Source organism: Enterobacter cloacae complex sp. (assembly GCF_900322725.1).
In the GTDB taxonomy this organism is placed as follows: domain Bacteria; phylum Pseudomonadota; class Gammaproteobacteria; order Enterobacterales; family Enterobacteriaceae; genus Enterobacter; species Enterobacter quasihormaechei.
On the sequence record NZ_LT991957.1, the window covers coordinates 4339040 to 4396710 of the forward strand.

Here is a 57671-nt window from a genome sequence, read left to right on the forward strand (position 1 = left end):
CATCGGCGCCAGCAGCGGACGCACCGTCTGCGCGTGGCCGCCCAGCGACATCAGCCCGAGCGCAGCCGTCCCTTCGCGGGCGACAAAGTAGAGCATCAGGATACGCGCCGAGGTGGCGCTGGCGATCTTCGCCACCCATGCCTGGGCGCGCTCTTTCAGCCCGTAATACTCCAGCAGGCCAATCACCGGCAGGATCAGGATGAAGGTGGCAAGCGATCGGCTATTCACAAACTTTTCGCCAAAGGTTTCCAGCAGCATGCCGAAATCCATGCCAACCAGCAGGCCCGTCGCCAGCCCCGCCACCACGACAACCAGCAGCGGGTTGAAACGCAGTGCAAAACCAATAACCACCACCGGAATCCCGATAAGCGGCAACAGTGTAGAACTGTCCATAAACGTTACCCTATCCAAAGTGAGCGTTGCGCGCCGACGGCTATTTTTTATACTTCGCAGCAGAGCGAAGCCGGTGCATTACGGCGCGCGATGTTGTGTTTTGCGTCAGGCTCCGCAGAACCTGCACTAAAAAGCTATATCTGAACGTCAAAAACATGTAAACAATTTATCAATAAAATGTTCTTATTTTATCGACGGGTTTACATTCTGAAGAAAGGATCGGTATGACGACTAAGAAAACGAAGGCAGCGTTAAACCACGACGATATTGCGGACGGGCGTATCGTCTCCTCCCGTCATCTGGTCTCAGAGCGGTGTGCCGAATTATCGGAGCTGGAATACGCCCTGATCATGACCAGCAACGCGTTCAACAAGTGGATGGTGCGCTGCATGACCGCAGCAGGTGAACCGGATATGGGAGCCTTTGACGTTTCGCTTCTGCACCACGTGAATCACCGCAACCGCAAGAAGAAGCTGGCCGACATCTGCTTTGTGCTGAACGTGGAAGATACCCACGTGGTGACGTATGCGCTGAAAAAGCTGGTGAAGGCGGGCTACGTCACCAGCGAGAAAGCGGGGAAAGAGCTTTTTTTCTCTACGACCGAGGACGGGAAAGCGTTGTGCATGAAGTACCGTGAGGTGAGGGAAGCCTGCCTGATCAACATTCATGCGGAAAGTGGCATTCCGGGAACGTCAATTGGCGAGACCGCGCAGCTGCTGCGCGCGATCTCGTCCCTGTACGATACCGCCGCACGCGCGGCGGCCTCGCTTTAAGGGCGGCGGAACAGGGTGATGCTCCGCCCGGCCAGCTCGTAATCGACAGATTCAGTGATGATTTCCCCCGTGGGGGCATCCTCCGCCGTCGAAAGTTCGAGCACCCAGCCCCCTTCACCAAACTGCGGGATCTGGAAAGGCACGGTGCCTTCAAACGGATTGAACAGCATCAGCACGTCGTGCCAGACGCCCTCTTCCTGCTGAAGGTCCGGACGGCTGATGGAGAGACCAAGGGTGGAGCCCTCGTCCCACTGTTCCGACTGCTGCGGGCCCCCGCCGGCGTTAAACCAGCGAATCTCCAGCCCGTCGCGCCAGTTCTCCCGGCGCAGCAGCGGTTGCTCCGCGCGCAGGGCGATCAGCCGACGGGTAAACTCGCGCAGCGCCTCGTCGTTTTCTGACAGCCCTTCCCAGTTTATCCAGGAGATCTCGCTGTCCTGACAGTATCCGTTGTTGTTGCCCTTTTGCGTCCGGCCAAACTCATCTCCCGCCAGCAGCATCGGCGTGCCGTGGGAGAAGAAAAGCGTGGTGAGGAAGTTACGCTTTTGCCGCTCGCGGGTGGCGATGATATCCGGGTTTTCCGTCGGTCCTTCCTCGCCGTAATTATACGAACGGTTATCGTTATGTCCGTCGTTATTATCTTCCCCGTTATCGGCGTTATGCTTCTCGTTGTACGACACCAGGTCGTTGAGCGTAAAGCCGTCATGCGCGGTGATAAAATTGACGCTGGCCCACGGACGACGACCGCGCAGGTCATACAGATCGCCGGACCCCAGCAGGCGGGCGGCAAAATCGTTAGAGACGTTATCCCCCTTCCAGTATTCACGCACCGTATCGCGGTATTTATCGTTCCACTCTCCCCAGCCTGGCGGGAAGCCCCCAACCTGATATCCACCCGGGCCGATATCCCACGGCTCACCAATGAGCTTCAGCTTCGACAGCACCGGGTCCTGGGTCACGGCATCGAAGAAGCCGCCGCGCGGATCGAATCCCTCCGGCTCGCGTCCGAGTATGGTTCCGAGATCAAAGCGGAAGCCGTCAATCTGCATCGATTCCGCCCAGTAACGCAGGGAGTCCATGACCATCTGCAACACGCGCGGGTGCGACGTGTTAACGGTGTTCCCGGTGCCGGTGTCGTTGATGTAATACCGGTGCTGATCCGGCATGGTGCGGTAATAGCAGAAGTTATCAATCCCTTTGAACGACAGGGTTGGCCCCAGCTCGTTGCCCTCCGCCGTGTGGTTATAGACCACGTCGAGGATCACCTCGATGCCCGCATCATGATACGCGCGCACCATGTCGCGGAAACCCTGGATACCCGCCGGACCGTAATAGCGGGACGCTGGCGCAAAGAAAGCCAGCGAGTTATAGCCCCAGAAGTTTTTAAGACCGCGATCCAGCAGGTGCTGATCGTCCGGGAACCAGTGAACCGGCAGCAGTTCCACCGAGGTGATCCCCAGGCTTTTGATGTAATCTACGGAGGCTTTATGCCCCATCCCTTCAAACGTACCGCGCAGTTCGGGCGGAATGGCCGGATTAAGCTGGGTAAAGCCTTTCACATGGCTTTCATAGACCACGGTGTGCGGCCACGGCACGTCAGGCCGACGCGAGTCCTGCCAGTCGACGGCGTTCGGGTCGATGACCTTACATTTCGGCGTAAACGGCGCGCTGTCCCGCGTATCAAAGCTGAGATCGAGCTCGTCATGCCCCAGCTCATAGCCGAAGTGGGCATCGTTCCACGCAATGTCGCCCACCAGTTCGCGGGCATACGGATCGATGAGCAGCTTGTTGGGGTTAAAACGATGGCCGTTCTCCGGATCGTAGGGTCCGTAAACGCGATAGCCGTAGAGCGCGCCCGGCTTCAGGTCGGGCACATAGCCGTGCCACACCTCATGGGTATATTCCGGCAGCTCCAGTCGGGCGATTTCGGTTTTCCCGGAAGGGTCAAACAGACAGAGCTCTACCCGCTCCGCGTGGGCGGAAAACAGGGCGAAGTTTACCCCCTTTCCGTCATAATTTGCGCCCAGCTGCTGACCATGGCCGGCCCGAATTTCAAACGTTGTATCCTTTGGCATTTTTGTTCTCCTCGATTATTCGCAGGTAAGCAGAACCAACAAACATCCCTTTTCAGACGTTAAATCCAGCGTCTCTGGCAGAAGGCGACGCTCTCCGGTAAACAGATCCCGATAGTGCTTTCCGGCCAGCTCCTGGGGTATGGCCACGGTGGTATTGGCCCACAGGGCCGCATTGTCGGTGACGTCAAACACCAGGCGCGGTACGGCAACGATAAGCGCCTCTTCCTCGTGAAGGCGCGCATAGACAATCAGGTTCTCCTCACGCTCGCCGGTCATCTTCAGCGGCAGCCAGTCGCCGTAGCGGAAAAGCGCTGGGTAATGCGGCCGGATCCGTAACAGCGTGGCGGTGACATACTGCTTCACGCTGCCGTCGCGCCAGCGTCGCGCATCGTTAAAGATGTTGCCATCCGCCGCGCTCAGGTTCTCCGCCAGCGCGGTGAAATCCGGTTCGCGTCGGTTATCCGGGTCGACCAGGCTAAAGTTAAGCCCTTCGCTACCCTGATAGATGTCTGGTACGCCGGGGGCAGTCAGCTTGATTACCGTCTGGCTCAGGCTGTGCATTAATCCCGCCCGAATAAACGGCTGTAGTGCGGCACTGAAATCACGCAGGAACAGGGTGTTATCCGGGGAGAGCAGATGCCGCACGTAGTCCAGCACCACGCTCTCGTAATCTTCGTTGCTGTCGATCCAGTCGGTCCGCTGCTTGGCCTCGCGCAGGGCTTTTTCGATAAAGCCGAGGACACGCTCTTCCAGTGACTTAAGCCCGTCGCGATCGTCAGGCGAGAGCGTGGCAGGCCAGACGCCCGCCAGCGCCTGGTAGATCATCCAGGTATCGGCGGCGTTCGGCGCGGTGCCATCGTTCAGGAACCGGACCTGCGTCTGGTTCATCTGCCGCCAGCGCGCCAGATTTTCTCCCCACAGATCCGGCGCTTCCGTCAGCGTGTACAGACGCGCTCGCGCATCCTCGCCGCGTTTGGTGTCGTGGGTAGAGGTCCCCAGCAGCGCGTCGGGCTGGCGGGCAAGACGAATGCGCATCTCCTGGTGAAAACGGGAAAGTGAAAACGCGCGTGGCGTCGGGTCGGCGCCTACTTCGTTCAGCGCCAGCTCCAGGTTGTGGCGGAAGAACAGCGTATCCTCTACCGATTTCGCCATCAGCGGCCCGGTCAATTGCTGAAAACGGGTGCGGAAAAGGGAAGCCTGCGCGTGGTCATGCTCCGGCAGATCGCCGGTAAGAATACGGACGATCAGGCTCAGGGCGGGTTCGGACGTGTTCACGCTGGCGACCACCCGGCTGAGCAGCGCCACGTCCGAGGGCGTCAGCCCCTCTGCGGTGCCGTAGGTGCGATACACCGGAAAGGCGATAAGCAGCTCGCGCAGGGCGTGGCGAATATCTTCGTGCTGCACCGCCACGTCGTTGTGCCGGGCCAGCTCGCTGGCGATGGTCAGCAGCGTAGTAAATTCGCCTTCAAAGTTACGATCGGTCATCAGGCCTTTGGCCTTGCGCAGCTCCGTATGCCTGTCCACCGTCGTGCCCAGCGTCTCATCGTGGAGCGTCTCCAGCCGCGAGAGGTTGTTATCGTCCACCAGCACTTCCGCCAGCGAGGCGATAAACTCATAGCCTGTGGTACCCGAGACGGGCCACTCCGCAGGAAGCTGTTCCCCTTTCGCGAGGATCTTCTCCACCGTGATGTAGCAATCCGGCCCGGTCGCCGCCCGCAGGCGCTGCAAATAGCCCAGCGGATCGGCAAGCCCGTCCACATGGTCAATGCGCAGGCCGTCGACGACGCCAGCGTGAACAAGCTCAAGGATCAGGCGGTGCGTGTCTGCAAATACCGCCTCATCCTCCACCCGCACGCCCACCAGTCCGGTAATTTCAAAAAAGCGTCGCCATGAAAGCTGTTTCGGCGCTTCCCGCCAGGACATGAGGCGCCAGCTTTGCGCCTCGTGGATCTCAGCGATGCTTTTTTCCTCGGCAAACGTGCCGGGATTGAGCGGATAGGCGGTGTCGTAGTAAACCAGCTCCGCCTTATTAGTGACACTGTCACGCTTAATGGTGATAGCCCCGCGCTCCAGCTCGGCTTCGAAGGTGTCGCCAAGAAACGGCAGCGTTAGCGGTCTGGACCAGTCGATATCAAAATAGGTCGCGTAGCGGCTCTGCCTGCCGTGCTCGATCACATCGCGCCACCATCGGTTCTCCAGGGAGGTGGACATGTGGTTCGGCACAATATCCAGAATCAGCCCCATCTCCGCCTGTTTAAGCGCCGCCGCCATTCGGTCAAACCCTTCCCGCCCGCCAATCGCCGGGTCGATTTCGTTAGGGTCTGTCACGTCATAGCCGTGAGTGGAATCCGTGGTTGCCGTGAAAACAGGCGACGCGTAGAGATGGCTGATACCGAGGTCTTTCATATACGGTATCAAGGCCACCACGCGGTCAAAGGTCACGCCGTTGCGAAACTGAATGCGATAGGTTGAGGACGGGATCATAGCGTTGCTTCTCCTTCAGCAAAGCGAACAACAATGCTGTTCGGCGGCAGGTTTTCGATTGCCTCCGGCCAGCTAAAGATCGGTTTTCCGGGCTGGTCCGGCAAGGTGAGCGGCTTTTTACCGATATTCAGCGCCAGCGACAGCGTACCGGACGGAAAACGCCAGCTCACGGCAACCATGCCGAGCGTTGTTTGCAGGACGTTACCTTCAACCGCGCCCTGCTGCTTCAGCAACGGGACGACATAGCGCTGACGCAGCGCAATCAGTTCGCGCGTCAGGTGCAGCCACGCCCTGCCTTCCTCCGTCTCCACCCTGTTCCAGTCCAGCTTCGAACGCATAAAGGTATTCAGGTCGTTGGGATCCGGTACGGTTTCATCGTGCCCGGCATGGCCGGTAAACTCTTTCGCGCGCCCTTCCCGCACCGCTTTCGCCAGGTCGCCGTGGAAGTCGGTGAAAAAGAGGAACGGTTGCGTTTCGCCATACTCCTCGCCCATAAACAGCAGCGGTATATGAGGCGACAGGAGCAGCGCCGCGAACAGCACCCGCGTTTTATCCGCGCCAGCCAGAGAGATGAGCCTCTCACCCTGAGCACGGTTGCCGACCTGATCGTGGTTCTGAATAAAATCGACAAAAAATTGCGGAGGCTGCTCGCGACACTCTACTCCGCGCGATTTTCCGGTCTGAAGCGAGATTTCGCCCTGGTACACAAAGCCTTCGGCCAGCGCTCGCGCCAGCTTTTTCTCCGGCTCGTAGGCGAAATCCTGGTAATAGGCGTGAGATTCCCCGGTCGCGAAGACATGTGCGGCGTTGTGAAAATCATCATTCCATTCGGCGGTGAAAAGCGGCGTCTGTCCATGCTCATCGCGCGGATGCAGGAAAATGACGTTGCGACTGTCTTCGGTGGTGAGATGGATATGACGATCCGGAAATGCGTCGCGGATCCGTTGCGCAATGTGGGGAAGAATATGGGTCTCTGCGTCGTCATGGATCTGGTCGATGGCGTCGAAGCGCAGACCGTCAAGATGATACTCCGACAGCCAGAATAACGGCGCCTCGGCAATGTATTGCCGGACCGCGTCAACCTCATAGGCAATCCCGTTGCCCCACGGGGTCATCCGATCCTGATGGAAAAACGCCGGCGAGAGTAACGGCAGGTAGTTCCCTTCCGGGCCAAAGTGGTTGAGTACGATATCGAGCACCACGGCAAGCCCGAGCGCGTGGGCGGCGTCGATAAAGGCATGAAAATCTTCTGGCGTGCCATAAGCCGAGTGCGGGGCATACAGCAATACGCCGTCATACCCCCAGCCGCGTTGCCCCCCAAACTGGGAAACGGGCATCACTTCCAGCTGCGTAATACCCAGTTCGGCCAGATAAGGCAGTTTTTCGATGGCCGCCCTGAAGGTTCCTTCCTCGGTGAAGGTCCCGATATGCAGTTCGTAAATTACCGTCTCTTCCCACGGCCGCCCTTTCCATTCTGGTTGCGCGGGCGGATTGCGACGCGGGTCGATCACCACCGACGGGCCGTTGACGTCATTCTGTTGGGCCCGCGAGGCCGGATCCGGCACTGCCAACCCATCCTGTAAAACAAACTGATACGTTGTACCGTGCCTGACGCCGGGAACGTCAATCTGAAACCAGCCGTCACCCACCGCCGCCATCGGAATGTCGGTGTCGGTTAAACGCAACGTGAGATCTTTCTGCCCTTCAGCCCAGACGCGAAAACGTACAACGTCATCGGAAATAAACTCGGCACCCCAGTGCCTGCGACATGTTCTGAATTCCATTCACTGTCCTCGAATGACCACATTCTACGCGGAACGAAATACAAGCTTAGACCAGGATCAACAGAGTGTTATGCCAGCAGGGTATGCCGCTTCGTCTATTATCTATTTATAACTCCCACTTAAGGAATACCATGCATATTCGAAAAGGATTAAGTACCGATCTCGCCCGTCTTGAATGCTGTGATTTTTCTTTCACGGTTTATGAGATTGCCAGAGAGCCCTTTCTCAATGGCGATTTGCATATTGAAGCGTTAACAGAGCCTTATCTTAAAACGTATGAACTGGATCTCCAGACGCTGGAAAACCATTGCGTTAATCCGGATTCAATATTTCTGATTGCCGAAACGGATGACGGAGAAATCGCCGGTTTTATTACTGCATCCTGTAACTGGAATAAATTTATCTCGGTGGATTACATTGCCGTGGAGCGTTCAAAGCGCCGGACGGGCGCGGCGCATAAGCTGATGTCTGCTACCCACGTCTGGGCGCGAAGCCTCAATGCGCCCGGCTTACGGCTGGAGACGCAGAACGTCAACGTTTCAGCCTGTCTGTTCTATCGTCACTATGGATTTATTCTGGGCGGTTACGATCGCTATCTTTACAACGCCCTGCCGGAAAAAGATGAGGTCGCCCTTTTCTGGTATTACATGCTGGCTTAAGAAAATATTTTACATCCGGCAATGGAATATAGATTTGTCTGAATTTGTCAATTTTGCCCGCTTGCGTCTAATTAACGACTAATCTTGGAATTCACTATTTAAGGAGGCCGGTATGTCTACAGGAAATAATCACACGCTGCATTACCCTCGTCCACCGTTTGCTGAACAACCGCAAATGGCCCCCGGGCTGGCATCGGAAATGAAGCCAATACCGGATCATGGTGAAACAAGTTATATCGGGTCGGGAAAACTGGCAGGAAAAAAAGCGCTGATCACCGGCGGTGATTCCGGCATTGGTCGCGCGGTCGCCATCGCCTATGCCCGTGAAGGGGCAGATGTTGCCATCGGCTATCTGCCTGAAGAGGAATCCGATGCCGCATCGGTCATTGCGCTGATTAAGGCCGAAGGCCGTAAAGCGGTCGCTATTCCCGGCGACATTCGCGTAGAGTCGTTCTGCGATACGCTGGTGGAAAAAGCCGTCGCCGAACTGGGCGGCCTGGATATTCTTGTGAATAACGCCGGGCGCCAGCAGTTCTGCGAATCGATCGACGATCTCACTACCGCTGATTTTGACGCGACGTTCAAAACCAACGTCTATGCGCCCTTCTGGATCACTAAGGCCGCGCTGCGCCATTTGCAGGAAGGCGCCGTGATCATCAACACCACTTCCGTTCAGGCATTTAAGCCGAGCGCGATCCTGGTGGACTATGCGCAGACCAAAGCCTGTAACGTGGCCTTTACCAAGTCTCTGGCGCAGCAGCTGGGACCGCGCGGCATTCGTGTGAACGCTGTCGCGCCGGGTCCGTACTGGACGCCTCTTCAGTCCAGTGGCGGCCAGCCTCAATCCAAGGTCCAGAAGTTCGGGGAAGATACTCCGCTGGGCAGACCGGGCCAGCCGGTTGAAATCGCACCGCTGTACGTGCTGTTTGCCTCCGATACCTGCTCATACGCCTCCGGACAGGTCTGGTGTTCTGACGGCGGTACCGGCGTTCTGTAAAAACTTCTCTCAGACCTATCCCTTTCATGGATAGGTCACATTCACCCCCCTGCCGTTCTCAAAAATCTCAGTTGAACTATGATGAACTTACTATTGAGGAGCCCATCATGTTTACTGTGAAAAAACTTGCTTTATCAACCCTGTTTACCGGTTCTGTCCTTTTCTTACCCGCGATCCACGCGGTGGCCAGCGTTCCCCAGCACGTGGTGAAACAGCAGGCTGGCGGCTATAGCGTTCAGGTTGGCGATACGATTGTCACCGCCTTTACGGACGGCAGCGTGCCGCAGGATCTGCACGCCCTGTTGCGCCGGACAACGGCGGAAAATACCGATGCGTTACTGGCAAAAAATTTCCAGGCCAACCCGGTCGAAGCGTCGATTAATGCGTTCTTTATCGCGCTGCCCGGCCACAAAATCCTGGTGGACACCGGATCAGGCCAACTCTTTGGGCCCGGCAAAGGCGGCCGACTGATTGAAAGCCTGGCGACGCAGGGCATCAAACCCGAAGATATTACCGATATTTTCATAACCCATGCTCACTCCGATCACGCCGGTGGCCTGGTGAAAGACGGCCAGCGCGTGTTTACTCATGCGCAGGTCTATGTCGGCAAACCGGATATCGAATTTTTCTTTAACGACGAGAACCAGAAAAAATCTGGTTATGACCAGAACTACTTCGACGTTGCGCGCAAAACCTTAAAACCTTATCTGGACGCCGGAAAAGTGAAGACCTTCTCCGGGACGGAACAGCTTCTGCCGGGCATCCGCGGAACGGTACATCCGGGCCATACCCCAGGTTCGGCGTTCTATACGCTGGAGAGCAAAGGTGAAAAAATCACCTTTGTCGGCGACATTATTCACGTCGCTGCGGTTCAGTTCCCCCAGCCGAATGTGACGATTGCTTACGATGAGGATCAGGACGGCGCCGCCAAGGTGCGTAACGCGGCGTTCGCGGCGTTTGTGAAAAACAAAAATCTCATTGCGGCTCCGCACCTGCCTTTCCCCGGTATCGGTTATGTCACGCAGGGCGAGCGGCAAGGCTACGCGTGGGTCCCGGTGACCTATACCAACCGTGACGCAAAATAAGATGCCACCTTCCGATATAGATATAGATCTGCTCCTGACGCTGGATGCCCTGCTCAGGGAGCAGAATATCACCCATGCGGCCGCGCGGCTGGGCATCAGCCAGCCGGCAATGTCTGCCCGCCTTGCGCGCCTGCGTCTCCTGTTCGGCGAGCCGCTGTTTGTCCCTTCCCCACACGGACGTGGGGTGTTACCTACGCCGCGCGCCGAGGCGTTAAGGCCGCAGATCACGACGGTTTTACAGGGCATTTCGTCGATGCTTGAACCCACCACCTTCAACGCGCAAAACAGCAACCGCACCTTTGTGATTGCCCTGCATGAGAACCCGGCGCTGATGCTCGGGGCGGAGTTGCAGAATCAGATTAGCGCTGCGGCACCAGGCATCCGCCTGCGTTTTGCGCTCCCCGAAACCCAGCTGCTGGCGGCGCAGATGGAAAATGGCGAGGTGGATATTTATGTCGGCATTAACGCGGGCGCGCACGATGCATGGGTCAGACGGAAACTGTTTGACGATGAATATGCCACCGCCCAGCGTAAAGGCCATCCGCGCGGTACGGGGCCGATGGATCTGAAAAGCTATTGCGCCCTTTCCCACCTGGTGGTTTCGTCCGAGGGGGACCCTTTCTCAGGCTTTGTCGATCGGCACCTGGCGGGGCTTGGCCACCAGCGTAACGTGGTGATGTCGACGCAAAGCTACGCGATGGCGCCTGCGATTGTTGGCGGTACCGATTTGCTCTGCACCCTACCCAGACGCATGCTGCAACGCTTCGCGCAAACGCTCGATATTTTTCCGCCGCCGCTGGATCTCCCGCCGATCGTTATTGGTATGTACTGGCACCCGAAAAACGGTCAGGATCCGGCTAACCGCTGGCTGCGGGACCAGCTTCTACAGGCCGCCGGGCGTCAGGTATGATCGAGAATGTGCATCAATTTTTTCAGAACCTCAGAGCGAATCACCCGATGGCAAACCAGCGTCAACTCACTCTCCCGGAGTCGATCAAGAATATCCACAAAGACCACGTTTTGTACGCGTATCGCCTTCGCTGAGGCTGGCAGCATGGCGATGCCAAACCCCGCGGCGACAAGGCTTATCACCGTGGGGACATCGGTGGCATTTTGCACGACGTTAGGCTGTATACCCGCGCTGTGGCAGGCGTCATAAAAGTATTGCTCCAGTCCCATACCCTGCGGATCGCGCAGGGTAATCCACTTTTCCTCCTTCACAGACGAAAGCGTCAGCGCGGAAGATCCCGCCAGACTATGGTGATGCGGTAAGGCCAGCACGACTTTTTCCGTGGTGAAAGGACGGCTTTGCAGATCGTCAGGCAGCAGCGGTAGCGGCGCGCGGATGATGGCCACATCCAGCTGGTTGCTTTGCACGCCGGTGTAAAGGGTTTGCACGTTCCCCGTCATCATAGAAAGGGTGATGGCCGGCCATTTCTCATGAAGAAGCCGCAGCGCGGCGGGCAGTTTGCTGTCGAATATCGCGCTTGAAACACATCCGAGATTCAGCACGCCCTGCTCACCCCTGGCCGTTTGCCTGGCGTCCAGAATCGCCTGATCGGTCATAAATATCGCGATTCTGGCTTTATGGAGAAACGCCTCTCCGGCTGGCGTCAGCGTTAAGCGACGATTCGCCCGGCTGAACAGCGTGACACCCAGTCGCTCTTCGAGGGTTTTGATCTGCTGGCTCAGCGCGGGTTGCGCCATGTTCAGGCGCTCTGCCGCCCGGTGCATGTGGAGCTCTTCGGCCACCACGATAAAATTGCGCATCAGTCGAAACTGCAAATCGTGCCTCCGTCATTGATATTAATTTTGTTATCAAAATAGCATAAATGATGCAATTGATAGCATTGTTCGTCCGGTTAAGAATGGAAGCATTCAACCAAGGAGGTAAAAATGGAAAACCACATTAACGATCTCAGAAGTGCCATCGAACTGCTCCAGCGCCACGAAGGCCAGTACATTGAAACTGACCATCCGGTCGATCCGAATGCTGAGCTGGCGGGCGTTTACCGGCACATCGGCGCTGGCGGCACGGTCAAACGTCCGACGCGCATTGGCCCGGCTATGCTGTTCAATAACGTGAAGGGTTACCCGGATTCCCGCATCCTGGTGGGCATGCACGCCAGCCGCGAACGGGCGGCGCTGCTGTTGGGGTGCGAGCCCTCTGAACTGGCAAAACACGTCGGTCAGGCGGTGAAAAATCCGGTTGCGCCCGTTGTCGTTCCGGCGGCGCAGGCGCCGTGCCAGGAGCAGGTGTTTTACGCCGACGATCCGAACTTCGATCTGCGTAAGCTGCTTCCGGCCCCGACCAATACGCCGATAGATGCCGGTCCGTTCTTCTGCCTGGGACTGGTGCTGGCGAGCGATCCGGAAGACGCGTCGCTGACCGACGTCACCATTCACCGTCTCTGCGTTCAGGAGCGCGACGAGCTCTCCATGTTCCTTGCCGCGGGCCGTCACATCGAAGTGTTCCGTAAGAAAGCCGAAGAGGCGGGAAAACCGCTGCCGGTCACCATCAACATGGGTCTTGATCCGGCTATCTACATTGGCGCTTGCTTCGAAGCGCCGACCACGCCCTTCGGCTATAACGAGCTGGGCGTCGCCGGTGCCCTGCGTCAACGCCCGGTTGAACTGGTGCAGGGCGTGGCCGTAAATGAAAAAGCGATTGCGCGTGCGGAAATTATCATTGAAGGCGAACTGCTGCCGGGCGTGCGCGTCGAAGAAGATCAACATACCCATACCGGGCATGCGATGCCGGAATTCCCCGGCTACTGCGGGGAGGCGAACCCTTCGCTGCCGGTGATCAAGGTGAAGGCCGTCACGATGCGCCATCAGGCGATCCTGCAAACGCTGGTCGGTCCAGGCGAAGAGCACACCACGCTTGCCGGTTTACCCACCGAGGCCAGCATCCGCAATGCGGTGGAAGAAGCCATCCCCGGTTTCCTGCAAAACGTTTACGCGCATACCGCTGGTGGCGGCAAATTCCTCGGCATCTTGCAGGTGAAAAAACGCCAGCCCTCTGACGAAGGGCGTCAGGGTCAGGCGGCTCTTATCGCGCTAGCCACCTATTCCGAGCTGAAAAACATTATTCTCGTCGATGAAGACGTGGATATCTTCGACAGCGACGACATTTTGTGGGCGATGACCACCCGCATGCAGGGCGACGTCAGCATCACCCATTTGCCGGGGCTCCGCGGTCATCAGCTCGATCCTTCCCAGTCGCCGGACTACAGCCCCTCCATTCGTGGAAACGGGATAACCTGCAAGACGATTTTTGACTGTACGGTACCCTGGGCGCTGAAGTCTCGCTTTGAGCGCGCGCCGTTTATGGAGGTAGACCCAACGCCGTGGGCGCCTGAACTGTTTAAAAAATAGTAATCCCCTCTTCTTCACCCTCTCAAGGGTGAAGAACCTCACGCTGAAATTGCCGCGTCCCCTGCTTTCTTGTAACCTTTGAGCGTTTATCACATCCCCATAAAAATTGAGACTCCCGGACGCCTATGACTGCACATACTTCCAACGATCCTTTGCATGGCGTAACGCTCGAAATGCAGGTTAACGCGCTGGTTGCGCGATATGGCTGGAATGAACTGGGCAACCGAATCAAAATCAACTGTTTTCGCAAGGACCCGAGCGTTAAATCGAGTCTGAAATTTCTGCGCCGTACCCCATGGGCGCGGGCGGAAGTCGAAGCCCTTTACCTCGAATCCCTTCACGATGACGGTCCCGGGGAACAGGACGAACCGGCCTTTAATCCCTGGACGGAAAGCCGGACACCCAGGAGCTAAAACGCAAATGATGCGACACGTAAAACGGACCGGCGCGCTGCTTGGCTGCGCGCTTTTACTGGTAAGTTGCACCTCCAAACCACCCAAATCACTCGTTACCCCGCTGCCGCAGGCGAAACCAGTACAGCAGACCAACGAACCCATGCGCGGGATCTGGCTGGCGACCGTCTCCCGTCTCGACTGGCCACCCGTTTCCTCGGTGAATGGCCGCAGCGCGGACCAGCGTATCGCCCAGCAGCAGCGGGCGCTGACGGACAAGCTCGATAAGCTGAAAACCCTGGGGATCAATACCGTCTTCTTTCAGGTAAAACCGGACAGCACGGCGCTGTGGTCCTCTAAAATCCTGCCGTGGTCGGATACCCTGACGGGGACTATCGGGGAAGATCCCGGTTACGATCCGCTCCAGTTTATGCTGGATGAAGCGCACAGGCGCGGCATGAAGGTTCACGCCTGGTTTAACCCGTACCGCGTTTCCACCAATACGAAGCCGTCGACCATTGCCGCGTTAAACCGGACCTCGTCGCTTCATCCCTCCAGCGTGTACGTTCAACATCCGGAGTGGATCCGCACCTCGGGGGATCGTTTTGTTCTCGACCCGGGCATTCCCGAGGTGCGGGACTGGATAACCCAGGTGGTGATGGAAGTGGTGAATCGCTACCCTGTCGACGGCGTTCAGTTCGATGACTATTTTTATACCGAAACGCCGGGTTCAGCCCTGAATGATGCCTGGACCTTCAGGCGCTACGGCGAGGGATTTACGTCAAAAGCCGACTGGCGGCGGCACAATACCCAGGAGCTGATTGTGCAGGTCTCCCGGGCGATTAAGCAGGCCAAGCCTGAGGTTGAATTTGGCGTAAGCCCGGCGGGCGTCTGGCGCAACCGCTCCTTCGACCCGGCAGGTTCGGACACGCGCGGTGCCGCAGCCTACGATGAATCCTACGCTGACACACGCAAGTGGGTACAGCAGGGGTTACTGGATTACATAGCGCCGCAGATTTACTGGCCCTTCGCCCGCGACGCAGCACGTTACGATGTGCTGACAAAATGGTGGGCTGACGTGGTGAAACCGACCCATACCCGCCTGTATATCGGGATCGCGTTCTACAAGGTGGGCGCGCCTTCCAGAAATGAACCGGACTGGACGGTAAACGGCGGCGTGCCGGAGCTGAAAAAACAGCTCGATCTCAACGATTCCCTGCCTGACGTAAAGGGCACTATCCTGTTCCGCGAAGATTATCTTAACCAGCCGCAGACGCAGGACGCGGTGAATTACCTGCGGGGACGCTGGGGTAGCTGATGAAGAAAAGGCAGAAACGCCCTGTTTCTGCCTTTCTTTTAGGGCTTCGGCCCGAACATCGCCTCAAGCTGTTTCGCGTCGGGCATGCCCACGACCTGTTGCAGTTCGTTTTGTTCATTCAGGTAATAAATCGCCGGCGTGGCATTCGCGCCGAGACCGTCCATTAACGTCTGATGATTTTGCAGGATCTCAACGGTTTCCCGGGAGGCCGCGCCTTCCGGTTTCGGCAGCTTTTTGCCGCCGGAGAGCTCGTACTCTTTCCAGGCCGATACCGGATCTTTCGCGTTCAGGATCGCCGAGGCATTGCGCCCGCTGTTCGGGTTGAGGAACGCGACCAGCAGCGTGTTGAGCTGGACTTTTCCGGCCTTCACCCACGGCTGCGCTTCTGCCCAGAACTGTTTGCAGTACGGGCAGAACGGGTCGGCAAAGACAAAAACTTTCTTCGGCGCAGTCTCCGCGCCCTCCTTCAGCGGATGCGCCGCATTGAGCTTCTTCCACATCTCGCGGCCCATCGGGGCGTATATTTCCTTCTGGAAATAGGCCTCGCTGAGGTTTGTTCCCTTATCATCATACAGATAGCCAGACACCACGTGCTTTCCGTCAGGGGTCAGAAAGAGCGTCACGCCCATGTCCTGATACTGCCCCAGCCACGCAGGCGCGCCGCCGGGAGCATCAATTTTCTTTATGATTTTGATGTCCTGCTGTTCGCTGAAGTGCTTCACCACATCCGGAAGCGTCTCCTCTGCCCTGACCAGCCCTGAAGCCAGCAGAGCAGAAAGTAGCAGCACCTTTTTCTTTGCAAACCGTTGAAGCATAACGACCTCTCTAAGATAGAGTTTTAGAGTGGTCGAAGATGCGTGCCCTGTCAACGCTTGCCCGTTACGCCGTCCTGGGCAGACTGAAACGTGAAATACTCTGCGACAGCTGCTGCGCCTGCTCCTCCAGCGAGGCTGCCGCAGCGGCGGACTGCTGCACCAGCGCCGCGTTCTGCTGGGTTACGCCGTCCATCTCGGTTACGGCCTGCCCAACCTGACCAATTCCGCGGCTCTGCTCTTCCGAGGCAACCGATATCTGCTCCATCAGCGCATTCACTTTATTCACAGAGCTGATAATAGAATGAATCACCTCTCCCGAGCGGTTCACCAGCTCCGCCCCGTTTTTCACGCTGGAAACAGACTGGGCGATAAGGCTTTCGATATCCTTCGCCGCCACCGCGCTTTTCTGCGCCAGCGTGCGGACTTCACTCGCCACGACGGCAAATCCCCGTCCCTGCGTACCGGCACGCGCCGCTTCAACGGCCGCGTTCAGCGCCAGAATGTTGGTCTGGAAAGCAATGCTGTTGATGACGCTGGTGATGTCTTCAATGCGCTTCGAATTGGACGCGATGGTATTCATCGTCTCGATGACTTCACGGGTTACCGCTTCGCCGGTACGGGCATTTTTCACGGCATCCTGCACCAGCTTACCGGCCTGGAAAACGTTATCGGTGTTATTCGCCACCGTCGCGCTCAGCTCTTCCATGCTGGCCGCCGTCTGGGTCAGGGCGGAGGCCTGCTGCTCGGTACGCGAGGCCAGGTCGATATTACCGGAGGCAATTTCCTGCGCCGCGTGGGTTACGGTATGGCTGGCATCGCGCACCTGAGAAAGCGTGGAGAGTAGCGCCTGACGCATCTGCTCCATCGAGCCCATCAGGCGATCGATTTCATTCCCGGAATCACCCTTGACGGGTACCGGTACATCCAGCTTCCCTGCCGCAATCTGGCTACAGTGCTCACGCGCCAGGTCAACCGGCGCAAAGACAAGGCGTTTCATCAGCAGGCTGACGGCAAGGATCACCACCACGAACAGCGCGGCAATGCAGGCGATAATGACCAGTCCCGACACGAAATTACGGCTGGCATCCTCGTTCAGCGTTTTCGCGTACTTCTGGTGAACGGAAAGCACCTGATCGAGCACAATTTCATATTGGCGATCGAGCTGGGACACCACGGGGATGAGGGTATTGAAGCGTGACACATCGTGAGCGGCAGCCGCGGCGATCAGCGGCGCCAGCCCCTGGTTACGGTAGTTTTGCCACGCCACCTGGTAGTCATTGACGAGTGGGGCTTCATCCTGCAAACGCGGCGAGGCCATAAACGCCGAAAAGGCACGGTCGGCTTTGGTCAGCGCCTCTTTTACCGAGGCCAGTTTTGCGGACGAAACGGCTGCGTCCCCCGCTTCCACCATTTTCACATACTCCATGACCCTGACGCGCAGGGTTCGGCTGTGGTTAATGGGGTCAATAATCGACAGAACCACCTGAATTTCTTTGTTCACGTTATCCAGCGAATTATTACTTTTGATGATGAGCCCAACGCTGGTGATGGTGCTCGCCACAAAGAAGAAAAGCAGGGAAAACAGGATTATCAGTGATGATTTTTTCAACGACATAACAGCAAACCTCAGGAATATAGTTTCCCTTTGGTTATCGGCGAAAACAGATCTTTAATTAATTAAAGTTATGGGCGTATTCGCGAGTTGCTCATCTTTTATTCGGCTGACCGGTAACGACGTTGCAGGGTTGCATCCAGCTTGCGCTGAATCGGCTCCGGCGTCTCCCCGTCAATCAGTTTGCCAATCAGATCAAAGCAGTGCCAGGCGAGCTGTCGGTTATCCTGACGAACGGTATCGACAGGAATAGACAGAGAGTCATAGAGATAGTGATCGTCGAAGCTGGCCAGACGGATTTCGCTTTGCAGCAGGTTATGTTGCCCCATGTAGCGCAACACCCCTTCCAGCAGGCCACAGGCGGCGGTAAAAAGGGCTTTTGGCGGGCGGCCCAGGCGCGCGCAAAGCTCGGCAAACATTTCGTAGCCGGAGCTCGGATGGTAATTACCATGAATGATCCACTCCGGACGTAACTCGACGCTGGCGTCGCGCAGCCCCTGCTTAAAACCTTCAAGACGGTCACGGGTTGGGGAAAGCCTCGGCTGCCCGCCGAGAAAGTAGAACTCGTCCGGATGCTGGCGCGCAATGTCGGCCACCAGTCTGGCGGTTGGGGTAATCGAATCGGTGATGACCAGCGGCAGAGAGCTGTCGTTCATATGACGGTCAAAGAGCACAACGGGCAGCTGTTCGCTCAGCTTTTGATAGTCCGCGTCGTTGAGCATGCTGGAGGCGACAATCAGCCCGTCCACCTGGCGGGCCACCATGTTGTTGACCACCACCGTCTCCTGGCCCGGATTTTCATCGCTACAGGAGATCAGCAGCTGAACGCCCGCCTCGCGGCAGAGGGTCTCAAGCTCGTGCGAAAAAACGGCAAACCCGTAGTTGGTGATTTCCGGCACCACCAGTCCAATGGTGTGGCTGCGGTTATCCCGCAGCGAACGGGCGTGAATACTGGGCTGATAATGCTGTTCTTTGGCAATCGCCAGCACGCGCTCCCGCGTCTCTTCCGCCACGCGAAGCTCTTTGCTGCGGCCGTTCAGAACCAGGCTGGCGGTGGCTTTTGATACCCCCGCCAGCTCCGCGATATCTTTGATGGTGACGCGTTTTGTTTTTCTCACAACGACTTAGATCCGGCTGCCAAAACGCCTATTCTATCATGCAGGTGCGCAGCGACCAGTAGCGTAATGTGATGTCGGACGCACCTTCGACGCGCACCCGTGCCGGATGGTCAGGAAAATAGCGGCTGCTCATGACGCCTTCACCGTGATTGATGAAAATTTCGACGCTGGAACGGTCGCACAGCACGCGCAAATGATTAACGTCACCCCTCCAGTAGCGGGTCATCGTTTCTCCGGTCTCCAGACTGGCGCGCGCCAGACGTAAACCCTCATCATCCATAACCAGCCGCAACGCACCGGCAAAATTCACCTTCACGTGCGAAGCGCTTAGCTCGAACTCAAGGCGCGTCCCGTCCAGTTCCGGCGCATCGTCGGCACGCCCCTGCCAGTGGTGTTCATCCTCGCGCAGCGCTTCCAGCTCACGCACCGGCGTTTGCCAGAGCTTACCGTCGCGGTAGCGCAACTCTCGTGGACAGGTCATCTGGTGGATCCAGCCGTGCGCGCGGGTGGGCTGAAGCATCTCCTCGCCGTCCGGCACGCCCATCCAGCCGATGAGAATGCGGCGGCCATCCTCTGCTACTGCGGTTTGTGGCGCATAAAACTCAAAGCCAGCGTCAAGCTCGTGCAGTTCGCCATGCGCAAAGGCAGACGTTTGATAATCAAATGCCCCGCTCATCCAGACGGCCGGATAGGTATTGAGATAGCGATGCGGCTCGCGCGCCAGTCCCTGCGGGCAGCAGATCAGCACGTGCGTGCCGTCGAGCGCAAAGAGATCCGGGCACTCCCACATATAGCCTGCGTCCGTCAGCCCGTTGACGCCGTGACCGGCGATTTCGCCGCAGGAGACCCAGGCGTGCAAATCGGCTGATTTAAACAGCGGCACCTTGCCGCGCTGATGCCGATCCTGCGCCCCGAGCACCATGTACCACTGCCCGTCATGACGCCATACTTTCGGATCCCGAACGTGCCCGGTATACCCTTCCGGCAGGGGCAACACCGGCCCCAGCTTGGCAAAAGTGCCATCGTCGTTTTGCACCGCCAGACACTGCCAGGCGGTGCGGCCACCATCGTCAAACTTCACGTTGCCGGTATAGCACAGGGTCAGCATGCCGTTGTTATCCACGGCGCTGCCGGAATAACAGCCGTTGCGGTCGTACGCTTCGTCGGGCATCAGCGCCATGGGCTCGTGCCGCCAGTGCACCAGATCCGCTGAACTCCAGTGTCCCCAGCACTTATAGCGATGATCGCTGTCCAGCGGGTTCCACTGATAGAACAGGTGGTAACGTCCGGCAAACCAGATAAAGCCGTTCGGATCGTTCATCAGCCCCGTCACGGGCGCGGGATGCCACTGCGGATAATGGCTGTCTGCCAGCGCGCGCGGCTGGCCTTGCATCACGGACTGCAACACGGCAGGCCAGCGGGAAGGTAACGTCATTATTCAGAGTCCGTTTTATATTTCAGCAGCAGAGAGACGGTGAATGCCACGCCAAAGGCAATCACCATACCGATGATATAGTTGAGCAGCGAGCTGGCCTGGACGATCGCCATCCCGGGCAGCGCCGTCAGCCCAACGGCGGTCATGTAGACATGCACCGATACCACCCAGGCACCGCCCGCCGCGCCACCGATCAGCGCCGCGATAAACGGCTTCACGAAGCGCAGGTTAATACCAAAAATCGCCGCTTCGGTGATGCCCAGCATCGCAGAAAACGCCGACGGTAAGGTAATGGCCTTGATTTTGGCATCGCGGGTTTTGAACCATACCGCCAGACACGCCCCGCCCTGTGCCACGTTCGCCATCGCCCAGATCGGCAGCAGGAAGTTAACGCCGATTGACGGATTCCCCAGCAGCCCGGCCTCAATGGCGTGGAAGCTATGGTGGATACCGGTAATGACAATCACCGAATAAAGCCCACCGAACAGCAACCCGGCCAGCCAGCCTGCGTGGGCAATGAGGGTGCTGAGAATGAAGGAGATCCCGTCGCCCAGCGCGCGCCCCGCCGGGCCAATAATCAACAGCGCAATAAAACCGGAGATAATGACGGTCAGGAACGGCGTCAGGATCAGATCTAACGCATCCGGAATCGCCCGGCGCAGCTGTTTTTCTACAATGCTCATAAACCATACCGCTAGCAGCACCGGGAAGACGGTTCCCTGATAGCCAATCATGGCGATTTCGAGGCCGAAGAAGTTCATGGTGTGGAAGCCGGACGCCACGCCCCAGGCGTTGGTCAGCGCCGGGTGCGTCAGAATGCCGCCCAGCGTCGCGCCCAGATACGGGTTGCCGCCAAACTCGCGCGCGGCGGTGAAGCCAATCAGGATCGGCAAAATGATAAACGCCGCCGAGCTGCACATATCCAGCATGATGTAGAGCGCGTTATCCGGGTTGACCCAGCCGTAGGTTTTAACCATCCCGAGCAGGCCCATCAGCAGACCCGAGGCCACAATCGCCGGGATAATCGGCACGAAAATATTGGAGAGCAAGCGCGCGATACGCTGGAACGGGTTCAGCTTGCGGGCCGCAATATCCGCCGCTTCCGATTTACTGGACTCGCTAATTCCTGCTGCCTGAATAAATGCCGCGTAAACCTTATTCACCACGCCCGTGCCGAAGATCACCTGCATCTGCCCGGCATTGCGAAAACAGCCTTTTACGCCTTCAACCTTGCCGATAGCCTGCTGGTCGGCAAGCGCATCGTCGACCAGCACCAGACGAAGGCGCGTGGCGCAGTGCGCCGCGCTGGCAATGTTCTCTTTGCCACCGAGCAGCGGAATAAGCTCGCGAGCAATATGATTAAAATCCATAGATACCTCTTCCTGACCTCTTTTTATGATGTTCGAAACGCCCCCGCGATGCGGGAGCGTGAAGGGTTAAAACCAGGTTTCCATCTGCACCCCAAAATTCCATTCCCCGCCCGCGTTGAAGCCGCTGCTGCCAAAGGCGTCATCGCTGGCGTAGTTATCCAGCCTGCTGCTCCAGTCCATCCAGGTGGCGAACAGGCGCAGCTCCGGACGGCTGAAGAAATCGCCAATCTTGCCCGCCTTTAGCGTTGGGGCGAAGGTCAGCTTGTAGAAGCTGCCGTTAACCGCATTGCGATCCTTGTAGCCTTCCGGATTCAAATCCATGTACTGATAGCTGCCCTCGAACGCGAGGGCGAAATTCTGGGTCACCTCTTTGATCAGACGCGTGTTGAGCGTGACCCACTCATAGCGGTCGCCCTTCACGTAGCGGTCCTTACTGCTTTGCGCCAGCACGGCGGGCGCTATATGCCAGCCACCGCCCAGCGGCGTGACACCGTAACTTGCAAAGCGCCAGGTATCGGCCTCAGACAGCAGCGCGCCGTCAGAACCGATGCTTTTCACCTCGGCACCCAGACCGTGGCCGTAAAGCAGCGCCGTTTTGGCGGAACCTTCCCGCAGGCCGTAGAAACTCTCGTTATGCAAACCAACCAGCGCATGCACCCCGTTGTTCGCCGCGTCGGTTTTAATCGGATCGCCGTTGCTGTCCTTACGGTCGTCATTATCTTTTGCCCGCAGGCCGCTGACCATCAGCTGCACCGGCCCGGCGAAGTGATTCATGCTGAGGATGTAGTTCTGAACGTTATTGTCGATCTCCTCTTCGCTGCCGAAATTACGGCCATAAAGGGAAAAGTTGCTGCGCAGCGTATCGTTCCATTTCACGTCATAGACGCCGCCGCCGGTCCCGGCGAGGAATACCACGTCGGAATCCAGCCAGTGAATGTCGAAGTTGTCGCGATCGAAACGCTTGCCCGCCCAGAAGGTGCTGCCCTTCAGCGCGCCGGTGAAGTCCGGGAGATTGCCCAGTTCGGCAAAGGCCTGACGGACGTTCAGGTCGCTGCTGTCTGCTGACCAGTCGTTATAGGTTTTCTGTCCGTCGGCCAGCATCGCCTTGAAGCGCGTCGTCGCGCCGTTATCCAGCGTCTGCTTGTGCTCAACGTTCAGCTCCACGTAGGTATCCGCTTCGTTCCCCAGACGCCCTATGGCCCCGCCCGTTTCCCCTGCGGGAGTCAGATAGGGACCGCTTTTGCTGCTGGAGGCCGCGTCGTTCATCAGCAGGCCGGAACGGGCATAACCGTGAAATTCAAACCCGCCGGTCCGATCGGCTTTCTCCTCCAGGGCCGTGGTACGCTGCGCCACCGCCTGGGTGGTGGTTTGCGCTTTTTGCTGCGCGGTGACCAGCTGCTGCGTTTTCTCTTCCGCTATCGTGGCGCGCTTTTCAGCGGCCTGCGCGCGGGTTTCCGCCTCCTGCAAGCGCTGCTCCAGCGCCGCCAGACGTGCTTCGATACGCGTCATATCCGTCTGGGCAAAAACAGAGGTACTGCCGGCCAGCATGCCTATCATCACGGCAAGTCTGCGTTTTTTATACATTTTGTCGCATCCCGAAAATATTGGTGAAAGTGCTAAGTTGCTAAACCGGTTTAGGTCAATGATACTAAACCGCCAAATTTTGGATCGGCAACTGTTTTTGCTAAACCGTTTTAGTAAGTGTGATCGAGGCGACAATTCAGGCCGCCGACCGGCGGCCCATGCGAGGAGAATTACAGTTCGTGATGGTAAGGCAGCGCGGTCATTGCCCCTTTTGCGGTTGTCGCCAGCGCCCCGCAGCGCTGGGCGAGCGTGATAACGTCTGAGAGGCTGGCTTCGCCATCACGTGTCAGGCCGAACAGCAGCCCGGCGACGAAAGCATCTCCCGCCCCGGTGGTATCAATGCATTCCACGGGTGATGCAGGATAGTGCGTCAATGTGCCTTCCTGCCAGGCGGTCACCCCTGCTTTTCCCTGCGTCACCAGCACCCGCCTGGCCGGACAGGTACGCATCAGTGCCGCCAGCCCCTCATGCACCTGCGCATTTCCGGTTAAAAACGCCAGTTCTTCTACCGAGAGTTTCACCACGTCTGCACAGGCCAATGCCCGCTCAAGACAGTGGCGCAGCTCGGCTTCATCGTGCCAGAGATCGGCGCGAATATTGGGGTCAAAGCTGACGAAACCGCCCGCCTGTCTGACAGCGGCCATCGCCTGAAACGTCGCGGAACGGCTGGGTTCGGCGCTGAGCGCGATGGAACAAACGTGCAGCCACTCCCCGGCGCGAAATGGCGGGAGGTCGCCAGCATCGAGGAATAAATCCGCGCTCGGGCGAACCATAAAGGTAAAGGAACGTTCACCGTCGTTATCGAGATCCACCACCACCGTGGAGGTCCGGTGCTGCGGGTCCAGACGCAGCCATTCTGTATTAACCTGTTCATCCGCAAGCGTTTTTTGCATAAAACGCCCAAACGGATCGTCGCCCACCCGGCCGATAAACGCGCTCCTGCCACCCAGACGCGCAATCCCCACCGCAACGTTGGCCGGCGCGCCGCCCGGACATTGCAGCAGTTTGCCTTCGTCATCGGGCAAAAGATCCACCACCGCATCGCCAAGTACCCAGATCGTCTCCATATCACTCTCTTAGCTAAATAATGTTAAACCGGTTTAGCTATTTAAGCACAGGCGTGGTATTGGGGAAATAAGGCGAGGGAAAATTTGCTTAACGCACCCGATGGGGCCAGTGGATATCACCCACGCCGTTGAGCTGTGGACGGGCGAACAAAAAGCCCTGAAAGCGGCGAATACCGGCAGACTCAAGCCAGCACCACTCCTCTATCTTCTCAATACCTTCCGCGACCAGGGTAATCTCCAGATCGGTGCAGCAGCTGATTATCGACTTCACAATCGCCTGCTTGGGGCCGCTCAGGTGGATATCGCTGACGATCTCCCTGTCGATTTTAAGCTTGTCCGGCTGGAATCTCGTGAGCAGCGACAGGCCGGCATAGCCGGAACCAAAATCATCTATCGCCAGCCCAACCCCCTCCGCGCGCAGCTGTTTGATGGCGCTGTTGAACTGGTTGAAGCCGGAAATCATCTCGTTCTCAGTGACTTCAATGACCACCTGCTCTGGCTGGAGACCGTGCTGTTTGATCTGCGTCACCAGAAACTCAACCGCACCGGGCACGTTAACCAGCGACATCGGCAGCAGATTCACCGCCAGCTTGTGGCTACCAATGCCCAGCTTTTTCGCCAGCGCAAAGGTCCAGGCTTTGGTTTGCAGGTCGACTTCGTAAATCCGTTGGTGATCGAGGCTTCTGAAGAAATGCTCCGGGCTACCGCCGTCGTTTCCGCGTATGAGCGCCTCAAGAGAGCTGATTTTGCCTTCGGACGGCTCGACAATCGGTTGCAGCGCAAACTGGCAGGGCTGGCCCGCAAGCAGGCCTAACCCTTCACCAAACGGCGTGCTTTCCCGCGACAGCGTCCATTTATCAGGCTCATAGTTCGAAGCCCGTGGCGCAGAGATTTTGCCGGTGATAAAGGTCTGGATGAATTTGAAGACCCGATCCTCAGAAGTGAGGTAGCTTTCCAGCTTGCTGTAGTGCAGTACCGACGCCAGAATCGCCTTCGGGGTCTGAACCTCCAGGTCAAACCGCAGCATTCCCACGTTATCGAACCGTCTGCGCGGACCGTAGTCGCGCATCAGCTCCACTACGCCGGTATGCCGGTTATCTTCGCGGATGGTATTAAACAGCGCGACTACGCTCTGTTCCGGTCCCTCAAGAATTTGCAGGACGTCACGGCCACTGGAGAGAAGAATGCCGGATATGCCCTGCTCCGTATTGCGGATCCTGGCCTGTTCAACCAGCTCGCTTAACGCTGCGGAGGTGCAGGTTAAGCTCAGCTGGCTTCGATAAATGAGAGTTGTCAGCAAAGAAAGAGGTCCGATAGGGATATAGGCCAGAGCGGTACTGTTTAACACAGTTCCCCGGCGGGACCTAATCTATTCCGCAGCGGAATTAATTTTCCCCGATACGGCTGTCAATCCGCGCCTGCATGTAATCGTAGAACGGATTCGACGTCACGCGCATTAGCGCATCTTTGCCGACGCTCAGCACCGATGTTTCTCCCCACAGGGCAATTGTCCCGAGGCTAATGCCATAGTGATTTTTTACCTCAGGATGTCGGCCATACAGATCGTCATTGGGCGGGAACGGAATGGCAACGTGCGACAGGGAATACACCTCTTGCGGATAAGAGACCGTCAGCGGCACCACCGTTTCCCGGGTGCTACCCGCTGGCGTTGCCTTTGCCACCATTTCGAAGCTGTCAGGGCTGGCATTGGTTACAATCGTGACACTGTAACGTCTTTTTACCACGGGCAGCAGATCGGCCACCGCCGTCCAGGATGAAGGCCTGAACAGCGGACGGAAGCTCCCGGCCTGGTTGATATCAAATACCACCAGTTCGCTGCCGTTAGCCGGAAGCCGATCAAACAGCCCGGTGACCACGGCGCGGGTACTGACCGTTGAATCCATAACCGACTGAAACGCCAGTACCGGCGGGAGCTGCGCCAGTTTGTGGCCCTGAACATCGCGATTTAACTGCTCATGCAGCGCCTGGGTAAGCAGCCAGGACTGACGTGCCGCATTCACCGGAAACGAGTTGTATTTGTAAGGGTTGTATTCCGGCGCAATGTTGAGCCATGCGGCTTTGGCAAACGCCGGTAACATGGCCGGTAGCCCGGCGAAACCAGCAAAGCGAGCAAATGCCGTGACGCCAATCATCGGTGACAGCAAAACAATCTGCTGGGGTTTACGCAGTGCCGGCGCATCAAGGGCGTCGAGGGCGTATTTCATCGCCAGCGCCCCGCCGTTGGAGTAGCCCACCAGATGCAGCGGGAGATCGCTCCCCGTCAGACGCGTCGCTTCACGAACCGCAAGGCGCGTCGCCGCGAGCCACGCTTCCCACTCGACGTTTGTCAGCGCGCCCGGCGCCGTGCCGTGTCCGGGCAAACGAGGAACAACGGCCACAAAGCCGTGCTTTTGATAATTAAGAGCCAGATGCCTGACGCTGTAGGGCGAATCCGTCAGACCGTGAAGCAGCACCACCGCCCCGCGCGGCTTTCCGGCAGGCATCAGCACAAACGACCGGTTCGCATCCGGAGAAAACTGTCCTGGCCACACCAGGCTCTGGCGATAATAGCGGTTTAAGGGCGTGCGCTCTGCTGCGGTGGCTTTCGCCGTCACCTCAGCGTCGAGATCGGTGAAGATGGCGTTTTCACGGGCGACATAGGCCGCGAAGCTCGCGTTATCCATCTCCTGCACGGACATTTCGTCAGCCCGCCAGGTGTGCCAGTGATGCAGGGCCGGTCCCTGCTGGGACAGATAAACCCGCACCGCAAGCAGGACGAGCACAATGCTCCCGATAACCATCGCCAGTTTTTTTGCGAGAGCCATCAGGCGCACGCTGACCCGCCAGGGCAAATTCGCCATGTGAGGCTCCCTCTCTTGTCCACAGATCCTTCATCTTACCAAAAAATGTGAAGACACTGACGTATTCACCAAATAGATATCTCTCGGGTCGGACACTGCACCAAAAGTGAACTACGCTGCACAAATGTTGATCATCTGTTAAACAAATATTGCATTAACTTAGCTGCACAGCGCGTTTTCGCCGCAATGTGAACATGGCACGCGTCCTGCATTGTTAATGCAATAACAGAAACCCGGCCAATGACAGCCAGTTAACAGCGAGGCGGTATGACGACCAAACCTGAGGTGTTAAGCCGTATCGAAGCGACTTTCAGCCAGCTCACCCCGAGCGAAAAGCGGGTGGCAAGCTGGATGCTGGCGCACGTCGGGCAGATCCCGTTCGAAACGGCAGAAAGCGTGGCGCTGGCCACGGCCACCAGCGGGATCACCGTCGGGCGTTTTCTGCGCAAGCTGGGCTATCGCAACCTGGACGATGCCAAAAAAAGCCTGCGCGATCCCCATCAGCCCTGGGGCATTAACGAGCGCCTCGACTCCTGGAAGCAGCAACAGCCGCTGTCGGATCGCGTTCAGCACTCCCTGTCGCTGGAGGTGGAGGCCATTGCCCATGTCTACCAACTGGCGCAAAGCGAAACGTTCAGGCAGGTGGTCCATCAACTTGCCAATGCCGATGCCGTCTTCGTGCTGGGGATCCAGTCCACGCGCGGGATCGCCAATGCCTTCTTCAGCCATCTGGAGTACCTGCGCCCGCGCGTGAGCTATTCCGAAGGGCTCTCCGGCAGCTGGGTGGAGTCGCTTAACTCCGGGTTTGCGCACCCGTATATCGTGCTGACCGATACCCGCGCCTACTCCGCCATTGCCCGCCAGTATTGCCGCGTGGCGAGCGAAAAAGGGCTGTCGATGGCGCTGATCACCGATATCTGGTGCCCATGGGCGCGGGATTACCCGATTGATTTACTCCAGGTTAAGACCGATACCGGCCATTTCTGGGATTCGCTGGCGCCCGTGAGCTGCCTGTTCAACCTGCTGCTGTCGGGCGTGGTGGAGGCGCTGGGGGATTCGCTGCCGGAGCGTCTGGCAGTCAACCGACAATTACAACAAGAGTTTGGTCAATTTGAACGCTAAAGGAGCGGAGCTATGCCTGAAGAGAGTCAACTGATTGATGTGGCGAAAACCTTTCCCACGCTGCATATCGATCTGAAATACGCCACTGCCGATAACATTACCGGCCGCCCAATCTACCAGCACGCCGCGTGTCTGCTGCATACGGACGCCGCCACCGCACTGGCAAAAGCGATCGGCATTGCCACGCTGGCCGGTCTGAAACTGGTGGTCTACGACGCCTATCGTCCACAGCAGGCGCAGGCGCAACTCTGGGATGCCTGCCCCAATCCGCAATACGTGGTGGACGTCGCGATTGGCTCCAACCACAGCCGGGGCACCGCCATTGACGTCACGCTGATGGATGAACACGACAACGTGCTGGATATGGGCGCCGCGTTTGACGAAATGCACGACCGCTCTCATGCGTGGCACCCTTCCGTTCCGCCCGCGGCACAGCGTAATCGTCTGCTCCTGAACGCCGTGATGTCCGGCGGCGGTTTTGTCGGCATCAGCAGCGAATGGTGGCATTTCGAGCTGCCGAACGCCGCAAGCTATCCGCTACTGGACGATCAGTTCGCCTGTTATTCGACCACACCCTCACTGTAATTCTGGAGCCCGGCCATGAAAACAACGCTGCTTACTACCCTGATTGCCGCTACGCTCGCCCTCAGCGCCCCGCTCGCGCTGGCGGCAGTGCCAAAAGATATGCTGGTAATAGGTAAAGCTGCCGATCCGCAAACGCTGGATCCGGCGGTGACTATCGATAACAACGACTGGACGGTGACCTACCCCTCGTACCAGCGTCTGGTGAAATACAAGCCTGGCACCACGGAGGTGGAAGGCGATCTGTCGACGGGCTGGAAGGCGTCAGACGATCAGAAAGAATGGACGTTTACCCTGGCGGACAATGCAAAATTCTCCGACGGCACGCCGGTGACCGCCGAAGCGGTTAAGCTGTCGTTTGAACGCCTGCTGAAAATTAACCAGGGGCCATCCGAAGCGTTCCCGAAAGATTTGAAAGTGGACGCCGTGGATGAACATACGGTGAAATTCACCCTCAGCCAGCCGTTTGCCCCGTTCCTCTACACGCTGGCGAATGACGGCGCGTCGATCGTCAACCCGGCGGTGCTGAAGGCCAATGCCGCCGACGATGCGCGGGGTTTCCTGGCGCAAAACACCGCGGGTTCCGGGCCATTTATGCTGAAAAGCTGGCGCAAAGGTCAGCAGCTGATAATGGTGCCCAACCCGCACTGGCCGGGCGAAAAGCCGCACTTTAAGCGCGTCTCGGTGAAGATTATCGGTGAAAGCGCCTCGCGTCGCCTGCAACTTTCCCGTGGCGATCTGGATATCGCCGACGCCCTGCCGGTGGATCAGCTTGCCGCCCTGAAGCAAGAAGGCAAAGTGGCCGTGGCGGAATACCCGTCCCTTCGGGTGACCTATCTCTATCTGAACAACAGTAAAGCCCCGATGAATCAGGTGGATTTGCGCCGCGCGGTCTCCTGGGCGACCGATTATCAGGGGATGGTGAAAGGCATTCTCAGCGGGAACGGCAAGCAGATGCGCGGCCCGATCCCGGAGGGCATGTGGGGCTTCGATGCAAACGCCATGCAGTACAGCTTTGACGAGGCCAAAGCCAAAGCGGCGCTGGAAAAAGTCAACGATAAACCCGCCAGCCTGACGTTCCTCTACTCCGATAACGACCCGAACTGGGAGCCTATCGCCCTCTCCACCCAGGCGAGCCTGAGCAGGCTCGGGATTAACGTCAAGCTGGAGAAACTGGCGAACGCCACCATGCGCGACCGCGTCGGCAAAGGTGATTATGACATCGCGATTGGTAACTGGAGCCCGGACTTCGCCGATCCGTACATGTTCATGAACTACTGGTTCGAATCGGACAAAAAAGGGCTGCCGGGCAACCGCTCATTCTATGAGAACAAAGAGGTCGATGCGCTGTTGCAGGCGGCACTGAAAACCACCGATCAGGCGGAACGCACCAAAGACTATCAGCAGGCGCAGAAAGTGGTGATTGACGAGGCGGCTTACGTTTATCTGTTCCAGAAGAACTACCAGCTGGCGATGAACAAAGAGGTCAAAGGCTTCACCTTTAATCCGATGCTGGAGCAGGTCTTTAACATCGCCACCATGAGTAAGTAACGGTCCATGCCGGGGGAAAGTGTATGACGTTCTGGAGCATCGTGCGCCAGCGCTGCTGGGGGTTAATCCTCGTCGTGGCCGGTGTCTGTATTATTACCTTTATTATTTCACACCTGATCCCCGGCGATCCGGCCCGCCTGCTGGCCGGTGACCGCGCGAGCGATGAAATTGTGCAGGGCATCCGCCAGCAGCTGGGCCTGGACCAGCCGCTTTATATTCAGTTTGGCCGCTATGTTGAGGCGCTGGCGCACGGTGATTTGGGCACGTCCATTCGCACCGGTCGTCCCGTTGCGGAAGATTTGAAAGCCTTTTTCCCCGCCACGCTGGAGCTGGCCTTCTGCTCCCTGCTGCTGGCGCTGGTGATTGGCGTACCGCTGGGAATTTTATCGGCGGTGTACCGTAACCGCTGGCTGGATCATCTGGTGCGGCTGATGGCGATGACGGGCATCTCGACCCCTGCCTTCTGGCTGGGTCTGGGGGTCATCGTGCTGTTCTACGGGCAGCTGCAAATTCTGCCCGGAGGCGGCAGGCTGGACGACTGGCTCGATCCCCCTGCCCACGTGACCGGCTTTTATCTGCTGGACGCCCTGCTGGAAGGCAACGGTGAAGTGTTCTTCAACGCGCTTCAGCACCTGATTTTGCCGTCCCTGACCCTGGCCTTTGTGCATCTGGGAATTGTGGCGCGTCAGGTGCGCTCCGCCATGCTGGAGCAGCTGAGCGAGGATTATATTCGTACCGCTCGGGCGAGCGGGCTGCCGGGCTGGTACATCGTGCTGCGCTATGCCTTACCCAACGCCATGATCCCCTCCATTACCGTGCTCGGGCTGGCGCTGGGCGATCTGCTGTACGGGGCCGTCCTCACCGAAACCGTGTTTGCCTGGCCGGGAATGGGCGCCTGGGTCGTGACCTCCATTCAGGCGCTGGACTTCCCTGCCGTCATGGGCTTCGCGGTCGTGGTGTCGCTGGCCTACGTCTTCGTCAATCTGGTGGTGGATCTGCTGTATCTGTGGATCGACCCGCGAATCGGGCGCGGAGGTGCCGAATGATGTTAACTCAGGAAACGCCTGTCCCTGTCAGCACCGCTAAACAGCGCATCCACTGGGCGAGGCTGTTCTGGATGCTACGCAAAAGCCCGCTCACGCTGATCGGCGGAGTCATTATGATCCTGATGCTGCTGATGATGGTGGTTTCGCCGTGGATAGTGCCGCACGATCCGAACGCGCTGGATCTCACCGCGCGTTTGCAGGCGCCGTCACTCCAGCACTGGTTTGGCACCGATGAGGTGGGCCGGGATCTGTTCAGCCGGGTGCTGGTGGGCAGCCAGCAGTCCATCACGGCGGGGCTGGCGGTGGTGGTGATTGCGGGCGGCATCGGCTCGCTGCTCGGCTGCTTGTCCGGCGTACTTGGTGGGCGCGGCGACGCCATCATCATGCGCATCATGGACATTATGCTCTCTATCCCCTCGCTGGTACTGACCATGGCGCTGGCCGCCGCGCTCGGCCCAAGCCTGTTTAACGCGATGCTGGCGATTGCGATTGTCCGCATTCCGTTTTACGTACGGCTGGCCCGTGGTCAGACGCTGGTCGTGCGCCAGTTTACCTATGTGCAGGCCGCCCGCACCTTTGGCGCATCGCGCTGGCACCTGATTCGCTGGCATATCCTGCGTAACGCCCTGCCGCCGCTGATCGTTCAGGCGTCGCTGGATATCGGCAGCGCTATTCTGATGGCCGCCACGCTGGGCTTTATTGGGTTAGGTGCGCAGCAGCCCACCGCCGAATGGGGCGCGATGGTGGCCGTGGGACGTAACTACGTGCTTGACCAGTGGTGGTACTGCGCGTTTCCCGGGGCGGCCATTTTGATTACGGCAGTCGGGTTTAATCTGTTTGGCGATGGTCTTCGCGACCTGCTGGATCCCAAATCAGGAGGGAAGCAGTCATGAGTGATTCCGTATTATCGATTGAAGATTTACACCTGAGCTTCCCCATTTTTCGCGGCGATGTACATGCGCTCAACCACGTCTCGCTGGAGATTGGCCGGGGTGAAATTGTTGGCGTAGTGGGCGAATCCGGCTCGGGAAAATCGGTCACCGCGATGCTGGCGATGCGCCTGCTGCCGGAAGGCAGTTACCATGTTCACCACGGGCGGGTCACGCTGCTCGGGGAAGATGTGCTGAACGCGTCGGAAAAACAGCTTCGCCAGTGGCGCGGCGCAAAGGTGGCGATGATTTTTCAGGAGCCGATGACGGCGCTCAACCCCACGCGGCGGATCGGCAGGCAGATGGTGGAGGTGATCCGCCAGCATCAGCCGCTTTCACGGCGTGAAGCGCAGCAAAAAGCGATCTCCCTGCTTGGCGAGATGCAGATTCCGGACGCGGCACAGGTGATGGATCGCTATCCGTTTGAGCTTTCCGGCGGCATGCGCCAGCGAGTGATGATCGCCCTTGCCTTCTCCTGCGAGCCGGAGCTGATCATTGCCGATGAACCCACCACCGCGCTGGATGTGACCGTCCAGCTCCAGGTGCTGCGGCTGTTGAAACATAAAGCGCGCGCCAGCGGAACGTCGGTGCTGTTTATCAGTCACGATATGGCGGTAGTGTCGCAGCTTTGTGACCGGATGTACGTCATGTACGCGGGCAGCGTAATCGAAAGCGGCAGCACGCAGACCTTGATTCACCATCCTGTGCATCCCTATTCGATTGGCCTGCTGCGGTGCGCGCCGGAAAATGGCGAACCGCGTGAGATCCTCCCGGCCATTCCCGGCACGGTGCCTAATCTCAGCCACCTGCCGCGCGGATGTGCCTTTCGCGAGCGCTGTTTTGCGGCCGGTGCGAAATGCGGTGAAACGCCGCGCTTACACTCCACGGGCACAGAAGGCCAGCAGGCAGCCTGCTGGTATCCACAACAGGAGACACGCCATGTCTGAGGTATTGCTGGAACTGGACGACGTGCACGTGAATTTTCCCGCGCGCAAAAACTGGCTGGGGCGCGTGACGGAACAGGTGCACGCTCTGAACGGCATGGATCTCCAGATCCATCGCGGCGAAACGCTGGGCATTGTGGGGGAATCCGGCTGTGGAAAGAGTACGCTGGCGCAGCTGCTGATGGGCATGCTCAAACCGAGCATCGGCGCACGTCTGCGTGCGAACGCGGCGGGCGGTATGCAGATGGTATTTCAGGATCCGCTCTCATCTCTCGATCCGCGTTTACCCGTCTGGCGCATCATCACCGAGCCGGTGTGGATACAGCAACGCCGCAGCGAGCGGGAGCGTCGTCAGCAGGCCGAAGCCCTGGCGAAGCAGGTGGGCATTCGTGCTGAATACCTTGACCGTCTGCCGCATGCGTTTTCGGGCGGACAGCGTCAGCGAATCGCCATTGCCCGGGCGCTCTCCTCGGATCCGGACATCATCGTGCTCGATGAACCTACCAGCGCGCTGGATATTTCCGTCCAGGCGCAGATCCTCAATTTGCTGGTTGCCCTGCAACAGCAGCGAAATCTCACCTACGTGCTGATCTCTCACAACGTCTCGGTGGTCCGGCACATGAGCGATCGCGTGGCGGTGATGTATCTGGGGCAGATTGTTGAGCTGGGCACGGCGGACCAGGTGCTGGGCCAGCCGCGTCATCCGTATACGCAGCTGCTGCTTGACTCCGTTCCCCGCACCGGCCAGCCGCTTGACGACGCGCTGGCGCTGCGAAAAACCGACCTGCCCGGAAACCGGCACCTGCCGATCGGATGCTATTTCCGAGACCGTTGCCCACTGGCAACGCAGGGATGTGAACAGCCGCAACAACTTCAATCCTCTTCCGGAAACCGAAGCGTGCGCTGCTGGCGTAACCGTTAAAAAATAAGCCGGGCATCTGCCCGGCCTGTAATCAGTTCAGCTTATAGTCCAGCGTAATTTCCGCTTTCAGCAGCTGCGAGACCGGACAGCCCGCCTTCGCTTTCTGGATAATGCCGTCGAACTGCTGAGGATCGATACCCGGTACCGTCACCTTGCTTTGCAGCGCGACCTTGCTGATGGCAAAACCCCCGTCGGTTTTATCCAGCGAGACGTCCGCCGTGGTATCGATGGAGTCAGCGGTGTAGCCCGCTTCACCCAGCATCAGCGACAGGGCCATGGAGAAACACGCTGCGTGCGCTGCGCCAATCAGCTCTTCCGGGTTGGTTCCCTTCTCGCCCTCAAAGCGGGTGTTAAAGCCGTAAGGTTGCTGGTTAAGGACGCCGCTTTCGGTTGATACCGTCCCTTTGCCGCGCTTAATGTCGCCTGACCAGTGTGCTGAACCGTGCTTATGAATCGTCATTCTTGCTCTCCTTTTGGCTTACAAAGGGTTAAGTATAGGACGCCTCACCCGTTTTGCAGGGAACACAGACTAGTCCGAAGGCGCAGCGAGGTGGTTTGCCAGCGCGTCGAGAAACACGCGCTGCGCCGCAGGCTGATAGTCACGCGACTGATAAATGCCAAATATGCCGATCGGTTTTGGCGTGAAGGCGTTAAGTACCGGCACCAGGCTGCCCTCTCTGAGCGCCGCGCTGGCCTCGCGTTCGGGCAGCATGGCAATACCGCAGTGGTTTATCGCTGCCTCCATCAGCAGAGACGAGATACTGGCGCTCAGATTGCCGCTCACCGCCGTTGCGATCGCTTCGCCTTCGGGCGTCAAAAAACGCCATGATTGCCCCGCGAAGAAGCTGTAATGCAGGCAGTTGTGCCGGGCTAAATCTTCAAGCTGTTCAGGAACGCCCCGGCTGGCAAGATACTGCGGCGAGGCGCAAAGCACGGACCGGCACTCTCCCAGCCTGCGGGCGATCATGCCGGGCTCGGGGCTATCGGTGATGCGTATCGCCACGTCAATTCGCTCTCCCACCAGGCTCACCGGATGGTTATTGACATCCAGTTCGATGCGCAGCTGAGGGTAACGCTGCAACAGATCCGGCAAAACCGGAGCGATCAGCTGGGTTGCGGTAAAATGCGCGCAGGCGACGCGCAGGGTGCCTGAGGGCAAATCCTTCACGGACTGATCTTCAATTTCCTGAGATATTTGCGACAGCGTACGGGTCTTTTGCAGCACTTTCTCTCCCGCCGCCGTTAGCGTCAGCTTGCGGGTGGAACGGTTCACCAGCCGCGCACCGGCCCACTTCTCCATTTGCTCCAGATAGCGGCTCACCATCGGGCGAGAGATCCCCAGCGCCCGCGCCGCCGCGCTTAAACTTCCCAGCTCACAGATACGGTTGTACACCTGGGCGGCAATTACGCGATCCATTCTGACCTCCATTTGCTCGATTTATGAAACTAAGCATCTCCTGTTTCAGGAATTCTGGCAAATGCAGAGATCCGTACAATAGAGACTTTCCTGATAAAAAGAGAGTTGACCATGACCATCGCCCGCCTTGCTTTGCTGACCACCCTTGTTACTCCGGCCGCGTTTGCCGCGCCGTTAACCATTGATACGTACAACCCGCAAGAAAAAGGGATTTTTGCCGTCTCATCCACCCTGGTTTCTGGGCCGAAAGAGGCAGTGCTGTTTGACGCGCAGTTCAGCGTAAAGGATGGCGAAGCACTGGTGGAAAAAATTCGCCACAGCGGTAAAACGCTGAACAAAATTGTGATCACCTCCGGCGATCCGGATTTCTATTTTGGTCTGCAACCGCTGGTGAAAGCCTTCCCGAACGCCAAGGTTGTCGCTACGCAGCAGGTGGTGGACCATATCAACGCCACTAAAGACGCCAAGCTCGCCTTCTGGGGGCCGCAGATGAAAGACGGCGCGCCCACGCAGCTTTACGTACCGCAGGTGCTTGCCTCAACCACCTTTATGATTGACGGTGAGAGAGTGAGCATTGAAGAGCCTGAAAGCTATGCAGCGTATGTCTGGATCCCCTCCGCGAAAACCATCCTCGGCGGCACGGGCGTCGCCTGGGGCATTCACGTCTGGACGGCGGATACCCAAACGCCAGAAAGCCGCAAACAGTGGCAGCAGACCCTGGATAATATGGCCGCCCGTAAGCCCGATCGCGTGATTCCGGGCCACTATCTGGGAACATCGCCCGCGGGAACCGGCGCGATTGACTTTACCCGTGACTATCTACAGCGTTTTGAACTGGCCCTCACGACGCATAAAGAATCAACTGGCGTCATCAACGCGATGAAAAAACAGTGGCCGAACCTTGCGGAAGAAAGTTCTCTGGAACTGAGCGCCAAAGTGAATACCGGCGAAATGAAGTGGTAATAGCCTGATTATCTCCTGCTATATTTAAATTTTTTATAGCAGGAGTTTTATATGCAATCGCCAGTAAGGGGCATCGACCATATCGGTATTACCGTGCCCGACATTGAAAAAGCCACCCTATTTTTTGAGCACGCTTTCGGCGCGAAGGTTTTATATCATTCTGTCGATGCTGAAACCGATAATATTGACCAGTCCGCTCAGCAACACACCTTAAAATTATTTCCCGGCACTAAAATTCACGCCATCCGCATGCTCGCCATGCCTCACGGACCCGGCATTGAACTCTTCGAAATGCACGGTCCTGAGCAGGGTATGCCCGCCCGTGCCAGCGATTTTGGCCTTCAGCATTTTGCTGTTTATGTTGATGATTTTGATAGTGCCATCGCGGCTTTCACCGCCGCCGGCGGCGAGATGTTTACCGCGCCGAAGCCGCTTAGCTTTCCGGATGAGCAAGGTGAAGGCAATGCTTTCTGCTATGGTCAAACCCCCTGGGGCAGCGTTGTGGAATTGATCTCCTGGCCGACCCCCATGCCTTATGAAAAAAAGACGAATTTACGCCGCTGGAAGCCCTAAAATTTATTTCTGTGCTACGGCATGTGATATTTTTATTTCCAGGACGAATCTGAGCCACAACGACGAAAATATTTGTCACTCTGAATGCGAATTACGATTTTGCACGCCGTAACATTAAACAGACAACGACACGGAGGCAGCATGTTTACTTATTACCCGGCACATACCACAGCAGCACAACCGGAACTTGTTAACGCGATCGCACAAGGTCTTCACGCCGAGCACGGTGTTGTTACTGAAGATGACATTTTGATGGAACTGACCAAGTGGGTGGAAGCCACGGACAATGACATCCTCAGTGACATCTACCAGCAAACCATCAACTATGTGGTTAGCGGGCGCAACGCACCTTTATAAAAACCTGCTAAGCTGGATCTGCAACCTAAGGGGTTACATTTCGTTTGCGTAAGCAAGCTTGTCCTTAAAACTATCAACAGGATTGAGGAGTTAATATGAAATCGAACCGTCAGGCACGCCACATTCTGGGACTGAACTACAAGCTCTCTAACAAGCGTAAAGTGGTTATTGAGGAGGGTAGCGAAACGCAGGTTACCCACGCTACCGGCAGAAAACGCCCTTCCGGCAAGTAAGTTCCGGCACGATATTCACAACACCATCGGTAATCCCGATGGTGTTTTTGTTTATGTGTTGCGGTAATTAATATTCAGCTCCTTTATAATACCAACCGACCGCACCCCGTAGCACAGGCCAGAAAGATGACAAACAGCAGTGTCAGGGACGGATCTTCTTAAAAAGAGTGAGTGACATGGACAACAAACTGAAAAAACATCGTTCCCTTTATATTCCTTACGCCGGTCCGGTTTTACTGGAGTTCCCTCTTCTGAACAAAGGCAGCGCCTTTAGCATGGAAGAGCGCAGCAGCTTTAACCTGCTGGGCCTGCTGCCTGAAGTGGTTGAAACCATTGAAGAACAGGCAGAACGTGCCTGGATCCAGTATCAGGGCTTTAAAACCGAAATCGATAAACACATCTACCTGCGTAATATCCAGGATACCAACGAAACCCTTTTCTACCGCCTCGTGCAGAACCATCTCGAAGAGATGATGCCGGTGATTTACACCCCAACGGTCGGCGCGGCGTGCGAACGCTTCTCCGAGATCTACCGCCGTTCCCGCGGCGTGTTCATCTCCTATCAGAACCGTCACAACATGGACGACATTCTGCAAAACGTGCCGAACCACAACATCAAAGTGATCGTGGTGACCGATGGAGAACGTATTCTTGGCCTTGGCGACCAGGGCATTGGCGGGATGGGTATTCCCATCGGTAAGCTTTCTCTCTATACCGCCTGCGGCGGGATCAGCCCGGCCTATACCCTGCCGGTGGTGCTGGACGTGGGGACCAACAACCAGCAGCTGCTGAACGATCCGCTGTACATGGGCTGGCGTCACCCGCGCATTACCGACGACGAGTACTATCAGTTTGTTGATGATTTCATTCAGGCCGTGAAGCACCGCTGGCCGGACGTTCTGTTGCAGTTCGAAGACTTCGCGCAGAAAAACGCCATGCCGCTGCTTAACCGTTATCGCGATGAAATCTGCTCGTTCAACGACGACATTCAGGGCACCGCGGCGGTGACCGTCGGTACGCTGATTGCCGCGAGCCGTGCGGCGGGCAGCCAGCTCAGCTATCAGAAAATTGTCTTCCTGGGCGCGGGCTCTGCGGGCTGCGGCATCGCCGAGCAAATTATTGCCCAGACCCAGCGTGAAGGCCTGAGTGAAGAGCTGGCCCGCTCCCGCGTCTTTATGGTGGACCGCTTTGGCCTGCTGACCGACGGCATGCCGAACCTGCTTCCGTTCCAGACCAAACTGGTGCAGAAGCGCGAGAACCTGAAAAACTGGGATACCGACAACGAAGTGCTTTCCCTTCTTGACGTGGTGCGCAACGTCAAGCCGGACATTTTGATTGGCGTGTCCGGGCAGACTGGCCTCTTTACAGAAGAGATCATTCGCGAAATGCACAAGCACTGCGAACGTCCTATCGTGATGCCGCTGTCAAACCCGACCTCACGCGTGGAAGCAACGCCGCAGGACATTATCGCCTGGACCGAAGGCAACGCCCTGGTCGCGACCGGCAGTCCGTTCGATCCGGTGGTGTGGAAGGACAAACTCTACCCCATCGCGCAGTGCAACAACTCCTACATCTTCCCGGGTATTGGCCTGGGTGTCATCGCCTCCGGCGCATCACGCATCACCGACGAAATGCTGATGTCCGCGAGCGAAACGCTGGCGGGTCACTCTCCGCTGGTGAACAACGGTGAAGGACTGGTACTGCCGGAGCTGAAGGACATACATAAGGTGTCCCGTGCCATTGCCTTCGCGGTGGGCAAAATGGCGCAGCAGCAAGGCGTAGCGGTGAAAACCTCTGCCGATGCGTTGCAGCAGGCAATTGACGATAATTTCTGGATGCCGGAATACCGTAGCTATCGTCGTACTTCGATTTAAATATTGTCCCTTACCCCAGCCCTCTCCCTAAAGGGGAGAGGGTCAGGGTGAAGGGAATATACGGCACTTCCCGCTAGCCAAACCCACATTCCCCCGCTACACTCCCTTCATCCATCAACCCACTGAATATATAAGGAGGCCAATTATGCTGTACTGTGAAATTTTCAATGTTTCACATACATTAGGTGATCGCACCGGCTCAAGCGTTATCGGTATCGTGCTGCGATAACTTCCGCTTGAGCGAAGACACCAACCCCTGAAATCCCTTCTCTCGGGCTTACTGAGTTATCGTCAGCGATGTTTGACGAGGCATAAACATGCCTGTAACTCCTGGGTAAGCAACAATGAGCACTCTACTTACTGCACATTCTTTACGTGTTGATACCGCGTTTGGCACGCTCTTCGACTCTCTCTCCTTTACGTTGAAAAAAGGCGACCGCATTGGCCTGCTGGGTGATAACGGCTGCGGAAAAAGTACGCTGCTGAAAATCCTCGACGGGACGCAGTCACCTGCTGCCGGAACCGTTTCACTGGCGGGACATTGCCTGCTGGCGCGCGTGGAACAACATCTGCCGGAGACCCTTTATCCCCTGACCATGCTGGATGCAGTGCTGGCGCAGCTGCCGACCGCTGAGCGCGACAGTCTACGCTGGAAGGCCGAGACGCTGCTGGCCGAAATGGGCTTTACGGCGCAGGAAACGGCGCTGCAATCCGCCACGCTGAGCGGCGGTCAGCATACGCGTTTATTGCTGGCGAGAGCGCTGATAAACGATCCGGATCTGCTGTTACTGGACGAACCGAGCAACCACCTCGACCTGCCGACCCTTCTGTGGCTGGAGCAGTTTTTACAGCGCTGGTCCGGCAGCTTTGTGTTGGTCTCTCACGACAGACAGCTGCTGGACGCGGTAACCAACGGCAGCTGGATCCTGCGCGATAAAACACTGCACTACTTCGCCCTTCCCTGCACTGCCGCCCGTCAGGCGCTGGAGGCGAAAGACGAAAGCGATGCGCAGCGCCACAAGGCAGAGCAAAAAGAGATCGACCGCGTAACGGCCAGCGCCAAACGCCTCGCCACCTGGGGCAAGGTCTACGACAACGAAGATCTCTCCCGTAAGGCTAAGCAGATGGAAAAACAGGTCGAACGGCTGAAAGAAAACCAGACAGAACTGACGGCGGGAAGCCCGTGGACCTTAACCCTGTGCGGGGACGCGCTGCGGGCCGATCGCCTGCTGGAAATAACCGACCTCAGCGTGCCTCCGGAGCCGGGTCTGCCAGCGCTGTTTACCCTCGACAGCGCGCGGCTGAAAAGTGGGGATCGCGTGGCGATTGTGGGGCGTAACGGCTGCGGTAAATCGTCGCTGATGAAGCTTATCTGGCGTCATTTTTGCGACGAGATTGTAGACGACAGGCTTAAGCGTCATCCGCGCGTCTCGGTCGGCTACTACGACCAGACGCTGCACCAGCTGCCGGACGATGCGGCGCTGCTGGATGCGCTGGAACCTTTCGCGCCAGATCCGCAGACCCGTAAAATGGCGCTCATCAGTGCCGGCTTCCCGTGGGCGCGGCACGGGCAAAAAGTCAGTACGCTGAGCGGCGGGGAGCGTTCGCGCCTGCTGTTCGTCGGCCTGACGCTTGCCCGCTATAGCCTGCTGATGCTGGATGAACCGACAAATCATCTGGACATGGAAGGCAAAGACGCGCTGGCTGTTACCCTGCAACAGTTTGAAGGCGGCGTGCTGCTGGTAAGCCATGACCGTCAACTGATCGGCCAGAGCTGTAACCGTTTCTGGCTGATTGAGAACGGCAGGCTGAGTGAATGGCACGATGCGGAGGCGGTGTTCGATCGTCTGCGCGAGGGGACCGGTCCGGTTGTCCCCGAACCGTCGATATCAGCGCTGAACGCACCACCTGCTGCGTCTGATGATTTGCTCGAACGCCTGGTCGCGCTGGAAACGCTGCTGGAAGAAGATTTGGCGCGCAAGCCCAAACATCAAAAACCGCAGTTGCAGGCGCAATGGCGAAAAGAGATTGAGGTGATAGAAGCCCAACTGTAAATCTGCACCCGGCGGTCGCTACGCCGGGTCTTTTTTGATGTCAGTGTTTTCCCCTACTGATTATTAGAGGATCGCCGTATTCTTAATCTTAAACTGCACTAAATGATGACATTATGTTGCGGCTGCCTTGCATTACTGCGCCAAAGTATTAATCCTTAATGGGTATTACACCTGCAATGCAGATACTCATCATGAAAAGGAGAAACACATGAAGGCTGCTGTTGTCACTCAGGATCATCAGGTTAACGTTACAGAGAAAACCTTACGCGCGCTCAAGCATGGTGAAGCGCTGCTGAAGATGGAGTGCTGTGGCGTTTGCCATACCGATCTCCACGTTAAAAATGGCGATTTTGGCGACAAGACCGGGGTGATCCTCGGCCACGAAGGGATTGGTATCGTCAAAGAAATTGGTCCGGGCGTCAGCTCGCTAAAAGTAGGCGATCGCGCGAGCGTGGCGTGGTTCTTCGAAGGCTGTGGCCACTGTGAATATTGTAATACCGGCAACGAAACCCTGTGTCGCGACGTGAAAAACGCGGGTTACTCCGTTGACGGCGGCATGGCGGAAGAGTGCATCGTAACCGCGGATTACGCGGTTAAGGTCCCTGAGGGTCTGGATTCAGCTGCGGCCAGCAGCATCACCTGCGCCGGGGTCACCACCTACAAAGCGGTGAAAGTGTCCGAGATCAAACCGGGTCAGTGGATTGCGATCTACGGTCTGGGCGGATTGGGTAACCTCGCCCTGCAATACGCGAAAAACGTCTTTAATGCAAAAGTCATCGCCATTGATGTGAACGATGAGCAGCTTAAACTGGCTGCCAGCATGGGCGCAGACTTAACCGTGAACTCCCGCAATGAAGATGCGGCAAAAGTCATTCAGGAGAAAACTGGCGGCGCCCATGCGGCGGTGGTGACGGCGGTAGCGAAAGCGGCCTTCAACTCTGCCGTTGACGCGGTTCGCGCCGGTGGGCGCGTGGTGGCCGTTGGCCTGCCGCCGGAAGCGATGAGCCTGGATATTCCTCGTCTGGTGCTGGATGGTATTCAGGTGGTGGGCTCCCTGGTGGGTACCCGTCAGGATCTGCTCGAAGCCTTCCAGTTTGCCGCGGAAGGTAAGGTGGTTCCGAAAGTCACGATGCGCCCGCTGGAAGATATCAACGCCATCTTCAAAGAGATGGAACAGGGCCAGATCCGTGGCCGTATGGTGATTGATTTACGTTCTTAAACGGCAGTTGCCGGGTGGCGGCTTTGCCCTGCCCGGCCTTTTACGTGGACGAACGCCGATCGGAAATCCATTCCTGAACTTCAATCTGGAACGTGTCCGGCGCTTTTCGGTACATTTTACGTGCCAGGTCGAGGATAGTATGGCGCCCTAACTCCTCTTCCATCCGCTGCTGCGCGCTGTCCATAACTGACCGCACCCCGCACGGGCCGTCGCACACCCAGGCCGGTGGCGTTTCATCAAACACCGCCAGGCGTTGTCGCACTTCCCGACACTCAAACATATTTTTCTCGCCGTCAATGGCATGCGCCACGTCCAGCACGGTAATCAACTCTGCCGGACGCGCCAGCCGGAACCCGCCCCCTTTGCCTTCGGTGCTGATAACCAGCCCCGCACGAGACAATCGGGTGAAGATTTTTCCAAGATAGTCGTACGGCACGCCCTGCAAGGCCGCCATCTCCCGGACGCTCATCTCACGCTCATTACCTTTAGCATCCACCATACACATCAGGCTGTGAATGCCGTATTCCACACCAGAACTGTAAAACGCCATGGCTTACTCCGGGTTATCGTTCGCTGCATTATAACGATTTTTAACTCAGAAAAAAGTTGTCGCAGTTAACTCCGACAAGTATAGTGGCAGTTATGTCAGACATACGGCCTGACGATCAAAAGGATCAAGTATGAAAAAGCAGATTTTAATTGTGGGTAGTGGGTTTTCCGGCATGTGGGCTGCGGTCAGCGCCGCGCGTCTTTCTGCTCTGGAGGGTAACAACAGCCTTAACATTGCCGTGCTGGCCCCCGTCCCGGAACTGCGCGTTCGCCCCCGCTTTTATGAGGAAAATGTGTCAACGATGGTCGCGCCGCTGACCGATCTGTTTGCTGAGCTGGATATTGCGTTTATTTCGGGTGAAGCACAACGCATTGATACAACATCAAAAACGGTTTTTTATCGCGATTCAAACGGCGCCACAGCTGAAGTCACCTACGAACGCCTGATCCTCGCAACCGGTAGCCAGACTAAGCGTCCCCCGATTGCCGGCCTGGCGGAATACGCCTTCGATATCGACCAGCTTGAATCCGCCAGGCTGCTCGAGCAACACCTGGACGCCCTGGCTACACGCCCTTCCTCCCCGGAGCGTGATACCGTGGTAGTGTGCGGCGGCGGTTTTACCGGCATTGAGCTGGCAACGGAACTCCCAGCCCGACTCCGCACTCGTTTCGGTGCTGATACGAAGACCAAAGTAATCGTAGTTGAAAGAGGTGCAACCCTTGGCGGACGTTACAGCCAGGCGCTGCGTAACACAATTGAAGAAGCCAGCAACGCGCTGGGGGTTGAATGGCGTTTAAACAGTGAAATTGAAGCCATTGATGCCTGCGGCGTGACGCTCAAAAACGGAGAGCGCATTGCCAGCGCTACCGTGGTGTGGACGGCAGGTGTCGAAGCGAACCCCCTCAGCCAGCACGTTACCGGGGAACGCGACTCGCAGGGACGTCTGAAAGTCACCGACACGTTGCAGGTGCCTGCGCATCCGGAGGTTTACGCGACGGGCGATATGGCGCACGCTAAAACGGACGACGTGGGCAACACGGCGCTCATGACCTGCCAGCACGCGATCCAGCTGGGAAAATTCGCCGGACATAACGCCGCCGCCAGCCTGTTAAATCTGGCGCCGTACCCTTACCGTCAGGTGAATTACGTTACTTGTCTGGACCTGGGTGGCTGGGGCGCGGTGTATACCGAGGGGTGGGAGCAGCGTGTTAAATCCGTGCGCGATGAGGCCAAGAAAATCAAAGTGGCCATCACCAACGAACTGATTTACCCGCCAGCAGCAGACAGAGCGGTCGCCTTTGCCGCCGCTGACCCGCTGGCGAAATTTGTGTAGTTCACGCTTACGTGCCGCGACCTGCGGGCAACGTGTGAAATCAGGCCAATGCCCCCGCGTTGGCCTGACGCTTTTTAGCGCACCGGTGGCCATACAGCAGCAGTGAGGTCATCGCGGAGAAGGATAAGATCGCTGCCGGGAGCGTGACATAACTCCAGCTAAAGCCAAGGGTAATCATCATTCCACCAAAACAGGCGCCAATCGCGCTGCCGAGATTGAACGCCATTTGCCCGCCTGCGGCGCCCAGCATCTCGCCTCCTTTGGCATTTTGCAGCAGCAGAATTTGCAGCGGCGCAGAGAGCGCAAACAGCCCGGCGCAGCAGACAAATCCCATCACCAGCGAGGCCGTTTTCAGTTCGCCAAACGCAAACAGTAAAAGCAGCGAAGCCACAATCACCAGGTCGGTGGTGGCGGCAATACGCAATGGACTAAATCGCGCCGATAGCTTACCGCTGAGCAGATTGCCCAGGACCATACCCAGCCCCATCAGCATCATGATCGCGGTCATGACGCCCTCGGAGAAGCCTGACACGTTGACCATAAACGGCTTCACGAAGCTAAACCAGGCAAACACCCCGGCGTTACCAAACATCGTTGCGGCAAATATCAGCCAGGGTTCAGGCTTCTTCAGAAAGTGGAATTGCTCTGCCAGGCGGGTGGTGGAATTGTCATAGAGAGAGGGAACCCAGAGCAGGACAGACAGGATCACCAGGGCGTCAAACACCGCAATTAAAAAGAAGGTGTAACGCCAGTTAAATTCATGTCCCAGCCACGTCCCGAGCGGAACGCCAAGCAAATTAGCAACGGTCATCCCGGCTATCATCCCGGCGACAGCGACCGTTACTTTTCCCGGCGGTGCAATTTTTGACAGGATGATCGCCCCCACACCGAAAATCGCGCCATGCGGGAAACCAGAGATCAACCGCCCCGCTGCCAGCCCTACGTACGAGTCAGAGAAAGTAAAAAGCGCATTACCAACGACGCACATCGCCACCAGAAACAGCAGCGTGGTTTTCAGCGAGAATTTGCTGGAGAACAGCGCCACAATCGGCGCGCCGATCACCACGCCAAAAGCATAAAAGGAAATCATATTCCCGGCGGAGGGAATCGAAATGCCCGTGTCATGAGCCAGTTCTGTCAGCACGCCCATGATGCCAAATTCAGCCATCCCCAGGCCAAAGGTAGCCAGTGCTAACGAAAAAATTGTTTTTTTCATACCGCAACCACTGTTGAAAAATATGCAGCGAGCATTATTGAATAAACTTGTATGGTGAACCAGTTCAAATCAGCTTTCTGACACATTAATCCATTCATTCAGGTCGATTACACTCTTAGTACGGCCTCGATTCCGCGACCGCACACAAAGGGAGACCCACCATGGTCAGTAAGAAGAAAACCCGTATTGTTGATGATGTCGCTAAAAATGCGCCACTCAAAACCAAAGCGTATGAGCAAGAACTTCGCCGCCTCCATGTTGAACTGGTTAAGCTCCAGCTATGGGTGGTCGCCAAAGGGTTAAAGGTCTGTATTGTTTTTGAAGGACGGGACGGCGCCGGTAAAGGCGGCACCATCAAAGCCATCACCGAGCGCGTCAGCCCTCGGGTTTTCCGCGTCGTCGCGCTACCGGCCCCTACCGATAAAGAGAAAAGTCAGCTCTATTTTCAGCGTTACGTATCCCATCTGCCCTCTGCCGGTGAAATCGTGATTTTCGACCGCAGCTGGTACAACCGCGCAGGCGTGGAAAAGGTAATGGGTTTCTGTACCGAAGAGCAGGTCGAAAAATTTCTTGATGGAACACCGGTGATGGAAAAAGCGATGGTCGATGCCGGGATCATTTTGCTTAAATACTGGCTTGAGGTCACGCCAAAAGAGCAGGAGCGCCGCCTGCGCGACCGCATTAACGACGGTCGCAAGATCTGGAAGCTGTCTCCAATGGACATTAAATCTTTCAACCTGTGGGATGAATATACCCTCGCCCGTGACGCCATGTTTAAAGCGACCGATACCGCCTGGGCGCCGTGGTTTGTGGCGCGTTCAGAAGACAAAAAAAGGGTGCGGCTGAATATTATTTCGCATCTGCTTTCGCAGATCCCTTATAAAGACGTTCACGTCGACAAGGTGGATTTACCGAAACGAAAAATCGGCAAAGTGAAGCCAACAAAATATCCCTTCCGGTATATTGCAGAGCGGTTTTGATATTACTGGAATGCCGCTCGCATAATGTAGATTACCAGGGGGATCAGTATTGTTTTTTGTTGGCTGCGGTTGATAATGACCGCACCAACAAAGGAGCAAGCATGAAACCAAACCGCTCAGAAACGTGCGCCAGAGCAGAGCACCTCACAGGAAAAACACCTTGCCCGGCCTCTTCGGCAGCAGAGCGCGCAAGGCAACGTCAACAGGATCGGGAATTCATAAAGGTCATGAATGAATTAACGGCCAAAGCCGGACTATTATCGGATGACCCTTATTTCCGAGGGATTTGATGTGTTTTCAGTTTGACGTGTATCGCAATCCTTCAGACAAAACGCGTGAATATCATCCCTACTTTATGATTATTCAGCACGACTATTATGAGGACTTATCAACAAGACTTATCTTACCGTTAAGCTATCAGAATCATTTAAGGCGGTATTTTAACGCTGCAACGCCGCTGGTGAATATAGATTTCCAGACATTGTTTCTTAATACAACAAACATCACACACGTGGAGACAAAGAAACTAAACAATAAAAATTATGTATGTAATCTTCGCAGCGCAAGAAGCAGTGTTCTTGCAGGAATTGATGCGTTAATTACCAATACGTAGCTCAGTGTCGCGCAAGCGCAGCGCCGCCGGGCAAAGCCGACGGCGCAGGGCATTTACTTCATCCCTTCTGAACTCTCTTTTTGCGCTTCAAGACGCTCAACGTCCCGGTACCAGCGCGGGTGGTGCTTCTGCGCCCAGCGGCGGCTCACCTTCCCTTCAATCATGCCTTTAATTGAACCTTTCACCCAGAATGCCATATACATATGGATCAGGATGGCATGGATCAAAATAATGGCTGACGTCGCGTGGATCAGCAGTGCGTAGCGCACCACCTGAATCGGGAAATAGTGCGCAAAATACGGTCGCCAGATAATCACCCCGGTCACCAGCAGCACAAAAATCATGCTCATGATGGTCCAGAACATCATCTTCTGCCCGGCGTTGTATTTGCCTACCTTCGCGACCTTATGCTCGTTGCCTTTCAGCACCTCAACAATCCCTTTAATCCAGGGAATATCCTGCTTGTCAGGGATGTTGTGATGAACGAAACGCACGAACATAAACATCAGCACCACGAAAATCAGCACGCCGAAAAACGGATGCAGAATGCGCCCCATTTGCGGCGTCCCGAAGGTTTCCGTAAGCCACTGTAGCGTCGGGAAAAAGAACGAAATGCCGGATACCGCCACCAGGAAGAAGCAGATCACCACCGTCCAGTGACAGGCGCGATCGACAAACTTTGTGCGCACTATCATTTTCGACTTACTCATGATGCTCCTCCTCGTCGTCATCCACCTCTTTATTCGGCCCGATACCAATGTAGTGATAAATCAGCCCGGCAAAGGTGGCGATAAAGCCCGCCGCAGAGAGCGGTTTAAGCGCCCCTTTCCAGAGGTTGATTGAGGTATCGATCGCCGGATCTTTCGGCAGATTGTGATACAGCTCCGGCTGGTCATTGTGGTGCAGAACATACATGACGTGCGTACCACCCACGCCCTGCGGGTTATAAATCCCTGCCTTGTCATAGCCCCGCGCTTTGAGCTTATCCACCCGCTGCTGCGCCACTTCCAGCATCTCTTTTTTGGTGCCGAAGTGGATCGCCCCGGTCGGACAGGTCTTCACGCACGCAGGCTCCTGGCCGACGCTGACGCGATCGACGCACAGCGTGCATTTGTATACCCGGTTATCCTCTTTATTGAGGCGCGGGATATTAAACGGACAGCCCGCGATGCAGTAGCCGCAGCCAATGCAGTTGTCCTGCTGGAAGTCGACGATGCCGTTGGCGTACTGAATAATGGCGCCAGCAGACGGGCACGCCTTCAGGCAGCCCGGATCTTCACAGTGCATACAGCCGTCTTTGCGGATCAGCCACTCCAGCTTGCCGTTCTGATCGGTTTCGCTAAAGCGCATCACCGTCCAGGACTTGGCGCTCAGGTCAGCCGGGTTATCGTAAACCCCGACGCAGTGCCCTACCTCGTCGCGGATATCGTTCCACTCCGAGCAGGCCACCTGGCAGGCTTTACAGCCCACGCAGGAGGAGACATCAATCAGCTTGGCGACTTCTGCCTTGTAGTCCCGCGCACGAGGCGCGGGGGTTATCGGGTTGGTCGCGGAGCGTTTAATAATGTCTTGTGTTTCCATCGCCATTTAATCGCTCCTTACGCTTTCTCGATGTTGACCAGAAACGCTTTGTACTCCGGCGTTTGCGAGTTGGAATCGCCGACGTTTGGCGTCAGGGTGTTGGCGATATAGCCTTTCTGCGCCACCCCTTCAAAGCCCCAGTGCAGCGGAATACCCACCGTCTCGACCTGCTGGCCGTGCACGTTCAGCGACTGCAAACGACGGGTCACCACCGCCACCGCGCGAATAAAGCCGCGCTTGCTGCTCACCTTCACGCGATCGCCGTTGGCAATGCCCTTCGCTTTCGCCAGCGTTTCGCTGATCTCCACAAACTGTTCTGGCTGCGCGATAGCGTTAAGCCGCGCGTGCTTGGTCCAGGTGTGGAAATGCTCGGTCAGGCGGTAGGTCGTTCCGACATACGGGAACTTGTCCTTTTTACCTAAACGCAGCACGTCGTCTTCATAGATGCGCACCACCGGGCTGGAGACCACGTTCGGGTGCAGCGGGTTAGTGCCGAGCGGCGTTTCCATTGGCTCGTAGTGTTCCGGGAACGGCCCTTCCGCCAGCTTGTCGATAGCAAACAGACGTCCCAGCCCTTCCGGCTGCATGATAAACGGCCCGGTGTTGCTTCCCGGCGCGGCGGTATTGAAGTCCGGGATATCATTCCCCGTCCACTTCGTGCCGTTCCACTCGATCAGCATGCGTTTCGGATCCCACGGCTTGCCGTTCACGTCTGCGGACGCACGGTTGTACAATACGCGACGGTTCAGCGGCCACGCCCATGCCCAGCCCAGGGTATTGCCCAGGCCTGACGGGTCGGCGTTATCGCGGTTAGCCATCTGGTTACCCTGCTCCGTCCAGCTGCCGGTGTAGATCCAGCAGGACGAGGCGGTAGTACCGTCGTCACGCAGCAGCGCGAAGCTGTTCAACAGCTGGCCTTTCTTCGCCACCAGGTTGCCGTTGGCGTCGTAGAGATCCGCCAGCGCCACGCCGTTGTTCTCTTTCGCGACTTCCTCAGACTCAGGACGATCCGGCTGCTTGTAGTTCCAGCTCATCTTCAGCAGCGGCTCGACGCCTTTGCCGCCTTCGGTGCGGTACATTTCGCGCAGACGATGGTATATGCCGGCCAGAATTTCGCCGTCATTACGCGCTTCGCCCGGCGCATCCTGCCCTTTCCAGTGCCACTGAAGCCAGCGGCCAGAGTTGGCAATAGAACCATCTTCTTCCGCAAAGCAGGTAGATGGCAGGCGGAAGACCTCGGTCTGGATCGCTGCCGGATCGACATCGTTCGATTCACCGTGGTTCTGCCAGAAGGTAGACGTTTCGGTGACCAGCGGATCGATAACCACCATGTACTTCAGCTTGCTCAGGCTGCGAACGACTTTGTTTTTATCCGGGAATGACGCAACCGGGTTAAAGCCCTGGCAGATATAACCCGTGACGTCGCCCTTATCCATCATGTTGAAATACTTGATGACGTCATACGCCTGGTCCCATTTCGGCAACCACTCAAAGCCCCAGTCGTTTTCCTTCTGCGCCGCGTCGCCGTAGAAGGATTTCATCAGGCTAACGGCAAACTTCGGATAGTTGCTCCAGTAGTTCACCTGATCCGGACGCGTCGCTTTCGGCGTGTTGGCGTCAAGCCAGCTTTGCCAGTCGCTCTGCTTCTCGGACGGCAGCGTCAGGTAGCCCGGCAGGCTTGTTGACAGCAGGCCGAGGTCGGTTAAGCCCTGAATGTTGGAGTGTCCGCGCAGCGCGTTCACGCCGCCACCGGCCATGCCCATGTTGCCGAGCAGCAGCTGGATCATCGCCATGGTGCGGATGTTCTGCGCCCCGACGGTGTGCTGTGTCCAGCCCAGCGCATACAGGAACGTGGTGGTCCTGTCGGCGGCGCTGGTGGAAGCCAGCACTTCACACACCTTCAGGAAATCGGCTTTTGGCGTTCCGCAGATGTTTTCAACAACGTCCGGCGTGTAGCGGGAAACGTGCTGCTTCAGCAAATTCCACACGCAGCGCGGATCGGCCAGGGTCTCGTCGCGTTTCGCGTAGCCGTTTTCGTCGAACTGGTAGTTCCAGGACGATTTATCGTACTGCCGTTTTTCCGCGTCATAGCCGCTGAACAGGCCATCTTCAAAGGCGAAATCTTCCCGCACCAGCAGGCTGGCGTTGGTGTAGTGCTTAACGTATTCCGCGTTGATTTTGTTGTTTTCAATCAGGTACAGCAGCACGCCGGAAAGGAACGTAATGTCCGTACCGGAGCGGATCGGCGCATAGATATCCGCCACCGATGCCGTACGCGTAAAGCGCGGATCGACGACGATGAGCGTCGCATCGTTGTTATTTTTCGCTTCCATCGCCCAGCGGAAACCCACCGGATGGGCTTCAGCGGCGTTACCGCCCATCACCACCACGACGTTAGCGTTTTTGATATCAACCCAGTGGTTGGTCATCGCACCGCGACCAAATGTTGGAGCAAGACTTGCTACCGTTGGTCCGTGTCAGACGCGCGCCTGGTTATCTACCGCCAGCATGCCAAGGGAGCGCACAAACTTCTGCGTCAGCATGCCGGTTTCATTACTTGCCGCAGACGCGCACAGCATCCCGGTGGAGGTCCAGCGGTTAACCGTGACGCCCTGCTCGTTCTTTTCAATAAAGTTGGCGTCGCGGTCCGCTTTCATCAGTTTTGCAATACGGGAGAAGGCCTCGTCCCAGGAGATGCGCTGCCATTTGTCGGAACCCGGTGCACGGTATTCCGGATAGCGCAGGCGGTTTTCACTGTGAACGTAGTCCAGCAGTCCCGCCCCTTTCGGGCAAAGTGCCCCGCGGCTCACCGGATGATCCGGGTCCCCTTCAATATGATAAATCGCTTCTTTGGCGTTCTTCGCGCCATCACCCAGGCTATACATTAATAGCCCACAACCCACGGAGCAGTATGTGCAGGTGTTACGGATCTCTTTCGCACGCAGCAGTTTATAGTTGCGTGCCTGAGCCAGCGCCATTTTGGGAGCGAATCCCAGCATTGCGGCTGTTGTTCCGGCCATACCGCCCGCGCAGATTTTAAAAAATTGTCTGCGGCTGACGTCCATTGCTGTCCTCGTTATCTGAAAAGACTTCGCGCCGCAAACTAACAGCAAAGCCCCTGTTTTTTTTGCGTCAAATCAAGGTCGCCGAACTTCGCCCCCTTAATAGTCACCGCCGGTATGATTTATTACTCCTTTCGGGTTAACCGCGAAACAGAAAATTCGCCTGGTGAATGGGTTAGATGCTATAAGTTTACCCTTTGATTTTTATAAGACTGGCAGGGCAATGGACAGAAAAAAAGCAACGCTGATTGGTCTGGCGGCCATACTGCTGTGGAGCACCATGGTGGGTCTCATCCGCAGCGTCAGTGAGGGACTGGGCCCGGTGGGGGGCGCAGCGATGATCTACACCGTCAGCGGGTTATTGTGTCTGGCGACGGTAGGTTTCCCGGATATTAAACGGTTTTCGAAAGGCTATCTCATTGCGGGCAGCGTCCTGTTTGTCAGCTATGAAATGTGCCTTGCCCTGTCGCTTGGCTTTGCCGCGACACGCTCGCAGGCAATTGAGGTGGGCATGGTCAACTATCTCTGGCCAAGCCTGACGATTGTGTTCGCCATTTTGTTCAACGGGCAAAAATCCACCCTGTGGGTGATCCCCGGCTTAGCGATCTCCCTGCTGGGCGTGGGCTGGGTCTTAGGCGGCCAAAACGGGCTGCACGTTCACGACATCATGCAGAACATCGTTTCCAGCCCGCTGAGCTACGGGCTGGCATTTGCCGGCGCCTTTATCTGGGCCGCCTACTGCACCGTCACCAGCAGGTATGCCAGAGGGCAAAACGGCATTACCCTATTCGTCCTGCTGACCGCCTTAAGCCTGTGGGTGAAATATGCCCTAAGCGACCAGCCCGATATGATGTTCAGCGTGCCGGTAGTGGTGAAGCTGCTGATGTGCGGCGTTGCTCTTGGCTTCGGCTATGCCGCCTGGAACATTGGGATCCTCCACGGTAACGTGACGGTGCTTGCAGCCGTCTCCTACTTTACCCCGGTGCTTTCCGCCGCGCTGGCGGCTATTGTGCTGAGCTCGCCGCTTTCATTCTCATTCTGGCAAGGAGCATTAATGGTTTGCGCCGGGTCATTACTGTGCTGGTATGCCACCCGTAAATAGGCATTTTATTTCTGGCCGGGGTCGCCACGCCCGGCTATTAATTAACATAAATTTAAAATGTGATCACACTTGAGAATATTATTTATAACATTAGAGAGGGTGACGTCTTCCGCTTATATTGCCCTTATGCAACTTTGCCTGCGGCGTTAAATTGACAGAAACTGACAACGCCCGTAATTAATTGCAGCGAAATATTCCCACTCTATATAGCACAAACTGCAATAGTTTATTTCTGAATGTGTCTATTAAGGACAACTTCCCTGTTTTCAACACCACCCCCAACATACTGTTTTGACAGCAATTAAAAATAATTTCACTTAAGTAACGTCATTCCATCGCTCTGAATTAGAAAATAAAGCGTCCGCTATTAAATTATAAGCCGATAAATTATCATGGCGAGTTAATAAACGTTTTATGTATAAATATTAATCTAATTATCCACATTTACGGCAATTTTTCAGATCGCGATCACACTAATTGAAATTTTCTTTAATATTTTGAAACTTATTATTGAAAGCAGTCTACGGAATTTTAAAAATAGTCTGCCATTGACGATAAGCCTCGTTTAAAAATCGCTCATATGGTTTAGGAAATACCTAATTAAAATTATAAAGGTCAATTAAGATGAAACTTAAATTAGTTGCAGTGGCAGTCACTTCCATGTTGGCAGCAGGCGTTGTTAACGCGGCTGAAGTTTTTAACAAAGACGGTAACAAGCTGGATCTGTACGGTAAAGTAACAGGTCTGCACTATTTTTCTGATGATGCAGGTAGCGACGGCGACAAAACGTATGTTCGTCTGGGTTTCAAAGGTGAAACGCAGATCAACGATCGTCTGACCGGTTACGGCCAGTGGGAATATGAGTTCAAGGGCAACCGCTCTGAAGCTCAGGGTTCCGACGGCAACAAAACCCGTCTGGCCTACGCGGGTCTGAAGTTCGATGAATTCGGTTCTTTCGACTACGGTCGTAACTACGGTGTTGCTTACGACGTTGGCGCATGGACTGACGTTCTGCCAGAATTCGGTGGCGATACCTGGACGCAGACGGACGGCTTCATGACCGGCCGTACCACCGGCGTTGCAACCTACCGTAACACCGACTTCTTCGGTCTGGTTGACGGCCTGAACGTAGCCGCTCAGTACCAGGGTAAAAACGACCGTACTAATATCACCGAATCAAACGGTGACGGCTGGGGTCTGTCTTCTACCTATGAATTCGACGGCTTCGGCGTGGGCGCAACCTACGCGAAATCTGACCGTACTGACCGTCAGGTTCGTGCAGCAAGCAACCTGAACGCAGGCGGCGATAACGCAGAAGTATGGGCAGCGGGCCTGAAGTACGATGCGAACAACATCTACCTGGCAACCACCTACTCTGAAACCCGCAACATGACCGCGTTCGGTGACGGCCACGTTGCAAACAAAGCGCAGAACTTTGAAGTTGTTGCACAGTACCAGTTCGACTTCGGCCTGCGTCCGTCCATCGCTTACCTGAAATCCAAAGGTAAAGACATCGGCTCTTACGGCGACCAGGACCTGGTGGAATACATTGATGTTGGCGCGAGCTACTACTTCAACAAAAACATGTCCACCTACGTTGATTACAAAATCAACCTGGTTGATGACAGCCAGTTCACCAAAGATGCCAAAGTGGCGACCGACAACATCGTTGCTGTTGGTCTGACCTACCAGTTCTAAGACAGGTTCGTTATGAAAAGCCAGCCTCTGCGGCTGGCTTTTTTTATGCCTGCTCTCCTGCCTTCGCCAGACTAAACCAGATCCCGACCGCCAGGATCAGCAGCATGCCTCCCGCACTGCCTAACGCTACGCTGTGTGACGTGATAAACGCCGTTTTGGCTGCGTCAATCACCGAGTCAGCGAGGGCTGGCGTCAAATCCTGCGCCACCTTGACCGCTTCGCCAATGGATGACGATGCCTTATCTACAAGCGACGCGTCCAGCGCCTGCGGCAGCTCAATGGACGCCGAGAAGCTGCGGGTTAACAGCAGACCGAAAATGGCGATCCCCAGACCTGCCCCCAGCTCATAGGACATGGTTTCGATCGCACCTGCGGCGGCGGCTTTCTCTTTCGGCGCGGCGGCCATGATCGCCGATGTGGAGGCGAGCAGCGCGCTGGCGGCGCTAAAGCCCAGAAGCACCATCAGGCTCCACGCCTGCCACTGTTGCGTACTGAAATCGAGCGTCGACAGGCCGATAAAACTGACCGCGCTTAGGCCCATGCCCCCGGCCGCGACAATGCGCAGCCCCAGATGTCCCACCAGCAAGCCGGCAATCGGCCCGCTGAAGCCGCTCGCCACCATCACCGGCAGCATAAACATCCCTGCTTCAAACGGCGTAAAACCATGCACGAACTGCAACTCCTGCGCCATCAGCAGCTCAAAGCCCACCAGCGCAATCATGGCGGTCATCGCCATCACCACGCCGCTTAAAATGATGCGGTGGCAAAACAGGCGCATGTCGATCATCGGCACGCTCGCGCGCAGCTGGATACGGACGAAGACAAACAGCATCGCCGCCCCGGTCAGTAAGGTGCTGCCCACGATCCACGGGGACAGTACCCCTTTCAGGGCCGTTTTTGCGCTGTAAACCAGCAGCAGGATCGCCACAATCAGCATGATCGCATGGCTGATATTCAGCGGCTGCTCTGGCCGTCCCTGCTGAGCAGGCACAAAGCGCGCTGCGAGCGACACCACAATCAGGACAATGGGCACGTTAATCAGGAACACCGATCCCCAGTAAAAGTGTTCCAGCAGCATGCCGCCAATCAGCGGGCCAAACGCCGCCCCGCCCGAGCCCACCGCCGCCCAGACGCCAAGCGCGATATTACGATGCCGCGCGTCGACAAACAGCGTGCGGATGCCCGCAAGCGTGGCCGGGATGATCATCGCCGCGCCAATCGCCAGCGATGCGCGGGCGGCAATCAGCCAGCCCGCCGCAGGTGCGAAGGCCGCCGCCAGCGACGACAGGCCAAACAGTGTACTGCCAATCATCAGCAGGCGCTTGAAGCCAATGCGATCCCCCAGCGCGCCCATGGGCAGCACCATTCCCGCCATCACCAGCGAGTAGATATCAATAATCCACAGCAATTCGTTGCCGCTGGCACCCAGCGCCATGCTCAATGTCGGTGCGGCCACGTGCAGCACCGTCGCGTCAATCGCCACCGGGATATACACCAGCACGATAATCACTAACGCTAACCACTGACGAAACATAAATTTCCTTTTCAGTTAAAAACTGGACACATGTCCAGAATGCGATCCTACGTAAAGTTGAACACTTGTCCAGCTCTTTGTTACACTCGTTGCGTTGCTATTGAGAGTGAGGAAATATGCGTTATCTGAGCAAGGACGAGCGTCGCGAAGAAATATTACACGCTGCGATGCGCGTGGCCCTGTCCGAAGGGCTATCGGCGATGACAGTCCGCCGCATCGCTACCGAAGCGGGCATCGCGACCGGGCAGGTTCATCATCATTTTGCTTCGGCCGGGGAACTCAAAGCGCTGGCGTTTGTACGGCTGATCCGCGATCTGCTGGATGCGGAGGTCGTGGGTGAAAATGCCGGCTGGCGCGAACGCCTGCACGCCATGCTCGGCAGCGATGACGGCGGGTTTGAGCCCTACATTCGCCTGTGGCGCGAAGCCCAGATCCTGGCAAGTCGGGATAGCGACATAAAAGGTGCGTACGTTCTGACCATGGAAATGTGGCACCAGGAGACGGTGGCGATAATTCGTGCCGGGGCGGAGGCCAACGCCTTTACCCTCACCGACCGGCCAGAAAATATTGCCTGGCGCTTAATCGGGCTGGTCTGCGGTCTCGACGGTATTTACGTTTTAAATATGCCGGAAATGGACGATGCGGCATTTAATAAGCATCTGGACAAACTTATCTCCCTCGAATTGTTTTAATACTCCCAACGGAGTATTAATTTCCGCAAAAAGTTACATTTCGTAACACATAAAGCGAACCCTGATTCCCTTTCTAAACTCAGGGATTCGCTTTTTTTATCTATCCTTTCAGATGTATCCCAAAACATCCAATAACATCTACATACTACCAACAGATATCTGACTGTTTTTAATTGTTTTTTCTCTTAATCTGGTTGAGCAAGAGGGCGATATGTCACAACAAAGTGAGAAAAGTAATCAGCATCTATTGAGTAACTGGAAACCGGAAAACGCGCAATTTTGGGAAAATAAAGGGAAACATATCGCACGAAGAAACCTATGGATTTC

The 57671-nt window shown here is 56.7% G+C and carries 52 protein-coding genes (2 of these 52 running past the window's edge); 30 read left to right on the top strand and 22 right to left on the bottom strand.

The window, feature by feature from the left end:
* Positions 1-393, bottom strand: the 5' portion of a protein-coding gene (locus tag DBR02_RS21320) for a DUF969 domain-containing protein (RefSeq protein WP_063451294.1). It extends 330 nt beyond the left edge of the window; the window shows 393 of its 723 coding nt (coding positions 1-393); its start codon is at positions 391-393; its stop codon lies beyond the left edge, outside the window.
* Between the two features lie 224 nt (positions 394-617).
* Here DBR02_RS21320 and DBR02_RS21325 point away from each other — a divergent pair, with 224 nt between their 5' ends.
* The gene (locus tag DBR02_RS21325) at positions 618-1166 is read left to right on the top strand and encodes a winged helix DNA-binding protein (protein ID WP_063866695.1); all 549 of its coding nucleotides are present in this window, start codon (positions 618-620) and stop codon (positions 1164-1166) included.
* On the opposite strand, the gene glgX is transcribed toward DBR02_RS21325, so the two are convergent.
* The 3 genes from glgX to treZ are packed head-to-tail and all read right to left on the bottom strand — an operon-like array spanning position 1163 to position 7506.
* Positions 1163-3238, bottom strand: a complete 2076-nt coding sequence (gene glgX, locus DBR02_RS21330) for a glycogen debranching protein GlgX (protein ID WP_107535374.1) — start codon at positions 3236-3238, stop codon at positions 1163-1165. The two genes, DBR02_RS21325 and glgX, sit on opposite strands and share 4 nt — an antisense overlap.
* A gap of 15 nt (positions 3239-3253) precedes the next feature.
* Positions 3254-5722 carry a malto-oligosyltrehalose synthase gene (gene treY, locus DBR02_RS21335; RefSeq protein ID WP_107535375.1) on the bottom strand — a complete coding sequence of 823 codons (2469 nt, stop codon included), beginning with the start codon at positions 5720-5722 and terminating at the stop codon, positions 3254-3256.
* A complete protein-coding gene (gene treZ, locus DBR02_RS21340) occupies positions 5719-7506 on the bottom strand; it encodes a malto-oligosyltrehalose trehalohydrolase (protein ID WP_107535376.1) in 1788 nt (595 codons plus the stop codon). Before treZ ends, treY begins: the two co-directional genes overlap by 4 nt.
* A gap of 131 nt (positions 7507-7637) precedes the next feature.
* Here treZ and DBR02_RS21345 point away from each other — a divergent pair, with 131 nt between their 5' ends.
* The 4 genes from DBR02_RS21345 (at position 7638) to DBR02_RS21360 (ending at position 11157) form a co-directional block, all read left to right on the top strand.
* A complete protein-coding gene (locus tag DBR02_RS21345) occupies positions 7638-8165 on the top strand; it encodes a GNAT family N-acetyltransferase (protein ID WP_107535377.1) in 528 nt (175 codons plus the stop codon).
* 112 nt (positions 8166-8277) lie between these two features.
* Positions 8278-9162: an SDR family oxidoreductase gene (locus tag DBR02_RS21350; protein WP_063866691.1), complete on the top strand. Its 885-nt coding sequence runs from the start codon at positions 8278-8280 to the stop codon at positions 9160-9162.
* A 107-nt stretch (positions 9163-9269) separates the two neighbouring features.
* The gene (locus tag DBR02_RS21355; RefSeq protein WP_107535378.1) at positions 9270-10247 is read left to right on the top strand and encodes an MBL fold metallo-hydrolase; all 978 of its coding nucleotides are present in this window, start codon (positions 9270-9272) and stop codon (positions 10245-10247) included.
* Between the two features lies 1 nt (position 10248).
* Complete coding sequence (locus DBR02_RS21360; protein WP_107535379.1) at positions 10249-11157, top strand: LysR family transcriptional regulator; 909 nt, start codon at positions 10249-10251, stop codon at positions 11155-11157.
* Here DBR02_RS21360 and DBR02_RS21365 read toward each other — a convergent pair.
* A complete protein-coding gene (locus tag DBR02_RS21365; protein WP_107535380.1) occupies positions 11148-12032 on the bottom strand; it encodes a LysR substrate-binding domain-containing protein in 885 nt (294 codons plus the stop codon). The two genes, DBR02_RS21360 and DBR02_RS21365, sit on opposite strands and share 10 nt — an antisense overlap.
* Before the next feature lie 111 nt (positions 12033-12143).
* Between DBR02_RS21365 and DBR02_RS21370 the strand changes: the two genes are divergently transcribed.
* The 3 genes from DBR02_RS21370 (at position 12144) to DBR02_RS21380 (ending at position 15335) form a co-directional block, all read left to right on the top strand.
* Positions 12144-13625, top strand: coding sequence for a UbiD family decarboxylase (locus DBR02_RS21370; protein WP_107535381.1), 1482 nt, complete (start codon positions 12144-12146; stop codon positions 13623-13625).
* 125 nt (positions 13626-13750) lie between these two features.
* Entirely contained in the window at positions 13751-14038 is a 288-nt protein-coding gene (locus DBR02_RS21375; RefSeq protein ID WP_063451283.1) for a VF530 family DNA-binding protein, read from the top strand.
* 7 nt (positions 14039-14045) lie between these two features.
* A complete protein-coding gene (locus tag DBR02_RS21380) occupies positions 14046-15335 on the top strand; it encodes a glycoside hydrolase family 10 protein (protein ID WP_107535382.1) in 1290 nt (429 codons plus the stop codon).
* A gap of 38 nt (positions 15336-15373) precedes the next feature.
* On the opposite strand, the gene dsbG is transcribed toward DBR02_RS21380, so the two are convergent.
* The 9 genes from dsbG to DBR02_RS21425 form a co-directional block, all read right to left on the bottom strand.
* Entirely contained in the window at positions 15374-16150 is a 777-nt protein-coding gene (gene dsbG, locus DBR02_RS21385; RefSeq protein ID WP_107535383.1) for a thiol:disulfide interchange protein DsbG, read from the bottom strand.
* A 64-nt stretch (positions 16151-16214) separates the two neighbouring features.
* Positions 16215-17765 (bottom strand): methyl-accepting chemotaxis protein, encoded by a 1551-nt coding sequence (locus DBR02_RS21390; protein ID WP_107535384.1) that lies wholly within the window; start codon positions 17763-17765, stop codon positions 16215-16217.
* A gap of 98 nt (positions 17766-17863) precedes the next feature.
* On the bottom strand, positions 17864-18880 hold the full coding sequence (locus DBR02_RS21395; protein WP_107535385.1) for a LacI family DNA-binding transcriptional regulator: 1017 nt from the start codon (positions 18878-18880) through the stop codon (positions 17864-17866).
* A gap of 28 nt (positions 18881-18908) precedes the next feature.
* Entirely contained in the window at positions 18909-20315 is a 1407-nt protein-coding gene (locus tag DBR02_RS21400) for a sucrose-6-phosphate hydrolase (protein ID WP_107535386.1), read from the bottom strand.
* Positions 20315-21685, bottom strand: coding sequence for a sucrose-specific PTS transporter subunit IIBC (locus DBR02_RS21405; protein ID WP_003857085.1), 1371 nt, complete (start codon positions 21683-21685; stop codon positions 20315-20317). The genes DBR02_RS21400 and DBR02_RS21405 overlap by 1 nt, the downstream gene beginning before the upstream one ends.
* 66 nt (positions 21686-21751) lie before the next feature.
* Entirely contained in the window at positions 21752-23269 is a 1518-nt protein-coding gene (locus DBR02_RS21410; RefSeq protein WP_107535387.1) for a carbohydrate porin, read from the bottom strand.
* A 170-nt stretch (positions 23270-23439) separates the two neighbouring features.
* The gene (locus DBR02_RS21415) at positions 23440-24336 is read right to left on the bottom strand and encodes an aminoimidazole riboside kinase (protein WP_107535388.1); all 897 of its coding nucleotides are present in this window, start codon (positions 24334-24336) and stop codon (positions 23440-23442) included.
* An 88-nt stretch (positions 24337-24424) separates the two neighbouring features.
* A complete protein-coding gene (locus DBR02_RS21420; protein ID WP_107535678.1) occupies positions 24425-25636 on the bottom strand; it encodes a diguanylate phosphodiesterase in 1212 nt (403 codons plus the stop codon).
* Positions 25637-25721: 85 nt separating this feature from the next.
* Positions 25722-27197: an alpha/beta hydrolase gene (locus tag DBR02_RS21425; RefSeq protein WP_107535389.1), complete on the bottom strand. Its 1476-nt coding sequence runs from the start codon at positions 27195-27197 to the stop codon at positions 25722-25724.
* Positions 27198-27464: 267 nt separating this feature from the next.
* Here DBR02_RS21425 and DBR02_RS21430 point away from each other — a divergent pair, with 267 nt between their 5' ends.
* Genes DBR02_RS21430 through DBR02_RS21460 form a run of 7 tightly spaced genes read left to right on the top strand, consistent with a single transcriptional unit; the run spans position 27465 to position 34293 of the window.
* On the top strand, positions 27465-28319 hold the full coding sequence (locus DBR02_RS21430) for a MurR/RpiR family transcriptional regulator (RefSeq protein ID WP_107535390.1): 855 nt from the start codon (positions 27465-27467) through the stop codon (positions 28317-28319).
* A gap of 12 nt (positions 28320-28331) precedes the next feature.
* Entirely contained in the window at positions 28332-28904 is a 573-nt protein-coding gene (gene ddpX, locus DBR02_RS21435; RefSeq protein ID WP_063866677.1) for a D-alanyl-D-alanine dipeptidase, read from the top strand.
* A gap of 15 nt (positions 28905-28919) precedes the next feature.
* Positions 28920-30452, top strand: a complete 1533-nt coding sequence (locus DBR02_RS21440) for an ABC transporter substrate-binding protein (protein ID WP_107535391.1) — start codon at positions 28920-28922, stop codon at positions 30450-30452.
* A gap of 23 nt (positions 30453-30475) precedes the next feature.
* Complete coding sequence (locus DBR02_RS21445) at positions 30476-31498, top strand: ABC transporter permease (RefSeq protein WP_003857077.1); 1023 nt, start codon at positions 30476-30478, stop codon at positions 31496-31498.
* Positions 31495-32391 (top strand): D,D-dipeptide ABC transporter permease, encoded by an 897-nt coding sequence (gene ddpC / locus DBR02_RS21450; RefSeq protein WP_063866675.1) that lies wholly within the window; start codon positions 31495-31497, stop codon positions 32389-32391. The genes DBR02_RS21445 and ddpC overlap by 4 nt, the downstream gene beginning before the upstream one ends.
* Positions 32388-33374, top strand: a complete 987-nt coding sequence (locus DBR02_RS21455; protein ID WP_107535392.1) for an ABC transporter ATP-binding protein — start codon at positions 32388-32390, stop codon at positions 33372-33374. Before ddpC ends, DBR02_RS21455 begins: the two co-directional genes overlap by 4 nt.
* Positions 33367-34293: an ABC transporter ATP-binding protein gene (locus tag DBR02_RS21460; protein ID WP_107535393.1), complete on the top strand. Its 927-nt coding sequence runs from the start codon at positions 33367-33369 to the stop codon at positions 34291-34293. Before DBR02_RS21455 ends, DBR02_RS21460 begins: the two co-directional genes overlap by 8 nt.
* 31 nt (positions 34294-34324) lie before the next feature.
* On the opposite strand, the gene DBR02_RS21465 is transcribed toward DBR02_RS21460, so the two are convergent.
* Positions 34325-34753, bottom strand: a complete 429-nt coding sequence (locus DBR02_RS21465; protein WP_063866672.1) for an OsmC family protein — start codon at positions 34751-34753, stop codon at positions 34325-34327.
* Positions 34754-34822: 69 nt separating this feature from the next.
* A complete protein-coding gene (locus DBR02_RS21470; RefSeq protein WP_233157664.1) occupies positions 34823-35710 on the bottom strand; it encodes a LysR family transcriptional regulator in 888 nt (295 codons plus the stop codon).
* 111 nt (positions 35711-35821) lie between these two features.
* On the opposite strand from DBR02_RS21470, the gene DBR02_RS21475 reads away from it, so the two are divergent.
* The 7 genes from DBR02_RS21475 to adhP all read left to right on the top strand — a co-directional run bounded on the left by DBR02_RS21475 (position 35822) and on the right by adhP (position 42983).
* Complete coding sequence (locus DBR02_RS21475) at positions 35822-36673, top strand: Vmh family MBL fold metallo-hydrolase (protein ID WP_107535395.1); 852 nt, start codon at positions 35822-35824, stop codon at positions 36671-36673.
* Between the two features lie 51 nt (positions 36674-36724).
* A complete protein-coding gene (locus tag DBR02_RS21480) occupies positions 36725-37246 on the top strand; it encodes a VOC family protein (protein ID WP_107535396.1) in 522 nt (173 codons plus the stop codon).
* Between the two features lie 141 nt (positions 37247-37387).
* Positions 37388-37603 carry a biofilm-dependent modulation protein gene (bdm, locus tag DBR02_RS21485; RefSeq protein ID WP_022648192.1) on the top strand — a complete coding sequence of 72 codons (216 nt, stop codon included), beginning with the start codon at positions 37388-37390 and terminating at the stop codon, positions 37601-37603.
* 95 nt (positions 37604-37698) lie between these two features.
* Positions 37699-37836, top strand: a complete 138-nt coding sequence (sra, locus tag DBR02_RS21490) for a stationary-phase-induced ribosome-associated protein (RefSeq protein ID WP_003857059.1) — start codon at positions 37699-37701, stop codon at positions 37834-37836.
* A 176-nt stretch (positions 37837-38012) separates the two neighbouring features.
* Positions 38013-39710 carry an NAD-dependent malic enzyme gene (locus DBR02_RS21495; protein WP_003857058.1) on the top strand — a complete coding sequence of 566 codons (1698 nt, stop codon included), beginning with the start codon at positions 38013-38015 and terminating at the stop codon, positions 39708-39710.
* Positions 39711-40054: 344 nt separating this feature from the next.
* On the top strand, positions 40055-41764 hold the full coding sequence (locus tag DBR02_RS21500; protein ID WP_107535397.1) for an ABC-F family ATP-binding cassette domain-containing protein: 1710 nt from the start codon (positions 40055-40057) through the stop codon (positions 41762-41764).
* Positions 41765-41972: 208 nt separating this feature from the next.
* Positions 41973-42983, top strand: a complete 1011-nt coding sequence (gene adhP / locus DBR02_RS21505) for an alcohol dehydrogenase AdhP (protein ID WP_107535398.1) — start codon at positions 41973-41975, stop codon at positions 42981-42983.
* A gap of 40 nt (positions 42984-43023) precedes the next feature.
* Here the strand turns inward: adhP and DBR02_RS21510 are convergent, their stop codons facing one another.
* Positions 43024-43533 (bottom strand): RrF2 family transcriptional regulator, encoded by a 510-nt coding sequence (locus tag DBR02_RS21510; RefSeq protein ID WP_063451263.1) that lies wholly within the window; start codon positions 43531-43533, stop codon positions 43024-43026.
* Between the two features lie 130 nt (positions 43534-43663).
* Between DBR02_RS21510 and DBR02_RS21515 the strand changes: the two genes are divergently transcribed.
* Entirely contained in the window at positions 43664-44866 is a 1203-nt protein-coding gene (locus DBR02_RS21515) for an NAD(P)/FAD-dependent oxidoreductase (protein WP_107535399.1), read from the top strand.
* 40 nt (positions 44867-44906) lie between these two features.
* Here the strand turns inward: DBR02_RS21515 and araJ are convergent, their stop codons facing one another.
* Complete coding sequence (gene araJ / locus DBR02_RS21520; RefSeq protein ID WP_107535400.1) at positions 44907-46082, bottom strand: MFS transporter AraJ; 1176 nt, start codon at positions 46080-46082, stop codon at positions 44907-44909.
* 161 nt (positions 46083-46243) lie between these two features.
* Here araJ and ppk2 point away from each other — a divergent pair, with 161 nt between their 5' ends.
* The 3 genes from ppk2 to DBR02_RS21530 all read left to right on the top strand — a co-directional run bounded on the left by ppk2 (position 46244) and on the right by DBR02_RS21530 (position 47675).
* Positions 46244-47062, top strand: coding sequence for a polyphosphate kinase 2 (gene ppk2, locus DBR02_RS21525; protein WP_102751144.1), 819 nt, complete (start codon positions 46244-46246; stop codon positions 47060-47062).
* 101 nt (positions 47063-47163) lie between these two features.
* On the top strand, positions 47164-47352 hold the full coding sequence (locus DBR02_RS26625) for a hypothetical protein (protein ID WP_129741594.1): 189 nt from the start codon (positions 47164-47166) through the stop codon (positions 47350-47352).
* Positions 47352-47675 carry a CcdB family protein gene (locus DBR02_RS21530; protein WP_107535401.1) on the top strand — a complete coding sequence of 108 codons (324 nt, stop codon included), beginning with the start codon at positions 47352-47354 and terminating at the stop codon, positions 47673-47675. Before DBR02_RS26625 ends, DBR02_RS21530 begins: the two co-directional genes overlap by 1 nt.
* A gap of 53 nt (positions 47676-47728) precedes the next feature.
* On the opposite strand, the gene fdnI is transcribed toward DBR02_RS21530, so the two are convergent.
* From fdnI to fdnG, 3 genes are read right to left on the bottom strand one after another with little or no spacing between them, the layout of a single operon-like run.
* A complete protein-coding gene (fdnI, locus tag DBR02_RS21535) occupies positions 47729-48385 on the bottom strand; it encodes a formate dehydrogenase-N subunit gamma (protein ID WP_063451259.1) in 657 nt (218 codons plus the stop codon).
* Positions 48378-49262, bottom strand: coding sequence for a formate dehydrogenase subunit beta (fdxH, locus tag DBR02_RS21540; RefSeq protein ID WP_003857048.1), 885 nt, complete (start codon positions 49260-49262; stop codon positions 48378-48380). The genes fdnI and fdxH overlap by 8 nt, the downstream gene beginning before the upstream one ends.
* A gap of 11 nt (positions 49263-49273) precedes the next feature.
* Positions 49274-52321 (bottom strand): formate dehydrogenase-N subunit alpha, encoded by a 3048-nt coding sequence (gene fdnG / locus DBR02_RS21545; RefSeq protein ID WP_107535402.1) that lies wholly within the window; start codon positions 52319-52321, stop codon positions 49274-49276.
* 220 nt (positions 52322-52541) lie between these two features.
* Between fdnG and yddG the strand changes: the two genes are divergently transcribed.
* Together yddG and ompC are read left to right on the top strand one after the other, a co-directional pair.
* Positions 52542-53420 (top strand): aromatic amino acid DMT transporter YddG, encoded by an 879-nt coding sequence (gene yddG, locus DBR02_RS21550; RefSeq protein ID WP_107535403.1) that lies wholly within the window; start codon positions 52542-52544, stop codon positions 53418-53420.
* 624 nt (positions 53421-54044) lie between these two features.
* Positions 54045-55118 carry a porin OmpC gene (gene ompC, locus DBR02_RS21555; protein WP_063866659.1) on the top strand — a complete coding sequence of 358 codons (1074 nt, stop codon included), beginning with the start codon at positions 54045-54047 and terminating at the stop codon, positions 55116-55118.
* 43 nt (positions 55119-55161) lie between these two features.
* Here the strand turns inward: ompC and DBR02_RS21560 are convergent, their stop codons facing one another.
* Positions 55162-56652: an MFS transporter gene (locus DBR02_RS21560; protein ID WP_107535404.1), complete on the bottom strand. Its 1491-nt coding sequence runs from the start codon at positions 56650-56652 to the stop codon at positions 55162-55164.
* A 116-nt stretch (positions 56653-56768) separates the two neighbouring features.
* Between DBR02_RS21560 and DBR02_RS21565 the strand changes: the two genes are divergently transcribed.
* Positions 56769-57344: a TetR family transcriptional regulator gene (locus DBR02_RS21565; RefSeq protein ID WP_102751140.1), complete on the top strand. Its 576-nt coding sequence runs from the start codon at positions 56769-56771 to the stop codon at positions 57342-57344.
* 211 nt (positions 57345-57555) lie between these two features.
* A protein-coding gene (locus tag DBR02_RS21570) for a NarK family nitrate/nitrite MFS transporter (RefSeq protein WP_107535405.1) crosses the window boundary here: on the top strand, positions 57556-57671 show its 5' end (the start). Its footprint extends 1270 nt past the window's final position; the window shows 116 of its 1386 coding nt (coding positions 1-116); the start codon lies at positions 57556-57558; its stop codon lies off the right edge, out of view.

What these genes read in the sequence shown, in the direction of transcription:
- DBR02_RS21325 (WP_063866695.1), top strand. Translation starts at nt 618, where the DNA reads ATGACGACTAAGAAAACGAAGGCAGCGTTAAACCACGACGATATTGCG.
- glgX (WP_107535374.1), bottom strand. Translation starts at nt 3,238, where the DNA reads ATGCCAAAGGATACAACGTTTGAAATTCGGGCCGGCCATGGTCAGCAG.
- treY (WP_107535375.1), bottom strand. Translation starts at nt 5,722, where the DNA reads ATGATCCCGTCCTCAACCTATCGCATTCAGTTTCGCAACGGCGTGACC.
- treZ (WP_107535376.1), bottom strand. Translation starts at nt 7,506, where the DNA reads ATGGAATTCAGAACATGTCGCAGGCACTGGGGTGCCGAGTTTATTTCC.
- DBR02_RS21345 (WP_107535377.1), top strand. Translation starts at nt 7,638, where the DNA reads ATGCATATTCGAAAAGGATTAAGTACCGATCTCGCCCGTCTTGAATGC.
- DBR02_RS21350 (WP_063866691.1), top strand. Translation starts at nt 8,278, where the DNA reads ATGTCTACAGGAAATAATCACACGCTGCATTACCCTCGTCCACCGTTT.
- DBR02_RS21355 (WP_107535378.1), top strand. Translation starts at nt 9,270, where the DNA reads ATGTTTACTGTGAAAAAACTTGCTTTATCAACCCTGTTTACCGGTTCT.
- DBR02_RS21360 (WP_107535379.1), top strand. Translation starts at nt 10,249, where the DNA reads ATGCCACCTTCCGATATAGATATAGATCTGCTCCTGACGCTGGATGCC.
- DBR02_RS21370 (WP_107535381.1), top strand. Translation starts at nt 12,144, where the DNA reads ATGGAAAACCACATTAACGATCTCAGAAGTGCCATCGAACTGCTCCAG.
- DBR02_RS21375 (WP_063451283.1), top strand. Translation starts at nt 13,751, where the DNA reads ATGACTGCACATACTTCCAACGATCCTTTGCATGGCGTAACGCTCGAA.
- DBR02_RS21380 (WP_107535382.1), top strand. Translation starts at nt 14,046, where the DNA reads ATGATGCGACACGTAAAACGGACCGGCGCGCTGCTTGGCTGCGCGCTT.
- dsbG (WP_107535383.1), bottom strand. Translation starts at nt 16,150, where the DNA reads ATGCTTCAACGGTTTGCAAAGAAAAAGGTGCTGCTACTTTCTGCTCTG.
- DBR02_RS21390 (WP_107535384.1), bottom strand. Translation starts at nt 17,765, where the DNA reads ATGTCGTTGAAAAAATCATCACTGATAATCCTGTTTTCCCTGCTTTTC.
- DBR02_RS21400 (WP_107535386.1), bottom strand. Translation starts at nt 20,315, where the DNA reads ATGACGTTACCTTCCCGCTGGCCTGCCGTGTTGCAGTCCGTGATGCAA.
- DBR02_RS21405 (WP_003857085.1), bottom strand. Translation starts at nt 21,685, where the DNA reads ATGGATTTTAATCATATTGCTCGCGAGCTTATTCCGCTGCTCGGTGGC.
- DBR02_RS21410 (WP_107535387.1), bottom strand. Translation starts at nt 23,269, where the DNA reads ATGTATAAAAAACGCAGACTTGCCGTGATGATAGGCATGCTGGCCGGC.
- DBR02_RS21415 (WP_107535388.1), bottom strand. Translation starts at nt 24,336, where the DNA reads ATGGAGACGATCTGGGTACTTGGCGATGCGGTGGTGGATCTTTTGCCC.
- DBR02_RS21425 (WP_107535389.1), bottom strand. Translation starts at nt 27,197, where the DNA reads ATGGCGAATTTGCCCTGGCGGGTCAGCGTGCGCCTGATGGCTCTCGCA.
- DBR02_RS21430 (WP_107535390.1), top strand. Translation starts at nt 27,465, where the DNA reads ATGACGACCAAACCTGAGGTGTTAAGCCGTATCGAAGCGACTTTCAGC.
- ddpX (WP_063866677.1), top strand. Translation starts at nt 28,332, where the DNA reads ATGCCTGAAGAGAGTCAACTGATTGATGTGGCGAAAACCTTTCCCACG.
- DBR02_RS21440 (WP_107535391.1), top strand. Translation starts at nt 28,920, where the DNA reads ATGAAAACAACGCTGCTTACTACCCTGATTGCCGCTACGCTCGCCCTC.
- DBR02_RS21445 (WP_003857077.1), top strand. Translation starts at nt 30,476, where the DNA reads ATGACGTTCTGGAGCATCGTGCGCCAGCGCTGCTGGGGGTTAATCCTC.
- ddpC (WP_063866675.1), top strand. Translation starts at nt 31,495, where the DNA reads ATGATGTTAACTCAGGAAACGCCTGTCCCTGTCAGCACCGCTAAACAG.
- DBR02_RS21455 (WP_107535392.1), top strand. Translation starts at nt 32,388, where the DNA reads ATGAGTGATTCCGTATTATCGATTGAAGATTTACACCTGAGCTTCCCC.
- DBR02_RS21460 (WP_107535393.1), top strand. Translation starts at nt 33,367, where the DNA reads ATGTCTGAGGTATTGCTGGAACTGGACGACGTGCACGTGAATTTTCCC.
- DBR02_RS21465 (WP_063866672.1), bottom strand. Translation starts at nt 34,753, where the DNA reads ATGACGATTCATAAGCACGGTTCAGCACACTGGTCAGGCGACATTAAG.
- DBR02_RS21470 (WP_233157664.1), bottom strand. Translation starts at nt 35,710, where the DNA reads ATGGATCGCGTAATTGCCGCCCAGGTGTACAACCGTATCTGTGAGCTG.
- DBR02_RS21475 (WP_107535395.1), top strand. Translation starts at nt 35,822, where the DNA reads ATGACCATCGCCCGCCTTGCTTTGCTGACCACCCTTGTTACTCCGGCC.
- DBR02_RS21480 (WP_107535396.1), top strand. Translation starts at nt 36,725, where the DNA reads ATGCAATCGCCAGTAAGGGGCATCGACCATATCGGTATTACCGTGCCC.
- bdm (WP_022648192.1), top strand. Translation starts at nt 37,388, where the DNA reads ATGTTTACTTATTACCCGGCACATACCACAGCAGCACAACCGGAACTT.
- sra (WP_003857059.1), top strand. Translation starts at nt 37,699, where the DNA reads ATGAAATCGAACCGTCAGGCACGCCACATTCTGGGACTGAACTACAAG.
- DBR02_RS21495 (WP_003857058.1), top strand. Translation starts at nt 38,013, where the DNA reads ATGGACAACAAACTGAAAAAACATCGTTCCCTTTATATTCCTTACGCC.
- DBR02_RS21500 (WP_107535397.1), top strand. Translation starts at nt 40,055, where the DNA reads ATGAGCACTCTACTTACTGCACATTCTTTACGTGTTGATACCGCGTTT.
- adhP (WP_107535398.1), top strand. Translation starts at nt 41,973, where the DNA reads ATGAAGGCTGCTGTTGTCACTCAGGATCATCAGGTTAACGTTACAGAG.
- DBR02_RS21510 (WP_063451263.1), bottom strand. Translation starts at nt 43,533, where the DNA reads ATGGCGTTTTACAGTTCTGGTGTGGAATACGGCATTCACAGCCTGATG.
- DBR02_RS21515 (WP_107535399.1), top strand. Translation starts at nt 43,664, where the DNA reads ATGAAAAAGCAGATTTTAATTGTGGGTAGTGGGTTTTCCGGCATGTGG.
- araJ (WP_107535400.1), bottom strand. Translation starts at nt 46,082, where the DNA reads ATGAAAAAAACAATTTTTTCGTTAGCACTGGCTACCTTTGGCCTGGGG.
- ppk2 (WP_102751144.1), top strand. Translation starts at nt 46,244, where the DNA reads ATGGTCAGTAAGAAGAAAACCCGTATTGTTGATGATGTCGCTAAAAAT.
- DBR02_RS26625 (WP_129741594.1), top strand. Translation starts at nt 47,164, where the DNA reads ATGAAACCAAACCGCTCAGAAACGTGCGCCAGAGCAGAGCACCTCACA.
- DBR02_RS21530 (WP_107535401.1), top strand. Translation starts at nt 47,352, where the DNA reads ATGTGTTTTCAGTTTGACGTGTATCGCAATCCTTCAGACAAAACGCGT.
- fdnI (WP_063451259.1), bottom strand. Translation starts at nt 48,385, where the DNA reads ATGAGTAAGTCGAAAATGATAGTGCGCACAAAGTTTGTCGATCGCGCC.
- fdxH (WP_003857048.1), bottom strand. Translation starts at nt 49,262, where the DNA reads ATGGCGATGGAAACACAAGACATTATTAAACGCTCCGCGACCAACCCG.
- yddG (WP_107535403.1), top strand. Translation starts at nt 52,542, where the DNA reads ATGGACAGAAAAAAAGCAACGCTGATTGGTCTGGCGGCCATACTGCTG.
- ompC (WP_063866659.1), top strand. Translation starts at nt 54,045, where the DNA reads ATGAAACTTAAATTAGTTGCAGTGGCAGTCACTTCCATGTTGGCAGCA.
- DBR02_RS21560 (WP_107535404.1), bottom strand. Translation starts at nt 56,652, where the DNA reads ATGTTTCGTCAGTGGTTAGCGTTAGTGATTATCGTGCTGGTGTATATC.
- DBR02_RS21565 (WP_102751140.1), top strand. Translation starts at nt 56,769, where the DNA reads ATGCGTTATCTGAGCAAGGACGAGCGTCGCGAAGAAATATTACACGCT.